Origin of the sequence: Pseudomonas sp. GD04015 (assembly GCF_029837675.1) — a bacterium.
Taxonomy (GTDB): domain Bacteria; phylum Pseudomonadota; class Gammaproteobacteria; order Pseudomonadales; family Pseudomonadaceae; genus Aquipseudomonas; species Aquipseudomonas paralcaligenes.
Genome location: NZ_JAOEEE010000038.1, coordinates 1 through 43,921, shown reverse-complemented (window position 1 = coordinate 43,921; position 43,921 = coordinate 1). Strand labels below are relative to the sequence as shown.

Genomic DNA, 43,921 nt, shown 5'->3' with positions numbered 1-43,921 from the left:
GGACCAGTTGCTCCACCGAATGCTCGACGCCGGAGCACAGGTTCAGCGTATCGAACGGTACGTCGTGCCTGGAGTCGTTGACCATGGCGATCAGGCCGCGGGCGATGTCGTCGGCGTGCAGGTAGTCGCGCCGCGGGGTCATGTTGCCCAGCCGTACCCGGCCATCGGCCGAGCCGCGCAGCTGGGCCAGCACTTCCGGAATCAGGTGCCCGTTTGGATCGTCATGTCCGATGGCATTGAATATCCGCGCGACTCTGCCAATACGCTTGCCACGGCCGCTCCAGAACTTCAGCTGTTGCTCGTTGCAGTATTTGGACAGCGCGTAGTTGTCGCAGGGCGCGACCGGGCTGTCGAGTTCCGAGAGTGGGCTGTCCTGCCAGGCGTAGACCGCGCCGCTGGAAGCGATCACCACGCGCCTTATGTCGGCCTGTTCCGCGGCCGCCAGCAGGCGTTCGGTGCCGACCACGTTCACGTCCAGGCAATCGGCGCGGCGGGTCTCGCAGGTGGGAATGTGGTGCACGGCGGCCAGGTGCAGGATCGCGGCTGGTCGGAAGTCGTTCAGCAGGGCGGCCAGGGTATCGTCGTCCCGCAGATCACCACGCACCGCCAGAGTTGCTTCCTCGGGCATCGGCAGGCCGCTCGAGAGATCGTCGAGCACGGCGACTTCGCCTCCCGCGGCGCGCCATTGCCGGGTGGCTCTGCGCCCCAGCATCCCGGCGCCGCCGGTCACGAGAAGGCGCATCAGGTCGGCTCCTCCAGAATCAGCCGTCGACGCAACGGGGCCGGAAGCCAGCCCACGGGGCGGTATTCCGGCCGCAGGGCCAGGCGGGTGGCCAGGATCAGGGACAGGCCGGCGAAGGTCGCGCAGAACATGAACAGGCCGACCCAGAAGGGACTGCGCACTTTTACCGGCGTGCTGGAAAGGGCCGAGCGGGTCTTGATGCCGATAGCCTGCTGCCGGGCTTCCGCCAGGGCCAGCTTGAGGTTCATGTCCTCGGTGGCTTCCTGCTCCATGGCGGAGGGTTGCGGGTGGGCCGCGAGGAGCTTGGCGCGGTTGTCCTGCAGCTTCCCGATGATGTCGTCGCCCGAGGCTGCGCCGCGGATCGCCTGGTCCAGGCCCGCCAGCAGCTGTGCCGTCCAGTCGAGTTTCTCCAGTTCGCGCCGGGTCTTGCGCGACTTGGCCCGCAGCTCGGAGATGGTCGCTTCCAGGGCCACGATCTGGGGCAGCGGGGCGAGGTACTTGCCACCGCCGTCGCTGACCGAGACGACGGTGTTCTTCTCCATTCGGCGCAGCTCGGGATAGCGCTCCAGCAGGCGCTGCATGTCTTCTATGCGCTGCTGGGCCTGCTCTATCTCGAAGTCGGTCTGCAGCAGATCAAGACTGAGCTTGGGACGGTGGGCCAATGCCGCCTGACCATCGCGGACCAGGCTGATCAGGCTGTTGGCGAGCAGCGCTTCGCGGATGTGCTGGGCCAGCCTGTCGAGCGTCAGGTTCGACTGCTGCGCATCGCGTACTCTCAGGGTGAGTTCCAGGCCTATGCCGCGGGTGTTCTGGAATTCGGCGGGCGGTATCTCGCGAATGTCGTCCCGACTCAGGGCCGAGCGGTAGCGGACGGTACTGGTCCAGAAGGTCGCGTTCAACGCGTTTTGCCGCAGGATTCTGGTATCGATGTCGGCCGCATCGCCGCTCCCCCCGAAGGATCGATCCACCCAGCGTTCGTCCCAGAGGAAGGACTGGGCCTGCCGCCACTCCTCGAGCGTGACTCCCGGTACTTCGACCAGGGCTGTGGCGGTATACAGGGGGCGTCCGGCGATCCAGACCGCGGCAGCCAGGGCGGCCAGCAGGGCTGGCAGGAGCAGCAGCCTGCCGAAGCGTCGATAGAAGCGCAGTACACGAAGGGCAAGCTCGCCCAGTGAGAGTTCGTCTTCCTGAGGTGCGTGGGGGGCTCGTACTGCCGTGGTGTGCATGGGGTCAACCTGAAGGAAGTGCTGAGGCCTCCTGCCGGCCGTCCGCGATCCGGTCGTACATTCATGCCCTGAGGTGCCGGGAATTTGCCATAGGCGCAAGGGCGTTGCAATTGGCCGACAGGCCGCTCCGGTGCGCCGGGGCCTGTTCTTTCTGTTGCCCGGGCCATCCTGCGGGCGCGGTGCTGGCCGCGAAGATAATGCTTGCGCGGGAGGTCGACGTACCGGCAGATTTCGATTCTTTACGCGCGAGCCATCGTGATGCCTGCGACCCTACCTTTTTCCCTGATCGCCGACTTGCAGACGCTCGACCGGCGCATGACGGAGCTTCCCTGCCCGGGCTGCGGCGGGCGGGAGCCTCATCTGATCTGGCGGCGCGATCGCTATTTCCTGGCGGTGGACCTGTCGGCGTGCCGGAAATGTGGTCTGGTCTACCTGGCCCGCGGTCTCAGCGGCGAAGCCCAGTCGGTGTTCTACGAGCGTGTCTATCCTCGCCTGATGGTCCAGCCACCCCCGCCCAGCGCGATATGGGACTACCGCCTGATGGCGGGGTATCGATACAGCGAGATTTCATCCGTCATCGGTGCGTTCGACGCCGTGCTGGATATCGGGGCTGGGCTGGGGTTCTTTCTCGACGCCTGCCGCGCCCATGGCTGCGAACGGTTGATGGGCCTGGAGCCCGGCCGGCCTCAGCGGGAGCATGCCGCCCATGTTCTCGGCTTCGGCGAGCAGGTCCGGGCGGAAGGGTTGAGCGACAGCACCGAACTGCCGTTCGCGCCGAAACTGATCACCCTGTTCCATGTGCTGGAGCACCTGGAGGACCCCGGTCGGGCATTGCGCCGGCTCGCCGAGCTGATCGACCCGCAGGGCTGGCTGGTCATCGAGGTTCCGGATATCCAGGCCGATTGGCGCGGGCTGGGGCTGCAGCAGGTGCATGTCTCTCATCGCAGCTACTTCTGCGAGGAGACTCTGGATGCCCTGTTGCGGCGCAATGGCTTCAGCGTGCAGCGAAGCTGTCGGGAGCCATACGGCATCTACGAAGGCAATCTGCGGGTTTATGCTCGCCTGGAGGCGCGGCCGCCTGCAGAGCCTATGCAGGCGCCGACATCGCAGCAGTTGCACGAGCTGGCCCGGCGCATCAAGGCGCAGATCCGGCCCTTCAGCCTGCGCAATGGCTATCCGCGTTCGGCGGCTCGTCTGGCCAGGCTGGCTCTTCGCAAACGCTGAGAAGGACTCGTTATCTGGTGGGGCGTATCAGGATCCTGAAGAGGCGTATGAGCGGGTACAGAAAGGACAGGCCAGGAGGGAGCGCTATCCACTGGTTGTCCTTGCCGGTAGGGCTCAGCCAGCCGCCCAGTGCATGCAGGCGCGCGTGCCAGTTGTCTTGCAGGGCTATATCCATGGCCGCTCGCCTGAGCGGGCCGACTCGCTTGGCCACTTCATCATCGGAGAGCGAGCCCTGGATCGCTTCGAGCGCCAGCGCTGCCATGTCCCGGCTGGCCCGACAGGGGCGGCGAACCCGTTGCAGCGGCTCCGCCGCAGTCGTGCCGAACAGCTCGTCGAGCAGGGTGAGGCAGACATCGAGCATTGCGCAGGTGCCGGTGCGCTGAAATTCCCGCGCGGTCCGCTCCGCATCCAGTTCGGGGTTTTGCAGCAGCGCGTGGATATCGATCAGCCAGATCAGCCGGCGAAAACAATGCTGGTTCGCATGGGCGACCAGGTAGGGCAGGGCCTGTATCGGCGCGAGGCTCGCGACGGAGGTACCCTGGATATCGACCGCCTGGCTCAGATCGGTAGCGTCGGGAAGCAGGTGCTGATGGCGCAACAAGCGCTGATGCAGTTCGACGCGAGGCTGATTCTGGCGCTGCAGCACCAGCTCATGGGTGCCCCTGGGAAGCGGCAGGTGCTGCCCCGGAGCGGGCAGGTAGCCCTGCTGTTCCAGCACGTCGAGCGCGATCGGCCAATGCTGCTGCGGGATCAATATGTCCACATCCACGCCCCCCCTCGCACTCAGCGAACCGTGGGCCTGGATGGCCAGTGCGGGGCCTTTCAGCGCCACCGGCCGCAAGCCCCGGTCGGCGAGCGCCGTCACCACGAGCTTGAGCACCGCGCCCAGCTGCAAGGCCCGGAACGCGATGCGTCGCTTCTCCTGCATCAGCGAGGCCGTCCATGCCTCCCCGAGCGCTTCGACCCGGGCGCTATCGAGCAGGCCGGCGATGCCATGGTGCCTCACGAAGGACTGCAGCTCCGCCGCCGGAACCTGCTCGAAGGCGTGGTCGAAACCCATGAGCCACAAGGTGCAGCGCAACGATGCATCGCATGCTCGGAGAGCGTCGTCTCGACGCGCGCTGCCGCTGGTGGGACGGGTTCGGAAAGAGGGCATGATCGGCAGGGGTCACCTGAGGCAGGTTGGCAATGCACTTCGGCGTCTGTAGCGTAATGCCACCGAGCCAAGGATGTTACCACTTGAAGCCGTCGCGATCGTTCGCCGAATACCTTGCGGAATTGCGCCTGCGTTATGGCGATGAAGCGGCTGACGTGCGCCATGAGCTTTTCTATCTGGCGGAAGGCAGGGCGCCCCTCGTGGCGGGCATGAGAGCCTTCGGTGCTCTGCTGAGGGACGCCTGGTTGCTGATGCGGCATTCCGGCCAGGAGCTGCGGCCTGGCGAAGCCCGCCAGGCCATCCTGGTGACGACCCTGCAGGGCGCGAGCGGATGGGGCACGCAGGAGCGCAGCCTGCCATCGCTCGCCGCCGCGGCGTATGAGCCCGTCATCCTTGCCCACCCGCGGCTACCCGCTGCGAGCTTTCCTGCCCATCTGCGGGTCGTCCGTCCCGCGCGTCCCGGGGGCGCGACTCTGCTGGCCGCCCTGCGTGTCTTCGGTGGAGCGCTGCTCAGGCGATGGCCCCTGCTGCTGGCCTGCTGTCTGGCGCGGCGGTACCTCTGGCGGGTCAGCCTGGGCCGAACCCTGGATGGCAGCGCGGGAGTCCTGCTGCTGCACAATGATTTCGACCTGATGAGCCGGGCTGCTCTTGGTCATGGTCTGCCCGCCATCTGCCTGCAGCACGGAGTGCCTACCGACGAGTTCTTTCCCGTCCGGGCCGACTGGTACCTGATATGGGGCGGCCGCAGCCGCGATGCCTTCCGCTCCATGGGGGCTGCGGCCGACAGGCTCGTCGAGGATGCGTTGGGGCGGTATGCGGACGCGAGCCCGGTGCTTGAGCCTCCCCATGGTTTGTCGCTGTTGTCGCAGACCCACGCCCAGATACTGGGGCGGCACATAGGCCCCGCCTTGCGGGATTTCGCCGATGCGCTGGCAGGGTTGGATCCGCAGGCGCGGATTCTGCTGCATCCGCTGGAGCGCGAGCCGTATGTCGGCGACACCGCGCGTGCTATAAGACGCCCCCCTCATTCGGAATTGCGAGCCGGAGCATGCCCGCCGCGCGTGGTGATGGGATATTGCTCGACCGCCATGCTGGAGGCCGCCGCCGCGGGACACTGGGTGGTCGGTCTGATGCTGCCGCTCGAAGGCAACGAGGCCGCCCGTGCCATGCTGTCTCCGCCGCTGCGCGCCGAAACGGCGGAGCAGGCCGTGGCGCTCTATCACCGACTGCAACGCGATGCAGTCTTTCGCGAGGAGTCCGCGCAGGCCCAGGCTCGGTGGTTGCGCGCCAGCTTTTCCGCAGAAACGGGCGGACTCGTCCGGCTGCTGCACAAGGTCGGACGGTCATCGCCGGAGTCCACGCAATGACGCTACGGGTACTTCATGTCAGCAAGGAGTTTGAGCCCCTTTCGAGTGGTGTGGCACGCCATATCCAGGGGCTGGCGAACGCCATGCGGGACGATCGGGACATCGAGCTGGCCCTGCTCGCCCCGAAGGTAGACGTGGCGGATGTTTCTTGCGACGTTCGGCAGGGTGGCTATGGCTGCCTGTGGAGCACCATCGGGGAGAGCGACGTGGTCCACGTGCATGGCGCGCGCACGCCTTTCTCCGCGGTAGCAGCCCTGCTGGCGTGGCTACGGGGTGTTCCGGTGGTCTACACGCCGCACTGCTATTACGACGCTGGTGGCCCCGTGCGGCGTGCACTCAAGAGGGGCTGGGACCTGACGGTCGAACGTTTCCTGGTGCGCCGTTCGGGCGTGGTGGTGTTGCTGCACGAGGGCTGGCTGGTCGATCTGGCCAGGCGTGGCCTTCGTCCGGCCAAGGTGCTGATCGTGCCCAACTGCATCGACGACCGGCGTGGAACAGGGCAGGTGACAGGCGAACGTCTCGAGGGGGCGCCGGCGTTGCTGTCGATCGGGCGGCTCGATCCCGTCAAACGGCTCGATGACGTGATTGCCGCGCTGTCTGTTCCGTCCTTGCAGCGCGCCATGCTGCACATCGTCGGGCGCGGTGAGGACAGTGCGCGGCTCGAGGCCCTGGCCGAGCGATCCGCTGTCGCGGCACGCGTGCATTTTCATGGCTGGCAGGATGACGCCGCCTCGGCACGGATGATGGCGGGTTGCGATGCGATGGTGCTGGCCTCGGAGCGCGAAGGCATGCCGACGGTGGTATTGGAGGCACTGCTGGCGGGAGTACCGATTGCCTGTTCGGATATCGAAGGCTGCCGCTCCATCACCGGCTCCGTTGGGTGGGATGCGGTATTCCCCGTCGGCGATATTCCCGCACTGGGCGCCTGTCTGGACCGGGCCGCGCGCGGCAGCGTGCCGGGCCATGTCGTGGAGGCGGTCAGGGCCGGCTTCACCTGGCAGCGGAAAGCACCGGAGCTGGCCGCCGCGTATCTGAAGCTGGTCCGTAAGCGTCCCGCGCGAGGCTTCATGAAACGACTCGCCACGTATCTGAGCGACTACGACAATCCCCGCTCGTTCGGAGCGCGCATGCGCGCCCGGCGCATCGGGCCGCTCCTGGCGATGATCGACGAGGCCTATGCGCGTCATGGTTGCGTCAACCTGGTGGACGTGGGCGGGACGCAGCGCTACTGGAACATCGTCCCCCAGGACTATCTGGACTCGCGCCGTGTCTCGATCACCCTGATCAACATCAGCCAGGACAAGCAGGTCGCGATCCATCCCCGTTTCAGGCTCGTCGAAGGCGACGGCTGCGACCTGAGCGCCTTTCCCGACAAGGCCTTCCATGTGGCGCACTCCAATTCCGTCATAGAGCATGTCGGTGGACCGGATCGAATAGCGAAGTTCGCCCGGGAACTGGAGCGTGTGGCCGATGACTACTTCCTGCAGACGCCTGATTTCTGGTGTCCCCTGGAGCCCCATTGCATGACACCCTTCTTTCACTGGCTGCCGCGCCGGGCCCGGGTCTGGCTGGTTCGCCGGATGGATCTCGGCCACTGGCAGCGGGCATCCAGCAGAGATGAAGCCGAAGCGCTGGTGGACAGTGCGAGACTTCTATCGCGGCGCGAGCTGCGGGCCTTGCTGCCGAAGGCCCGGATCGTCAGAGAGCGTGTTCTCGGGCTGCCCAAATCCTTGATCGCCGTGGGCTCATGAGCTTCGGCAGGCCTGTATCGTCTGGAAAAAAAGCTATGCATCTGGCGTTCGTCCTGGGTACCCGCCCTGAAATCATCAAGCTCTCTTCCCTGATCTCGGCATGCGTCCGCGACGGTGTGCCATACACGCTAATCCATACCAATCAGCACTATGCCGCGGTCATGGATCGAATGTTCTTCGAAGAGTTCGGCCTCCCGTCCGCCCATGTCAACCTGGGTGTGGGCTCCGGCCCCGCGAGCGTACAACTCGGGCGCATGATGCAGGGCATCGATCCCGTACTGCAGGATCTGAAACCCGACTGCGTCATCGTGCAGGGGGATACCAACAGCGCCCTGGCAGGCGGACTGGCCGCCAGCAAAGCGGGCATTCCGGTTGGTCATGTAGAGGCCGGCCTGCGCAGCTTCGACAAGAGCATGCCCGAGGAAATCAATCGCATCCTGCTGGACCACTTGTCCAGCTTCTGGTTCTGTCCCTCGCCTCTGCAGGTGGAGCTGTTGGCCAGGGAGGGCATACAGGGGTCTCACGTCCATATCACCGGCAACACCGGAAACGACGCGACGCTGCATTACGCCCGCCTGGCCAGGGAACGCTCGGGCATCCACGGCGTACTGGGTTTGCAGCCCGAGAATTATCTGCTGCTGACGTGTCATCGACCTTCCAACACGGATCACCCCGAGCTCTTCGCGCTGCTCATGCAGGCCGTACAGTGCCTGGCCGAAGAGCAGGATCTCCAGGTGGTGTTCCCTGTCCATCCTCGGCTCGGTCAGCAGAACCTGGGTGTGCTGAAGAGCAAGACGCGCATCAGAACCATCGATCCGGTGGGTTATCTGGACATGCTCGCCCTGCTGCAAGGCGCGGCCTTGGTGCTGACGGACAGCGGTGGCATGCAGGAGGAGGCCTGCGTTCTCCGTCGTCGTTGCCTGATCCTCAGGCCCAACACCGAGCGTCCGGAAAGCCTGGAAACCGGCGGGGCAAGGCTGGTTTCGTGCGTTGCCGAGAACAGCCTGATCGAAGCTGCCCAAGCGCTAGGTGATTCTCAGGTGGTCTGGAAGAATCCGTTCGGGGACGGCAGCGCCTATCGGCGAATTCTCGATGTGCTGGGGGAGCAACTCTAGCCGTCGGGACACGCGCCATCGCGTTACTGACGCTCATGCTCCGGTTTTCAGCGTTGCCCTGATGCGGGTCCAGTCGCCCTCGGTCAGCAAGCGGCCCTTATCGAGCACGATAACGTGCTCGACATGTTCTAGTGCTGCCTGCCGATGGCCGATGATCACGAGGGTGATTTCGCCTTGCAGGTTGTCGATGGCGTCCTGTATCCGCCTCTCGTTGTTCGGGTCCAGCGCGCTGGTGGCCTCGTCCAGAATCAGCAGGGCGGGTTTCCTGAGCAAGGCCCGGGCGAGCGCCAGACGCTGGCGCTCGCCGCCGGAAAGCCTTACCCCGGCGTCGCCTACCATCGTGTCCAGCCCCTGCGGCAGGCGGAAGACGAAGTCCGCCGCCGCCCTCTGCAGCACATGGCGCAGATCCGCTTCGGTGGCCTGCGGGTCGCCTCGCAGCAGATTGCCGCGAATGCTGTCGTGGAACAGGAACACCTCCTGCGGCACGTAGGCGACGGACCTGCGCCAGCGCATGCGCGCCTCCCCCAGCAGCGGGACGCCGTCGACCTCGATGCTTCCCTGGTCCGGGGTCAGCAGGCCCGCCAGCAGATCGGCAAGGCTGCTCTTGCCGGAGCCCGAGGCACCGATGATCGCGGTGCTGCCGAGGGCGGGAAAGCACAGTGAAAGCCCGTCCAGCGCCGACGCCGAGCGATCGCTGTAGTGCAGGGAAACACCGTGCAGGCGGATTTCCCGCTCGAGGGCCAAGGGCTCGATCGCCTCCAGGCCGTCGACGGGCTCCGCTGACGCCCGGCATTCGCCGAGCAGGCGATCGACCTCGAGGAGTGCCGGCATGCTGTGCAGCCAGTGGTGGAGCTGTTGCTGCGCGCCGACGAACATGGGAATCAGCCGCGCGAAGATCAGTACCAGCACCACCATCTCCGCCAGCGGGGTGCGCCAGAGACTCAGGCCGACGAACAGGTAGATCGCCAGCAACGCGGCGCCCAGGGTCTGGAAAAGTGCCTTGGATAAGCTGCTGTTGGCAGCGAAGCGAAGTTGCTGCGTGCGCAGGCGGTCGGTGGTTTGCCGCAGCTCATCGAAGTGCCGGGCCTCACTGCCGAGAATCTTCGCCAGCTTGATCGTGGCCAGGCTGTCTTGCATGTTGCCTTGCAGGTCCCGGTTGGCGACCAGCAGGCCCTGGCCGAGCCCCAGGGCCCTGCGCCGATGCCCTCGAAGCAGCGCCCACACCAGCAGGCCGCTCGCCAGGGCCAGCCCGGCCATCTGCCAGGACAGGAGAAACGCTGTCGCCAGGTAGACCAGCATGGTCGCCATGCTGGACAGCAGGCCGAGGCCGAACCCCACCCCCTGGCCGATGCGGTTGATGTCGTTGAGCAACAGACTGGTGTGATCGGATTGGCGGCGCTCGGCAAGCCAGCGCCATTCTGTGCCCAGCAGCGCACGGAAGCAGTCGAGGCGAAGATCGTCGACGACCCGGTGCTGCAGATGCAGGGCCAGTTGTTCGCGGCCGTACTGGATGGCGCAACGCAGCCCCACCAACAGGGTGAAGAGTGCCAGCAGGGCCGCAGCCGATGGCGTCACGCCGAGCACCCGAAACGCCTGCTCGACCGGCTTGAGCATCGTGGTGCCAGCGTCCTGCAGCATTTCCAGCAGGGGCACCAGGAGCAGGATGCCGATGCCTTCGGTCAGACCGCTGAGCGTCAGCAGCATAACCAGGCCGAGCACCCAGGCGCGTGGGGCCGCCTGCAGCAACTGGCGGAATGCCCGCAGGGAGTCGCTGGCCTTCATCGGCGATGCAGCCGTGGCGAGAGGAAACAGCCCACTACGGTGAAGTGCTCGAAGCCCGCTCCGCCGGTGACCTGTACCGGGCCGGCGGCGACCCAGGCGTGCGCCTGCAGGGCAGACGACCCAGCGTCGCGCGCCAGGCCGAAGTAGAGGGCATAAGGAACGCCGCACAGGCCCAGGAGCATCCTGGCGGTCACCGCCTGAGCGAAGCAGTTGGCATCCCAGGGCGTGTGGCCGGCCGCCCAGCGGATCGACCGGCCAATGGTCAGCGCCAGATGCCGCTGACGCTGGTTCAGCAGCGGCGACTGGCTGTGGGGGCCGGCGGCGATACCCAGCCAGGGGGCCAGGCGGCGAAATTCGAGGAGCAGGATCAGCATGCGGCTCAGCCCCAGCAGCAGCCAGCAGGGCAGGAACAGGAGACGTTCCAGGGCCGGGCGTCGGAGGAAGCGGCGGAGCCTGTGGATGAGGCCGGAAAGGATCATGGCGGAAGCGTGAGCCATCGTTGCGTGTAAACCGGCCTTCAGCTCGCCCGTACCACGCCGTGGTAGAGCAGATCCTGGGCGAAAGTCAGCAGGTCGGCCTGGCAGGTGACCTCGTCGACTTCATATTCCTGCAGGATGATCCGCGCCAGATCGGCGATGGACATCGGGGTTTCCAACAGCGTCCAGACGCGCGAGCCGATACCACCAATGCCGAAATACTGGCCTTTCTCGATGCTCATCATCACCAGGTCGCCGTCCATCTCGGTGGCGATCAGGTCGGGGACGCGGCTCAGGTGGGTGGAAAGGGTGATCTCTGACATGTCTGGCATCCCGGTATGGGGTTGATCGGCGCACAGGCTCGGTGAGCGTTCGAGGTTACCAGTTCGGGCCGCATGCCGCACAAGGCCGGGGCCGGAGACGTCCGCCCTGGCCATCGACTCCGTTGCGTCCGCGGTCTTCGCCCTGCAAGGTTGGCATAATGATGCGACAGCCACTACCCTGGCACAGGATCGATCGCATCCCGGAGGTTCACTTGAGCGATAGTGTTCTTGGCAACGAGGCCGGTGTCGGAGCCGAGCGTGGCGAACAGGCCGAGAGGCCGCTCAGACAGCCCTACGTCGCCCCGCGCATCGAGCGATTGGATGTGGAAGAGACCCGCTTTGGGATAGGCCCCGGGGTCGACGGAACGACTCTGTTTGCCTCCTGAGCGCGGGCAACGATTATGACGGATGCCGAGGCTGGAGACTTGTCGGCTACGCCGCTCGGTCTTCACGGTTGGCATAATGATGCGAAATTCACTACCTTGTCGCGGGATAGGCCGTATCCACTCATTGATGGAGGTTCACTTGAACGAGAATATTCCTGGTAACGAGGCCGGTGTCGGAGCCGAGCGCGGCGAACAGGCCGAGAGGCTATCCAGGCAACCCTACGTCGCCCCGCGCATCGAGCGGCTCGATGTGGAAGACACCCGCTTTTCCATAGGCCCCGGGTTCGACGGAACGACTACGTTTTCTTCCTGACCTCGCTCAGCGATTGTCCCCTTCGACATGGCGGATGAAATGGCCCGCGGCCAAGCCGCGCAGGAGCTTGAGGCGGTAGGCCTGGATGGTTCTCGCCGAGGCCCAGTCGCCGCTCTGCGGCCAATGCTCCAGCAGATGCTGTAGCGCCGCCACATCGAGCACTTCCCCCACTCGGCTGTTCGCGGCCAGGCGTTGCAGTTCCTCGCGCAGCCGCGGCAGATTCCGTTCCAGCCCTTCGTACCAGTCGGCCGCCTGGTAGCCCTTGCTGCGGCTGTCGAGAATCTCCGGCGGCAGCACGTCTGCCATCAGGCGCCGCAGCAGCCAGCGGTTCTGGCCGTCGCGCAGGTACTGATGATCCGGCACCGCCAGGCAGAACTCGACCAGGCGTAGGTCTGCGGTCGGATCACGGATTTCCAGGCCCTGAAGGTTGGTGGCGAGGGCGTATTCCGCGGCGTCCTGCCGTTCCAGGGCGGCGATGCGCATACGCCGGCCGTCGTGCCAGGGGCGGTAGCTCAGGTCCCAGCCAACGGTGCGGGCGCGTTCGGTCGGGTTCATGCGCTGCATCCATTCGGGGTGGATGGTGCTGTAGTCGGTCAGCGCCGAGCCCTGTTCCCAGTGCCGGGCGAGCATTGTCCACAGAGGCCCGGGCAGCGAAGGCGCCAGCGACCGGGCGAGCAGCCCGCGCCAGCCCGATTGCGGATGGCGGGCCCTGTAGGCGCGCAGTTCGCGCCACCAGCGCAGCCAGTGACCGCTGCGCCAGAGGGCCGGCAGGTAGGTTTCGCCACTGTACGAAATGCTCATGTTGCCCTTCTGGCCGGTCAGCAGCACCCGACAGCCGCGCGCGGCGGCATCGGCCTTGATGGCCTGGGTCCAGACGCTGTTGCAGGGGTTCTGGGCCACGCGGTCCACGGCTTCGGTCAGGTACTGCAGGTGGTCCAGCGCGGAGGTGTCCCCAGGTCGGATCAACACATGGTCGATGTTGCCGAAGCGTGCCGCCAGGGCGCTCGCGGCCGGACCTTCGTCGCCGTGCCGGCCTTTCGGTAGCGGGCCGTCGAAGCCTTCGCGCGGCACGGCGGTGTAGGCGGTCAGCCGCTGCTCGCGGCGGGCCAGCTGGCGGGCCGCGAGGGCTGTGACCGTGGAGCTGTCGAAGCCGGAGCTCAGGTGCGAGGCGATCGGGCCGGCACTCCGCAGGCAACTGGCGATGGCCTGCTCCAGGTGCTCGCGGAACGCCTCCAGGTAATCATCGTCGCGGGCGAAGCGGATTTCCCGCTCGGGGTCGAAGCGGTGGAAACGCCGGGTATCGAGGCGCTCGCCATCGAGGATCAGCAACTGGCCCGGCTCCACCCGGTAGATGTCCTTGTAGAACGACTCGGGCCCTTTCATCGGCAACAGGGCGAGCTGGTCGAGCAGCCTTTCCTCACACAGGCTGCGCGGCACGCCAGGGATGCAGAACAGCGCCTTGGGCAGGCTGGCGAAGGCGAAGAAGCCGGCCTTTCGGTGCCAGAACAGCGGGCGGCCGCCCATGGGGTCGCGGGCCAGCCACAGGCGCTGTCGCGTCGGCTGCCAGCAGGCCAGCGCATACGGGCCGCACAGCTGTTCCGGTGCCTGGGTGTCCCAGCGCAGGCAGGCGCGCAGCACCAGTTCGCTGTCGGCCAGCCGGGCACTGTCGGCAGGCGACAGCCCCAGCCGTCCGGCCAGTTCGGCGCGATTGTCGAGGCGTCCGTCGAACAACAGCACGCAGTCTCCGCCGGGAGCCGCCAGCGGCTGTTGATCGAAACTGTCCTCCGGTGTGCTGCGCAGCAGCGTGTGCAGCAGCCCGGCGGCGTCCCGCCGCCATTGCCTCTGGGCGTCGCGGCCGTAGGGGACGAGCACCGACTGCATGCGTTCCAGTGTGGCCCGGTCGGCAGCCTGCCGATCCAGGCGGATAAGGCCGGCTATCGCACTCATGCTTTTCTCTTCGATTTCTGCGGGCGGGTCAGCAGATCCGCAAGGTGGGCGAACAATGTCTGGCCGACTTCGTCGGGCTGGCGCAGGGTCAGCGCGTGACGGTAGAAGCGGCCGACATCCTGGCCGCCACCGATGGCGGCCAGATGGATCGGGCTCGCTTCGATGGCGGCGATCACCGTGCGCAGGTGCGTTTCGAGATACTGCCGGCCATGCTGATCGACGGTCGCCTCGTCGAACGGACAGCCGTCGGAGAACACCACCAGCACCTTGCGTGGCTCATGCCGCCCGGCCAGGCGTGTCGCGGCCCAGTGCAGCGACTCGCCGTCGATGTTCTCGCCGCCTTCGAGCGCCGCCATCACCCGGTTGAAGTCGTCGCGACAGCGGCGCCAGGGCTGGCTGGCACTCTTGTGGACGATATGCCGCAAGGCATTGAGCCGGCCGGGGAGGGCGGGGCGGCCGGCGGCGATCCAGGCATCCAGCACGGGGTTATCGCCGCCGGGGCGCGTGGTGTAGCCCAGCACCTCGCAACGCACGCCGCATACCTCGAGGGCATGCACGGCCAGGTCGACCGCCTGCGCCACCAGGCGCCGGGGCAGGCCGCGCATTGATCCGGACTGATCGAGCAGCAGGCAGACGCAGGCTTCCGGCGTCGGCGCCGGGTCTTCCCGGCGGAACACCCGGTGCTCGTCGCTGGCGCAGAGTGCGGCCAGGCGGCGGCGGTCGAGTTGCCCGTCTTCCTGGTCGAAACGCCATCTGCGCAGGCGGGCGACGCTCAATTGGCGTTGCAGGCGATGCGCCAGGCGTACCGCCTGCAAGCGGGCGACCTCGGGAGCTTCCCCGCCCGCAGGCGGAGGCAGCCGTATGGCCAGCTGATGGGCGGAAAGCAGTTCGTCCCACTGCCTGGAAAACACGGCATATTCGTCGCCGCTCTCCTCGGGCTGCGTCGTCGAGGTGCCGGGTCGTGGTTGCGGCATGCCGTCCCGGGCCTCCCGTGGCTGCGCCATCCTCGCGCGCCGATCATGGCCGCTTGGGACTTCTGAAGGCTCATCGGCGAAGGCGCGTGCGTAGGCGCGTATCAGAGGCATCAGGGTTTCCGCGAAGCGCTGGCAGTCGTTCAGGTGCTCGCGTGCCGCGCTCAGGCACGGAGACAACAGGGCGGCAGCGCTCTCCCGTTCCTGCTTGCGCCGCCGGAGGGAGAGGCGCCGCCACCAGCGACTTGCGTGCTCAGGGCGTTCCTGCGGGATAGCGAGGCCGGCGAGCAGCCGGCGTGCCTGTCGGTACAGCGCTTCGTGCGGGCTTCCGGGCGGGGCGATGCTCCGCGTATCGGCGAGGTTCAGGCCCATGCCGGGCAGGTGGTCGCCGGCCAGCAGCTCGACCCGGGCTCGCTCCAGTACGCAGTACCAGGGCCAGTGTCGTTCATCGAACAGGGCACCGACCTTCGGAACGTGCCAGCGGCTCCAGGCGGCCCGGGCATCGGCGGCCGCGCGCGAGTCCCCGGAAACGCCGAGGCTGGTGGCCGGCAGTGCATGGTTCGCAGCGCAGGGGGCATAGCTGCGCCGCCAGGCGGCCATCAGGGCCTTAGCGGAAGCGTGCTGCATCATCCCCATCCGTCAGTTCGCGGGCGAAGCAGCGCTGGAACAATTCGTTGACCAGGGGGCGCTCGGCCACGTCGCATCGGTTGAGGAAGGTCAGGCGGAAGGCTTCGCCCAGTCTCCCAGCAGACCGTGGTTCTCGCCCCAGGTCAGCAGCGTGCGCAGCGACATCAGGGTCGCCAGGTCGCCCTGGCGATGGGCGTTGCGGCACAGCTCGGCCATGGCCAGCATGCCGTCCAGATGTTCTTCCGGCAGATGCGGTGCGCGGGTCTCGAGGATCGCCCGCTCCTGAGGGGCGGGCAGGTAGTCCAGTTCGGCGACCAGGTTCCAGCGGTCCAGTTGGGCCTGGTTGAGCACCTGGGTGCCTGCGTACAGCCCCGAGGTATCGCCGATGCCGGCGGTATTGGCGGTGGCGAACAGACGGAAGGCCGGGTGTGGGGTGATGACGCGGTTCTGGTCCAGCAGGGTCAGGCGTCCGTCGGCTTCCAGCAGGCGCTGGATGACGAACATGACGTCAGGCCGGCCGGCATCGTATTCGTCGAAGACCAGGGCGATCGGCCGCTCCAGCGCCCAGACCAGGAGCCCCGGGACGAACTCGGTGACCTGGTGGCCGTCGCGCAGCACCACCATGTCGCGCCCGATCAGGTCGGCTCGCGACAGGTGTCCGTCCAGGTTGAGGCGCAGGCAGGGCCAGTTGAGCCGCGCCGCCACCTGCTCGATGTGCGAGGACTTGCCGCTGCCGTGGGGGCCGTGCAGATAGACCCGGCGATTGTGGGCGAAGCCGAGGAGAATGGCCCGGGTGGCGGCCTGGTCGAAGTGGAAGCCGGCATCCACGAGGGGGACGTGCTCGTTCGCCACGGCAAACGTCGGCACCGGGCAGGGCATGTCGAATCCGAAGGCCGCGCGACAGTCGCACAGGCCTTGCGGGAGGCTGTCGATAACGGGGTCACTCACAGGCAATGTCCATCGTCATGTCTCGATAGTCTGCGGGCAGCTCGTCCAGGTAGCCGAAACGGCGCATCACCTCGGCGTGCCGGGTGACGATCCGCCGGATCTGCCCTGGGGTCAGCCGTTCGCGCCAGTCGCCGATACGACCCTGGCGGAAGAAGCGCGTGGCACGCGGTGAGCGCTCCCTGAAGCCTCGTTCGCGCTCCTGGCGCTGCAGCTCGGCGAAGTCGCTGAAGCGGATGGCCTTGCCAACGCGTTGCGGATCGTCCGGCAGGTGCAGGAAGCGGGCGGCTGCGGTGAAGGTGGCCAGGGCGTCGCGCTGCATGTCCTCGTAGCGCATCGCATGGCAGCGCAGCCCCGCTGCGTCCACCCAGCTCAGCACGTGCTCCGACCAGGACAGCAGGCGCTGTTGCACCTGTTGCTTGAGCTTGTGCTCGGAGCGACCTAGAACCCATTGCGAGTCGGCCATGTGATCGATTGCCTCATCAAGGCCGATGCCGAAGTGGTCGGCAACGGAGGGCGCCACATCCAGGGGGTTGCGAACGATGTACAGCGCTCCCAGGGTGCCTTCGTGGCTCACCAGGGGCTCGCCATGCCCGTCGAGGTGGTAGGCGTCGTGAATCTTGAGGTAGGCAACCTTGCCCAGGTGGCGCTGCCAGCGGTATGCCGCCGGGCGCAGGGCTTCGATTTCTTCGGCGGTGAGGTCGGCGCTATCGATGCCGAGTGCCTCATCCAGCCAGGCGCGGCTGCTGGCGATGCCGCCGGTGTGCAGGGCGTTGATGTCGGCCGGCTCGTCACCATCCGCCAGCAGGTTGCAGAGAAAGGCACGCAGCCAGGTGTTGCCCGACTTCGGATACGACGCCAGCCAGTAGATGCCGGCCATGGCTCAGGGGTGCTCGGCCATGTCGGCCAGCAGGTGGTCGATCAGCTGCCCGAGTTCGAACCCTTGCGACGGCCGCGTCACCTGCGCCAGGTGCACTCGGCATGCGAGCTGGCCGCACAGTTGCAGATGCCTGGGCTTCATTTGCAGGCCTTCGATCATGGGCGGGCGATAGCTGTTGGCGAGCAGAGGGGCGAGACGCCGCATACCGGGAATCGGCTCCACCCGCACCTGCTGGGTGTGATCGCTGCCCAGCACATAGATCCAGCGGACCGGTAGGGGGGCCTGGGCGAACTGCCGATCGACCGGGTAGCTGTATTTTTCCAGAGCGGGACGAATGCGTGGCAGAGGCCTGATATCGATATCCAGGTGCTCGGCCGTATCTCGCCACAGCTTGATGCGGGGGATACCGGGAGAGACGCGGCCCTCCGCATCCACCGACACCACATCGTCGGCCAAGAGCGCATGCCCGCGCTGGAAGAAGCCAGCGGCCAGGCTGGACTTGCCCACCCCCGATCTTCCCAGGCAGACCATGCAGTGATCTCCGACGCGCACGGCATTGCCGTGCAGGACCAGCTGGCCACGCTGCAGCAGCAGCGCGCCCAGTGCCGAACCGAGGAGGAACACGCGGATGCTGTCCGCATCGCTGCCAGGCTCCGGCTCGATGATCAGCTCGCGCCCTTCTCGTACCAGGAAGCGCCCGACCCGGGGGATATGCAGCCACAACCAGCCCGGCCCGGCCCAGAGGAAGGGACCAACCTGCCTATGCCCCGACTGCTCGGGGTTGCCTGCCGGGCCGAAGCGGATCAGCAGGTCTGCTTCATCGTCGAGTGTGCCGAGGGGAGAGAGTTCGGGGAGTTCGAGTTCACTGCGGATGGTCAACTGGTAACTGCGGTAGAGAAATGGAATCGTCATATACCATCCGGCACGGGGAAGCATCGTGGTTGGCGCAGCCTAGCAGAATCGCGGAACGCAACCTATGCCGGGCGTTTGCCCGGGATTCCATGAGGCGCATGGTCAGTCACTTGCCTGCCTGCGGGTCTTCAACAGCGACAACAAGACGCCCCCCGCCAGCAACCCGAACGTCACCCCAAGAGAGAGCAGGGCGGGGATCTTGCCGATGAAGCCGTGCAGGAAGATCTTGCCGCCGATGAAGATCAGCACCAGGGCCAGGGCGTACTTGAGGTAGACGAAGCGGTGCATCAGCGCGGCCAGGGCGAAGTACAGCGAGCGCAGGCCGAGGATGGCGAAGATGTTCGAGGTGTAGACGATGAACGGGTCCTGGGTGATGGAGAACACCGCCGGCACGCTGTCCACGGCGAACACCAGGTCCGCCAGTTCGATCAGCACCAGGGCGAGGAACAGGGGCGTGGCGTAGAGCAGGGGATGGCTCGCGCCTGCCGGGCGCTTGCGGACGAAGAAGTGGCCGCCGTGGAGTTCGTCGGTCACCCGCAGGTGGCGGCGCAGGAAGCGCAGCAGGGGGTTGTTCGACAGGTCCGGGTGCTGTTCCTCGCGGCTGAACATCATCTTCACCCCGGTGAACAGGAGGAAGGCGCCGAACAGGTAGAGAATCCACTCGAACTGCTGCACCAGCGCCGTGCCCAGGCCGATCATGATCGCCCGCAGCACGATGACGCCGAGGATGCCCCAGAACAACACACGGTGCTGGTAGCGCCGGGGGATGCCGAAGAAGCCGAAGATCATCGCCATGACGAACACGTTGTCCATCGACAACGACTGCTCAACCAGGAAGCCAGTGTAGAACTCCAGCGCATGCTGGGCGCCCAGCTCGAACCAGACCCACAGGCCGAACAGCACGCCGACGCTGAAGTAGCCGCTGTACAGCAGCAGGCTTTCGCGCATCTCGATCTCGTGCTGGTCGCGGTGCAGGACGCCGAGGTCGAACACCAGCAGGGCGAGGACGATGGCGAGAAAACTCAGCCACAGCCAGGTGGCTGTGCCGAGCAAAGGATTGGTGAGAAAAACCAGAAGCTGATCCATGGCCCCTCCATCGCTGCCTGTCAGACAGTGACTCCGACATCGCGGCGATGAGGTCGCCGCCAGAGGGGCCCGGCGTCACTGGCGGCGACCGTTCGGTAGCCGCCCGTGTATTAGGCTAGAGCGCTCGCCTGGCTTCGGCAAGGGAGGCGGCGCATGCTCAGTAGACCCAGACCTCGACCCGGCGATTCTTCAGACGGCCTTCGTCGCCGTTGTTCGCCGCCACCGGCATCTGCTCGCCCAGGCCGGTGATCTCGCGGAACAGCACGCCGCCCTTGGACAGTTCGCGGCGCACGGCCATGGCGCGCAGTTTGGACAGCAGCGCGGCGCGCGCGGGGTCGTTCTTGGCATCGCCGAAGCCGACCAGCACCACCTTCTGCCGCAGTTTGTCGTTGGCCTGGAGGTAATCGAGCACCCGGGCTAGGTCGCGCTGGGCCTTGTTGTCCAGCTCGGCACTGCCTTCCTGGAAGCGGAAGTTGACGGACAGGCGCTGCGCCTCGCCGGCCAGCTTGCGGTAGTCCTCGGGCATCCCCGCGCTGGGCTCCACCTTGACCGCCTGCACGGTCTGCGGGATGAAACCGTTCTGCTCGACGATGGCCTGGCCGGCCGGGCTGTGGGCGAACTGCACCAGCGATTTCACCCACTGGTTGGTGGTGCCGGGCGGGTTGTAGAGGAAGAGCCGGCGGGACAGCGGGTAGTCCTCGGTGGCGATCAGCGTGGCGCTGGGCAGCATCGGCCGCGACTGGCCGTCGGCGATCGCCAGCGCCTTGCTCTGGCGCACGTAGGGCAGGCCGATGAAGCCGATGCCGCCGGGGTCCTGGCTGACGCCGTCGGACAGCTGGTTGCTCGACTCGAAGCGCTTGGCGCCGCCGGCCAGGCTACGGCCGTTGGCCGCCAGCACCAGCTCCTTGAAGGTGTCGAAGGTGCCGGACTTGTCGTCGCGGGCGTACAGATGGATCTCGCCTGGGGGGCCGCCTAGCGCGGACCAGTCGGTGATCTCGCCGGCGAACACGGCGGCCAGCTGCTCGGTGGTCAGCGCATTCACCGGGTTGCCCGGATGGACGATGATCGCCAGGCCGTCGATGGCGATGACCTGCTCGGCGTCGACGCCCTGCATGTCGCCCAGGGCCTGCAGGCTGGCGGCTTCGGCGCTCTTGATCGGGCGGGAGGAGGCGGCGAGATCGGCGCTGCCATCCTGCAGGCCGACGAAGCCGGTGCCCGAGCCGTGGGCCGCCACGTCCGTCGCCAGGGTGCGCCCGAGCTTGTCCTCGGCCAGCACCCGCTGCTCGTTCTCCGCCGCGCCGGCGATGGTGCGCACGTTGCCGAAGCCCTGGCTCTGGTACAGGCCCTCGATCAGCGCCGGGGCGAGCTTGGCGCCGATGGTGTTGGAGCCCTGGATGCGCATCAGCGTGACGCCATCCGCGGCGAAGACGGACCAGGGCAGCGCATAGCAGATGAAGCCGAGGAGCAGCCATGTGCAGGCATGGCTCCAGATTTGCCGATTGCAGACTGGCAGGGCGCGCGACATGTAGCAGACACCTTGTTCTAGAGGGCTGGAAAGGTGTCGCGCAGATTAAGTCGGGAAGGTTGCGGGGATGTGACAAGGGGCGCGAATGCGCCCCTCGGATCAGCTCAGCTCCAGCCAGATCGGCGCGTGGTCGGAGGGTTTCTCCATGGCGCGCAGTTCGTAGTCCACGCCGCCGTCCTTGAAGCGCGGCTGCAGGGCGGCGGTGGCCAGGATGACGTCGATGCGCAGGCCCCGCTTGGGTTCGTCCTCGAAGCCGCGGCTGCGGTAGTCGAACCAGCTGAAGCGGTCGTTCACCTCGGGGTTCAGGTGGCGGAAGCTGTCCACCAGGCCCCAGTTCTTGAGAGTGGCCAGCCACTCGCGCTCTTCCGGCAGGAAGCTGCACTTGCCGGTCTTCAGCCAGCGCAGGCGGTTGCTCTCGCCGATGCCGATGTCGATGTCCTCCGGGGAGATATTGATGTCGCCCATCACCACCAGCGCCTGGCTCGGGTCGAAGCGCTCCTGCAACAGTTGCTGCAGGTCGGCGTAGAAGCGCTGCTTGGCCGGGAACTTGACCGGGTGGTCGCGGCTTTCGCCCTGGGGGAAGTAACCGTTCATCACGGTCACCGGGTTGCCCTGGGCGTCGGCGAAGGTGCCGTAGATGAAGCGCCGCTGGGACTCCTCGCCATCGTTGGGGAAGCCCTTGTGCAGCGCCAGCGGTGCCTGGCGCGAGAGCAGGGCGACGCCGTAGTGGCCCTTCTGCCCGTGGTAGTGCACGTGGTAGCCGAGCGCGCGGATTTCCGCCTCCGGGAACTGGTCGTCGGACACCTTGGTTTCCTGCAGGCCGATCACGTCCGGCTGGTGCTTCTCGATCAGGGCCTGCAACTGATGGGGGCGGGCGCGCAGGCCGTTGATATTGAAGGAAACGATCTTCATGGAGGGTTACCGGCGGGAAAAACAGCGATGCTAGCCCAGCTTCCGGCGCCTGGCGAGGGCAGGGCGGCGGTGCTACCTTGGCTGGCGACCCGCCCGAACCATAACAACAAGAAGTTCACTACAAGAGGTCAGCCTGATGCCCCACCGCACCGCCGAAGTCCGCCTGCTCGACCATGGCTACAGCCGCGAGGCCCGCTCCCTGCTGTACCACGCCTACCGCCACGACCCCACCTTCGCCTACCTGTTCGAGAGCGAGCGCCCGGGCTTCGACCAGCGGGTACGCGCCACGGTGCGCGAGCTGGTGCACCAGCATTTCGCCGAAGATCTGCCGGCGATAGGCCTGCTGATCGACGAGCGCCTGGTAGGCATCGCGCTGATCGCGCCGCCGATCCGCCGGCTGGGCATCACCGAGAGCTGGGGCTGGCGCCTGCGCATGCTGATGACCACCGGCTTCCGCTGCACCCGGCGTTACCTCGAGTACCACGACGCGGTGCTCGCCTGCCTGCCGCCGGGGCCCTACCACGTGCTGCCGCTGCTCGGGGTGCATCCCCAGTTCCAGGGGCAGCGCCTGGGCGAGCAGCTGCTCTCCGCGCTGCACGACTGGTGCGCGGCGGACGCCGGCTCCCAGGGCGTGGTGCTGGATACCGGCAACCCGCATTACCTGGAGTTCTACAAGCGCCAGGGCTACGAGGAGATCGGCGAGGTGGCGCTGGGGCCGATCCGCGAGCACGTCTTCTTCCATCCCAACCCGCAGGCGGCGAAGCAGGCGAGCGCCTAGCCGGACGGTGCGAAAACGGGCGGGGGCCTGTGCTAGCATCCTCCGCCATGAGTTATCCAGGAAGGCTGCTCGTCGTTTTCGTTTCGTTCGTCCTCGCCTCCGGCGCCCTGGCGCAGGCGCGGCTCGACCTGCGCATCGAACCGCCCAACGCCGAGTTGAAGCGCAATATCGAGGGCCACGTCGGCAGCCTAGACGCCGATGACGAAGAACAACTGCAGCGCCTCAGCCGCGTGGTGGAGGCCCAGGCACGCCGCGCCGGCGAGGCGCTGGGCTACTACCAGGCACGGATCACCAGCGAGGTGCGCTCTGGCCGCGAAGGGCCGCGCCTGGTGCTGCGCATCGTGCCGGGCGAGCCGGTGCGGCTGCGCAACGTCGACATCCGCATGGTCGGTGAGGCGCTCGCACTCAAGGACTTCCGTCTGCCGGCCAGCCGCGAGTTGCGCCCCGGCGCTCGGCTCGACCACGGCCACTACGAAGACGCCAAGCGGCTGATCCAGAACCAGGCCTCGCGCTACGGCTTCTTCCGCGGCCGTTTCACCCGGCACCGCCTGGACATCGACCCGCTGGCCGGCGTCGCCGATATCGAGCTGGTCTACGACAGCGGCCCGCGCTACCGGCTCGGCGAGGTGAGCTTCAGCGGCGACTCGCCGTTCGACGACGAGCTGCTGCAGCGCATGGTGCCGTTCCCGAAGGATGTGCCCTACGACTCCGAGCTGATCGCCGACCTCTACGAGTCGCTGCAGGGCAGCGGCTATTTCGACGGCGTGCGGGTCGACGCCGTGCCGGCCCAGGCCAGCGGCGAGAGCATTCCCGTCAACGTCCAGCTCACCACGCGCAAGCCGCGCACCTTCGGCATCGGCGGCGGTTTCTCCACCGACGTCGGCCCGCGCGGGCGCTTCAACTGGACGCGCCACTGGGCCAATCGCCAGGGCCACAGCTACGGCTTCGAGAGCGAGCTGTCGGCCCCCCGGCAGAACGTTGGCCTGTGGTACGACGTGCCGCTCGACCCGCCACTGACCGACAAGCTGCGCTTCGCCGGCGGCTACCAGTACGAGGAAATCGCCGATACCGACAGCCTCAGCAAGCTGCTGAAGATCGGCCCGGAATGGCACCACCGGCTGGACAGCGGCTGGCAGCAGGTGCTCTCGCTCAAGTGGCAGCGGGAGGAGTACGAGCTGGGCGACGACTCCGGCCTGAGCAACCTGGTGATGCCCGGCGCCAGCTATTCCTACCTGCAGAGCGACGACCGCCTGGATCCGAGCAACGGCTACCGCATCCAGGCCGACGTGGCGGTGGCCAAGAAGGGCCTGCTGTCCGACGCGGACGTGGTGCACGGCAACCTGATGCTCAAGGGCCTGACCACCCTGTGGACGCGCCACCGCTTCCTCGGCCGCCTGCAGGTGGGCGGCACCGAGACCACCGACTACGATTCGATCCCGCCGTCGCTGCGCTACTTCGCCGGTGGCGATCAGAGCGTGCGCGGCTACGACTACCAGTCGCTGTCGCCCGAGGATCGCGAGGGGCGCAAGGTCGGCGGCCGCTACCTGATCGCCGGCAGCCTCGAGTACCAGTACGCCTTCGCCGACAAATGGCGCGCCGCCGCCTTCGTCGACCAGGGCAACGCCTTCGAGTCGCTGGAGATCCCGACACTCAAGACCGGGGTGGGCTTCGGCATCCGCTGGGTGTCGCCGGTCGGGCCGCTGCGCCTGGACCTGGCCCGCGCGCTGGACGACGACGGCGGCTTCCGCCTGCACTTCTCCATGGGGCCCGAGCTGTGACCGGCCGGCGCATCGGGCTTGGCCTGTTGCTCCTGCTGCTCGGGCTGCTGCTTGCCGTCGCCCTGGTGCTGGGCACCACCGGTGGCAGCCGCTGGCTGCTGGCGCGCCTGCCCGGGGTGGCGGTCGAGTCCTTCGAGGGTCGCCTGGCCGGTGAATGGCAGGCCGAGCGCCTGATCTGGACCGACGGCGCCCAGCGGGTGGAACTGGTCCAGCCGCGCTTCGCCTGGTCACCCGCGTGCCTGCTGCGCCTGACCCTCTGCCTGCGCCGGGTCGAGGCCGAGCGGGTGAGCCTGGTGCTGCCGCCGGCCACCGAGGCCGACGACACGCCGTTCGACCTGCCGGCGCTGCGCCTGCCGCTGTCCATCGAGCTGGAAGAGGCGCGGGTCGGACAACTGGTGATCGACGACGCCGACCCGCTCAGCGACCTACAGCTGAGTGCACGCTGGGTCGGCGACGGGCTGCGCATCGAGCGCGCCAGCGTACGCCAGGGCGCGCTGGCCCTGGAACTGACCGGCCACCTGCTGCCGGAGGGCGACTGGCCGCTGCGGGCCGAAGGCAGCCTCGACCTGCCCGCGCCGGACGACCAGCCGTGGCGGCTGGCGCTAAAGGTGGACGGCGAGCTGCGCCAACGCCTGCGCCTCGCGGCGGACAGCAGCGGCTACCTGGCTGGACGCCTGACCGGCGAGGTCGAGCCTCTGGCCGAGCATCTGCCGGCCAGCGCACACGTTGAGGTGGACGGCTTCAAGGCCAGCGCCGAGCTGCCGGACACCCTGCGCCTGGACCACGTCATGCTCAATGCCACCGGCAATCTCGCCGACGGCTACCGGGTGGAGGGCGGCGCCAGCCTGCCGGGCGAGGGCGGTGCGGTGGGCGTCACCCTCAAGGGTCGGGTCGATGCCGCCGGCGCCGAGATCGCGGCCCTGCGCCTGGAAGCCGGCGAAGGCCGCAACGCGGTGCTGGCCGGCACGCTCGACTGGCGCGAAACCTTCGCGGCGGACGCGCGGCTGGACTGGCACGACTTCCCCTGGCCCCGCCTGTATCCCCTCGACGAGCCGCCGGCGGTCAGCGCGCAACGCCTGCAGGTACAGCTGCGCTATCGCGACGGTGCCTACCAGGGCCAGGTGGACGCCGACCTGCTCGGCCCGGCCGGCGAATTCAGCCTCGCCACCCCGGTCGATGGCGACCTGACCCAGGTGCGCCTGCCGGCGCTGCAATTGAGTGCAGGGCAGGGCGAGATAAAGGGCGACCTGGGCCTGCGCTTCGCCGAGGGCATCGCCTGGAGCGCCGATCTCGACGTCGACCGGCTCGACCCCGCCTATTGGCTGGCCGAGCTGCCCGGCACCCTGGCCGGTCGCCTGCGCAGCCAGGGCGAATGGCGCGACGACAAGCTGGCCGCCAGCGCCGATCTCGACTTGAAGGGCCGCCTGCGCGGCCAGACGGCGGCGCTCAGCCTCCAGGGCGACGGCGCCGCCGAGCGCTGGCGGCTCGCCGCCCTGGAGCTGCGCCTGGGCGACAACCGGGTGCAGGGCAGTGGCACCCTGGACCAGCGGCTGGCCGCCCGCCTGCAACTGGCCGCGCCGAGGCTCGGCCAGCTCTGGCCGGGCTTGCGTGGCGCGCTCGACGGCACCCTCGACCTCGGCGGCAGCCTGGAGGCCCCGCAAGGGCAACTGGCCCTCGACGGCCGCGCGCTCGGGCTGGAGGACCACGAGCTGGGCCGGCTGGACCTCGCGGTGCGGCTGGACGATGCCCAGCGCGGCACCCTGGAACTGACGGCCTCCGGCATCCGCCTGGGCGACACCGACCTCGGCACCCTGACCGCCAGCGGTGGCGGCGACCGGCGCCAGCAGCGCCTGAGCCTGGACCTGCGCGGCGAGAAGCTGCAGGCCGCGCTCGGCCTGGATGGCCGGCTCAGCGAGGAGAAGACCGGCTGGCGCTGGAACGGCCGCCTGGCGAGTGGCGAACTGCACAGCGGCGGTCAGGACTGGCGCCTGCAGCAGCCGGCGAGCGTGGAGCGCCTGGCCGACGGGCGCCTGACCCTGGGCGCCCACTGCTGGGTTTCCGGCGACGCCAGCTTCTGCGGCGAGACCAACCGGCTGCTGCCCGAGCCGCATCTGCGCTACCGCCTGCAGGCCTTCCCGCTGGCCAGCCTGGCGCCCTGGCTACCCGACGATTTCGCCTGGCAGGGCCAGCTGTCCGCCGATGTCGCGCTGGACCTGCCGGCGGCCGGCCCTCGCGGCGACCTGCGGGTGAGCGCCGATGGCGGCACCTTCCGCGTGCGCGAGGGCGACCGCTGGCTGGACTTCCCCTACCAGCAACTGAACCTGGTCACCCAGTTCAAGCCGCAGAGCATCGACAGCCGCCTGGCCTTCTCCGGCGGCCCGCTCGGCACGCTCGACATGCAGGTGCGGCTGGACCCGCGCCCCGCGGACCGCCCGCTGAGCGGCGACTTCCGCCTGGCCGGGCTCGACCTGGCCGTGGCCCGCCCGTTCCTGCCCGGGGTCGAGCACCTGGCCGGCCAGTTGAACGGCGCCGGCCGTTTCAGCGGGGGCCTGCTGGCGCCGCGCATCGACGGCAACCTGACGCTCTCCGGTGGCGAACTGTCCGGCGGACAACTGCCGATGGACATCGCTCAGCTGACCCTGCGCGCGCTGATCGCTGGCGAGCAACTGCAGGTACGCGGAGACTGGCGTAGCGGCGAGCAGGGCCGCGGCAGTGTCACCGGCCAGGCGAGCTGGACCGCCGGCGACCTGAATGGCGATCTGCAGCTGCGCGGCGAGCGCCTGCCGGTGCGGGTGGAACCCTATGCCGATCTGGAGGTGGCGCCCAACCTGGTGGCGCGCCTGGCCGACGGGCAGCTGGCCATCGCCGGCGAGGTGGACGTACCACGCGGCGCCATCCGCATCCGCCAGTTGCCGCCGTCGACCGTGACCGTCTCGGAGGACGCCGAGGTGGCCGGGCGCCAGGCACCCCAGCGTCAGGGCCTGCAGATGGCCATGGATATCGAGGTCAGCGTCGGCCGCGACAAGCTCACCTTCGAGGGCTTCGGCCTCGGCGCCGAACTGGCCGGCCGCCTGCGCATCGGCGACAACCTGGATACCCGCGGCGAACTCAACCTGAACAAGGGCCGCTACCGGGCCTATGGCCAGCGCCTAGACGTGCGCCGTGCGCGGCTGCTGTTCACCGGGCCCATCGACCAGCCGTTCCTCGACGTGGAGGCGGTGCGTCGGGTCGACGAGGTGACCGCCGGCCTGCGCATCAGCGGCAACGCCGCCCAGCCGCGTACCCAGGTGTTTTCCGAGCCGGCGATGAGCGAGGAGCAGGCGCTGTCCTACCTGGTGCTCGGTCGCCCGCTGGGCGGCACCGGCGAAGACAGCAACCTGCTCGCCGAGGCCGCGCTCGGCCTCGGCCTGGCCGGCAGCGCCTCGGTGACCGGCGACATCGCCAGCCGCCTGGGCATCAGCGACTTCCAGCTGGATACGGCCGGCTCCGGGCAGAAGGCCAGCGTGGTCGCCAGCGGCCGGCTGTCCGAGCGGCTCAGTCTACGCTACGGCGTCGGCGTGTTCGAGCCGGCCAACACCATCGCGCTGCGCTACGACCTGACCCGCCGTCTCTATCTGGAGGCCGCCAGCGGCCTGGCCAGCTCGCTCGATCTGTTCTATAAGCGCGACTTCTAAGAACCTGTTCACGATCTTCCGTATACGAGAAACCATATTGTAGGAGCGGCTTCAGCCGCGAACCGAGATGGCACAGTAAAAGCTTCGCGGCTGAAGCCGCTCCTACAACTGTGTCTACTTTCTGCTCTCGCGAGATCGTGATCAGGCTCCAATAGGCTACGCACTTTCCGGCGACCGACGCCGGGCCGGCCGGACAGAGGGAAGCATGTACAAATACGGAGCGTTCTTCGCGGCCCTGCTGCTGGTGCTGATCCTGCTGCCGTTCGGGCCGCGCCAGCAGAGCCTGTCGCCGGCCGAGCAGGCCGAGCGCGACGCCCGTTGCCACAGCGGCCGGCTGGACAACGCCGGGGTCAACCAGGCCATGGAAGACGGCCACGCCATCGACCCGCAGTACCGCTGCATCACCCGCGAATCCGTCGCCGCCCAGCAGAGGGCGGCCGTGGAGCGTGAGGCCTACCAGCGCGCCCGCGCCGAGGAACTGCGGGTGCGCGAGCAGGAGCGTCTCGAAGAGGAGCGGCGCCTGGCGGCGCGCACCTTGCCGGTGGCCCGGGCGCAATGGCGGACCCGCGTGCACGAGGCGATGAACGAACAGCCGTCCACGCCGATGCCGCAGCCGCCCGCCGCCTTGTTCGTGCCGTTGAAGTACCGTAGCCAGGGGCTGGAACTGACCGCCTTCGTTTCCCCCGACCCCGGCCGAGGCGAGCGGCTGCCGCTGATGATCTGGCTCACCGGCGGCGATACCAACAGCCTGGGCGAGTTCTGGGTGCCGGGCCCGCCGAGCGACGACCAGTCGGCCAGCGCCTACCGCGAGGCGGGGATGCTGATGATGTTCCCGGCCCTGCGCGGCGGCAACGACAACCCCGGCCGCCGGGAAGCCTTCTGGGGCGAGGTGGACGACGTGCTCGCCGCGCTGGAGGCCGCGCGCCGGCTGCCCTACGTCGATCCGCAGCGGATCTACCTGGGCGGGCACAGCACCGGCGCGACCCTGGCCCTGCTGGTCGCCGCCAGCGGCGCCTCGGTCAACGCGGTGGTGGCGCTGGGGCCGGTGGCGGACATCTCCGGCTATGGCGACCTGTTCGGCGTGTCCTGGCGGCGCCTGCCCCGCGAGGAGGTCGGCCTGCGCTCGCCGGCCGGCTGGATCAGGCATGTCGCCAGCCCGACCTGGATCGTCGAGGGCGCGCGCAGCCCGTCCAACGTCGGCGAGCTGGAGCGGCTCTGCGGCGCCGACATGGACAACCCGCTGGTGCATTGCCTGCGGGTGCCGGGCGAGGACCATTTCTCCCTGCTGGCACCGCTCAACCAGCGGCTGGCCGCGCAGATCGTGGTCAGCGGCCGGGTCGAGCTGAGCGAAGAAGACTTTCAATAGGCTGCGCGATCCTGCGGGTGCCGTTCCGCTTCCCAGCGGCTATCCTGCGGGTTCACCGTATCCCATCACCCCATACTCAAAGGAAACGTTCATGGCTCAAGTCACCCTCAAGGGCAATCCGATCCAGGTCGAAGGCCAGCTGCCCCAGGCAGGCCAGCAGGCCCCGGCGTTCAGCCTGGTCGCCAAGGACCTGTCCGACGTCACCCTCGCCAGCCTGGCCGGCAAGCGCAAGGTGCTGAACATCTTCCCGAGCGTGGACACGCCGACCTGCGCCACCTCCGTGCGTAAGTTCAACGCCGAGGCCGGCAAGCTGGCCAACACCGTGGTGCTGTGCATCTCCGCCGACCTGCCGTTCGCCCAGGCACGCTTCTGCGGCGCCGAAGGCCTGGACAACGTGGTCAACCTGTCCACCATGCGCGGTGCCGGCTTCCTCGCCGACTACGGCGTGGCCATCGCCAACGGCCCGCTGGCCGGCGTCGCCGCCCGCGCGGTGGTGGTGCTGGACGAGCAGGACAAGGTGCTGCACAGCGAACTGGTCGGCGAGATCGCCGACGAACCGAACTACGCCGCGGCCCTCGACGCGCTGAAGTAAGTCCCGCAACAACTGGAAAAGGCCTGCTGTCAGCAGGCCTTTTTTCTTTTGTACTCAGCCACTTGGTGCCGCCGGGGAAGGGTAAATGGGTGGTAAAGACCCTATGCACCACAGCTAAGAGTCCTTATCGTTCACCCTCCCAGGAAAAGTGACCTCCCACCCCTATGTCCGATACTCGCTCCGCCTCGCGTTCCTCCCGTAGATGGCTGTTGGTCGTGCTGCTGATCGCCGCCGTTGTTCTGGCCTGGTGGCTGTGGCCCGGCAAGGGCGAGGAGGGGCCGGCGAAGGCCCGCGCGCCGGGCCCCTGGAGCGGTCCGGTGCCGGTGCGCGTGACCAGCGCCACCCGCGGCGATTTCGAGGTGGAGCTGAAGGCGCTGGGCACGGTGACTGCGCTCAACACGGTGAACGTGCGCAGCCGGGTGGACGGCGAGCTGGTCAAGCTGATGTTCGAGGAAGGGCAACTGGTCAAGGCCGGCGACCTGCTGGCGCAGATCGACCCGCGTCCCTACCAGGTGGCGCTACAGCAGGCCGAGGGTGCCCTGGCGCAGAACCAGGCGCAGCTGAAGAACGCGGAGATCGACCTGGCGCGCTACAAGGGGCTGTTCGCCGAGGACTCCATCGCCCGGCAGACCCTGGACACCCAGGAAGCGCTGGTCGGCCAGTACCGGGGCACGGTCAAGAGCAACCAGGCGGCGGTCGCCGAGGCGCGCCTGAACCTGGAGTTCACCCGCATCCGCGCGCCCATCGCCGGCCGCCTCGGCCTGCGCCAGGTGGACGTCGGCAACCTGATCACCGCCGGCGACACCACGCCGCTGGTGGTGATCACCCAGGTGCAGCCGATCTCGGTCAACTTCACCCTGGCCGAGAACGAGCTGGCGCCGGTGTTGGCCAAGGTGCGCGACAACCAGAAGCTGAAGGTGGAGGCGCGCGACCGCAGCGAGCAGAACGTGCTGGCCGAGGGCGTGCTGCACAGCCTGGATAACCAGATCGACGTCGCCACCGGCACGGTCAAGCTCAAGGCGCGCTTCGATAACGCCGACGAGAGCCTGTTCCCCAACCAGTTCGTCAATGTGCGCCTGCGCGTGGAGACCCGCCACGACGCGCTGCTGATTCCCTCCGCCGCGCTGCAGTTCGGTTCGCGCGGGACCTTCGTCTATGTCCTCGACCAGAACGACAAGGTTGTGGTGCGCTCGGTCAAGGTGGGCGCCAGCGACGGCGCCACCACCCTGATCAGCGACGGCCTGGAGGAGGGCGAGCGCCTGGTGCTCGAAGGCACCGACCGGCTCAAGGACGGCAGCGAGGTGCAGATCATCGGCGACACCGATGCCACCCAGACCACCCCGCAGGCCCCGGCGAAGACCGGCGCATGAACGCCTCCCGCCTGTTCATCCTGCGGCCGGTTGCCACCACGCTGATCATGGTGGCGATCTTCCTCAGCGGCCTGATCGCTTACCGGCTGCTGCCGGTGTCGGCCCTGCCGGAGGTGGACTATCCGACCATCCGCGTGCTGACCCTGTACCCGGGGGCCAGTCCGGAAGTGATGACCAGCGCGGTGACCGCGCCGCTGGAGCGCCAGTTCGGCAAGATGCCGGGCCTGCAGCAGATGTCCTCGACCAGCTCCGGCGGCGCCTCGGTGATCACCCTGCGCTTCACCCTGGAGGTGAACCTCGACGTCGCCGAGCAGGAAGTGCAGGCGGCGATCAACGCGGCGACCAACCTGCTGCCCAACGACCTGCCGGCGCCGCCGGTGTACAACAAGGTCAACCCGGCCGACACGCCGGTGCTGACCCTGGCGATCAGCTCCGAGACCATGCCGTTGACCGAGGTGCACGACCTGGTCGACACGCGCATGGCGCAGAAGATCGCGCAGATCACCGGCGTCGGCCTGGTCAGCCTGGCCGGCGGCCAACGCAAGGCGGTGCGCATCCGGGTCAACCCGCAGGCGCTGGCCAGCCACGGCCTCAACCTGGCCGACGTGCGCGCGTTGATCACCGCATCCAACGTCAACCAGCCCAAGGGCAACTTCGACGGCCCGACCCGGGTCTCGCAGCTGGACGCCAACGACCAGTTGCAGTCGGCCGAGGCCTACCTGGACCTGATCCTCAAGTACGAGAACGGCGCGCCGCTGCGCCTGCGCGACGTCTCGACCATCATCGACGGCGCCGAGAACGAGCGCCTGGCGGCCTGGGCCGACCGCACCCAGACGGTGCTGCTGAGCATCCAGCGCCAGCCCGGCGCCAACGTCATCGACGTGGTCGAGCGCATCCAGTCGCTGCTGCCGCAGATTACCGCGTCGATGCCGGCGAACATCGAGGTCAAGCTGCTCACCGACCGTACCCAGACCATCCGTGCCGCGGTGCGCGACGTGCAGTTCGAGCTGGTGCTGGCCATCGGCCTGGTGGTGCTGGTGACCTTCCTGTTCCTGCGCAAGGTGTCGGCCACCATCATCCCGTCCATCGCCGTGCCACTGTCGCTGATCGGCACCTTCGGCGTGATGTACCTGGCCGGTTTCTCGGTCAACAACCTGACGCTGATGGCGCTGACCATCGCCACCGGCTTCGTGGTCGACGACGCCATCGTCATGCTGGAGAACATCGCCCGCCACCTGGAGGAGGGCGAGACGCCGCTCAACGCCGCGCTCAAGGGCGCGAAGCAGATCGGCTTCACCCTGATCTCGCTGACCTTCTCGCTGATCGCGGTGCTGATCCCGCTGCTGTTCATGGCCGACGTGGTCGGCCGCCTGTTCCGCGAGTTCGCCATCACCCTGGCGGTGGCCATCCTGATTTCCCTGGTGGTGTCGCTGACCCTCACGCCGATGATGTGCGCGCGCCTGCTCAAGCAGGAGAAGGACGAGGACCAGAGCCGCTTCTACCGCGCCAGCGGCGCCTTCATCGACGGCCTGATCGAGCGCTACGCGGTGGGCCTGCGCTGGGTGCTGCGCCACCAGCCGCTGACCCTGCTGGTCGCCCTCGGCACCCTGGCGCTGACCGTGGTGCTGTACCTGGCCGTGCCCAAGGGCTTCTTCCCGGTGCAGGACACCGGCGTGATCCAGGGCATCTCCGAGGCGCCGCAGAGCATTTCCTTCCGCGCCATGAGCGAGCGCCAGCAGCGCCTGAGCGAGGTCATCCTGCGCGACCCGGCGGTGGCCAGCCTGTCGTCCTACATCGGCGTCGACGGCGACAACGCCACCCTCAACAGCGGCCGCCTGCTGATCAACCTCAAGCCCCACGCCGAGCGCGACGTCACCGCCAGCGCGGTGATCGAGCGTCTGCGGCCGGAGCTGGCTAAGGTCGCCGGCATCCAGCTGTTCCTCCAGCCGGTGCAGGACCTGACCATCGAGGACCGGGTCAGCCGCACCCAGTTCCAGTTCAGCCTGGAATCGCCGGACGCCGCCCTGCTGGAGGAGTGGACGCCCAGGCTGACCGAGGCGCTGAGCGACCAGCCGGAGCTGATCGACGTGGCCAACGACCTGCAGAACCGCGGCCTGCAGGTGTACCTGAGCATCGACCGCGACACCGCCTCGCGCCTGGGGGTGAGCGTCAGCGCCATCGACGACGCGCTGTACGACGCCTTCGGCCAGCGCCAGATTTCCACCATCTATACCCAGGCCAGCCAGTACCGCGTGGTGCTGGAGAGCCAGGACGGCGGCCGCATCGGCCCGCAGGCGCTGCAGCAGATCCACGTCGCCACCGCCGACGGCCAGCAGGTGCCGCTGGCCTCGTTGGCGCGCGTCGACGAGCGCGCCGCGGCGCTGGTGGTCAACCACATCGGCCAGTTCCCGGCGGTGACCATGTCGTTCAACCTAGCCAGCGGCGTGTCGCTGGGCGAGGCCGTCGAGGTCATCGAGCGGGTGCAGCACGACATCGGCATGCCGGCCGGCATCCAGAGCCAGTTCCAGGGCGCTGCCGAGGCGTTCCGCGCGTCGCTGTCGAGCACGCTGCTGCTGATCCTGGCGGCCATCGTCACCATGTACATCGTGCTCGGCGTGCTCTACGAGAGCTACATCCACCCGATCACCATCCTCTCGACGCTACCCTCGGCGGGCGTCGGCGCGCTGCTGGCGCTGCTGCTGACCGGCAACGACCTGGGTCTGATCGCCATCATCGGCATCATCCTGCTGATCGGCATCGTCAAGAAGAACGCGATCATGATGATCGACTTCGCCCTGGAGGCCGAGCGGCACCAGGGTATGACCCCGCAGGAGGCGATCTACCAAGCCGCGCTGCTGCGCTTCCGGCCGATCCTGATGACCACCCTGGCGGCGCTGTTCGGCGCCGTGCCGCTGATGCTGGCCACCGGTTCCGGCGCCGAGCTGCGCCAGCCGCTGGGCCTGGTGATGGTCGGCGGCCTGCTGCTGAGCCAGGTGCTGACGCTGTTCACCACGCCGGTGATCTACCTGTGGTTCGACCGCCTGGCCCGGCGCTTCTCGGGCCGCGGCGCGGCGGGAGTGGCGGTGTGATGCCAACCTCTGGCACAAACCGCCCCCTCTCCCTCCGGGAGAGGGTTAGGGTGAGGGGGATCTCGGCCACTCGGTCCTTATCCGACCTGCTGCAAGCGGCCGGGGCAATGATCGTCGGCGTGCCGAACCACAGCCAGCTGGCACCTACAGGGGCCACGGCATGAACCTCTCCGCGCCCTTCATCGCGCGCCCGGTGGCGACGCTGCTGCTGAGCCTGGCGATCATCCTGCTCGGCGCCGTGAGCTTCGGCCTGCTTTCGGTGGCGCCGCTGCCGAAGATGGATTTCCCGGCCATCGTGGTCGACGCCAACCTGCCCGGCGCCAGCCCGCAGATCATGGCGTCGAGCGTGGCCACGCCGCTGGAGCGCTCGCTCGGCAGCATCGCCGGGATCAGCGAGATGACCAGCCGCAGCAGCCAGGGCAACACGCGGATCATCATCCTGTTCGACATCGGCCGCGACGTGGACGCCGCCGCCCGCGAGGTGCAGGCGGCCATCAACGCCTCGCGCAACCTGCTGCCCAGCGGCATGCGCAGCATGCCGACCTATCGCAAGTTCAACCCGTCCCAGGCGCCGATCATGGTGCTGTCGCTGACCTCCGACGTGCTCGGCAAGAGCCAGCTGTACGACGTGGCCGCCACCGTGCTGGCGCAGAAGCTGTCGCAGGTCACCGGCGTCGGCGAGGTGCAGATCGGCGGCAGCTCCCTGCCGGCGGTGCGGGTGGCGCTGGAGCCGCGCCTGCTCGACCAGTACGGCATCGCCCTGGACGAGGTTCGCAACGCCATCGTCCAGGCCAGCGTCGACCGGCCCAAGGGCGCCCTGGAGGACGACCAGCGCCACTGGCAGATCCAGGCCAACGACCAGCTCGACAAGGCCGCCGACTACCGCCCGCTGGTGATCCGCTACCAGAACAACGCGCCGGTGCGCCTGGGCGACGTCGCCCAGGTCGTCGACGGCGTCGAGGACCGCTACAACAGCGGCTTCTACAACGACAACGACTCCGTGCTGATGGTGATCAACCGCCAGCCCGGCGCCAACATCATCGAGACCATCGAGGACATCCGCGCCGAGCTGCCCGGCCTGCAGGCGGTGATCCCGCCCAGCGTGCACCTGGAAGTGGCGATGGACCGCTCGCCGGTGATCCGCGCCACCCTGCACGAGGCCGAGCGCACCCTGCTGATCGCCGTGGGCCTGGTGATCCTGGTGGTGTTCGCCTTCCTCGGTCGCTGGCGCGCCGCGCTGATCCCGGCGCTGGCGGTGCCGGTGTCGCTGGTCGGCACCTTCGCGGTGATGTACCTGCTGGACTTCTCCCTCAACAACCTGTCGCTGATGGCGCTGATCATCGCCACCGGCCTGGTGGTGGACGACGCCATCGTCGTGCTGGAGAACATCTCGCGCCACATCGAAGCCGGCGAGAAGCCGCTGGCGGCGGCCTACAAGGGCTCGAAGGAGGTCGGCTTCACCCTGCTGTCGATGAACCTGTCGCTGGTCGCGGTGTTCCTCTCCATCCTGTTCATGGGCGGCATCGTCGGCAACCTGTTCCGCGAGTTCTCCATCACCCTCACGGCGGCCATCGTCGTCTCGCTGCTGGTGTCGCTGACCCTCACCCCCATGCTCTGCGCCCGCTGGCTGCGCGCGGAGGGCGGCGAGCGCACCCCTGGGCGCGTGCAGCGTGTCGGCGCGCGGGTGCAGGAGCGGGTGGTGGCGGCCTATTCGCGCAGCCTGGACTGGGCGCTGCGTCACTCCCGGCTGACCCTGTTCAGCCTGCTGCTGACCATCGGCTTCAACGTCTACCTGTTCGTCGAGGTGCCCAAGACCTTCATGCCGCAGCAGGACACCGGCCAGCTGCTCGGCTTCATCCGCGGTGACGACGGCCTGTCGTTCCAGGTCATGCAGCCGAAGATGGAAATCTACCGCCGCGCACTGCTCAAGGACCCGGCGATCCACAGCGTGGCCGGTTTCATCGGTGGCTCCGGCGGGATCAACAACGCCACCCTGGTGATCCGCCTGAAGCCCATCGACGAGCGCCGGGCGTCCTCCCAGGAGGTGATCGACCGGCTGCGCGAGACCATGCCCAAGGTGCCCGGCGGGCGCCTGATGCTGATGTCCGACCAGGACCTGCAGTTCGGTGGCCGCCAGGGCCGCAGCACCGAGAACGAATTCGTGCTGCTGGCCAGCGAGCTGAGCGACCTGCGCACCTGGCTGCCCAAGGTGCGCGACGCCCTCGCGGCGCTGCCGGAGCTGACCGACATCGACGCCAACGAAGGCGAGGGTGCCCAGCTGATCAGCCTGGAGATCGACCGCGTCACCGCGCAGCGCCTGGGCGTGGACATGGCCATGGTCACCTCGGTGCTGAACAACGCCTTCAGCCAGCGGCAGATCTCCACCATCTACGACACCCTCAACCAGTACAGTGTGGTGATGGAGATCAACCCGAAGTACGCCCAGTATCCCGAGGCGCTGGACCAGATCCAGCTGATCACCGAGAGCGGCGGGCGCGTGCCGCTGTCCGCCTTCGCCCGCTGGACCCGCAGCCTGGAGGAGGACCGGGTCAACCACCAGGGCCAGTTCGCCGCCGAGAGCATCGGCTACGCCCTGGCCAAGGACGTGACCCAGGAACAGGCCAACCGCGCCATCGCCCGCGCCGTGGCCGAGGTCAACCTGCCCACCGAGGTGCAGGGCGTGCTCGGCGGCACCGGCGGCCAGTTCGAGAAGGAGGCCCAGGGCCAGCCGCTGATGATCCTCACCGCGCTGCTGGTGGTGTACATCGTGCTCGGCATCCTCTACGAGAGCTACATCCACCCGCTGACCATCCTCTCCACTCTGCCGTCGGCCGGCGTCGGCGCGCTGCTGGCGATCCTGATCACCGGCGGCGAGTTCAGCCTGGTGTCGCTGCTCGGCCTGTTCCTGCTGATCGGCGTGGTGAAGAAGAACGCGATCCTGATGATCGACCTGGCCCTGGAGCTGGAACGGGACCTGCGGCTGACGCCCCAGGAGTCGATCCGCCGCGCCTGCCTGCTGCGCTTCCGGCCGATCATGATGACCACCTTGGCCGCGATGCTCGGCGCGCTGCCGCTGCTGCTGGGCCAGGCCGAAGGCGCCGAGATGCGTCAGCCGCTGGGTCTGGCCATCGTCGGCGGCCTGGTGCTCAGCCAGTTGCTCACCCTCTACACCACACCGGTGGTCTACCTGTACCTCGACCGCCTGCGCCACCGGATCAACCGCTGGCGCGGCGTGCGCAGCGACGCCGCCCTGGAAACCCCGCTATGAATCCAATGCTGTTCAGCCCCCGTGGGAGCGGCCTTGGCCGCGAAGCTTTGCTGTCCGCCCCGTTCGCGGACAAGTCCGCTCCCACAGGGTTGGCCCAACCACTGGCCGCGTCCGACCATTCCTCATGTGAACAGCATCATGCTATGAACCCTCTTCCCGTAGGGCGGGTGCAACCCGCGCGCTCCTCTCCGTTTCGCCTCGCGGGTTTCACCCGCCCGGCGGCGATCGCCCTGGCGCTGCTGGTCGCCGGCTGCGCCGTCGGCCCGGACTACGGGCGCCCGGACAGCGCACCATCCCTGGCCTTCAAGCAAGCCGCCGGCTGGAAATCCGCCGCGCCGGCCGACACCGAGCTGCGCGGCGACTGGTGGACGCTCTACGGCGACGCCGAGCTGGATGCGCTGGTGGCGCGCCTCAACGCCAACAACCAGAGCCTGGCCAGCGCCGAGGCCAGCTACCGCCAGGCTCGGGCCCTGGTGCGCGGCGCGCGGGCTGGCTTCTTCCCGACCCTGGGCCTGAACACCGGCGTGACCCGCGCGGGGCAGGGCGGTGGCGACAACACCATCAGCACCTCCGATGGCGTGAGCGTCAGCGGCGCCAATGCCTCGACCGTCTCCAAGAGCTACGAGGCCAGTCTGGGCGTGAGCTGGGAGCTGGACCTGTGGGGCAAGCTGCGCCGCCAGCTGGAGTCGGACCGCGCCGGCCTGGAGGCCAGCGCCGGCGACCTGGCCGCGGTGCGCCTGAGCCAGCAGTCGGAACTGGTGCAGAACTACCTGCAACTGCGGGTGATGGACCAGCAGAAGCGCCTGCTGGAGGAAACCGTGGCGGCCTATCGTCAGGCCTTCCGCATCGCCGAGAACCAGTACCGGGCCGGCATCGTGCCGAAGTCCGACGTGACCCAGGCGCTGACCCAGCTCAAGGGCACCGAGGCCGAGGCGGTCGACCTGGAATACCAGCGCGCCCAACTGGAGCACGCCATCGCCGTGCTGGTCGGCGTGGCGCCCTCGGAGTTCGAGCTGGCGGTGCGTGACCAGGTGCCGGCGCTGCCGGCCGTGCCGGTCAGCCTGCCGTCGACCTTGCTGGAGCGGCGCCCGGACGTAGCCGCCGCGGAGCGCCGGGTGATCGCCGCCAACGCCCAGATCGGCGTGGCCAAGGCCGCCTACTACCCGGAGCTGAGTCTGTCGGCCACCGGCGGCTACCGCAGCGGCAGCCTGGACAACTGGATCAGCTCGCCCAACCGCTTCTGGTCCATCGGCCCGTCGTTCGCCATGACCCTGTTCGACGGCGGCCTGATCCGCTCCCGGGTCGAGCAGGCCGAGGCCAGCTACGACCAGACCGTGGCCGACTACCGGCAGACGGTGCTGACCAGCTTCCGCGAGGTGGAGGACTACCTGGTGCAGCTGGCCGTGCTGGAGCGCGAGGCGGTGGTGCAGCAGGAGGCCCTCGACGCCGCCCGCGAATCGCTGCGCCTGATGCTCAACCAGTACAAGGCCGGCACCGTGGAGTTCACCGACGTGGTCAGCGTGCAGACCACCGCGCTGTCCAACGAGCGCACCCGCCTGAGCCTGCAGGGCAGCCGGCTGACCGCCAGCGTCCAGCTGATCGCCGCCCTGGGCGGCGGCTGGCCGGGCGTGGTGGAGGAATAGTCAGGGCTTGATGGTCGCCTCGACCCGGACGATCCTGGGCGTGCCGTCGATCAGGCGCACGCTGGCGGTTTCCTGCATGCCGGTGGTCATCTCGTGGCCGTTCATCGACAGCGTCTCGCGGGTGCGGTCCCTGACCGTCGCGCTCTGGCCGTCCTCGGCGATCTCGATGGACTCGATGTCCACTTCCATGCGGTAGCTGTCCGGCGCGCTCCAGCCCTGCTTCAGCAACTGGCGGTACTGCTCCGCGTCGAGTTCCACGCTGCCCTGGGGGGCGGAGATGTGGATGCGCACGTCGTCGCTCATGTGCGCCAGCGTGGCGTCGATGTCCCGCTGCGTGGCAGCGGCGGCCACGTCGTCGTACAGCGCGCGGATGCTGGCCTCGGTCAGCGTGGTGTCGGCATGGGCGAACGGAGCGAGCAGGCAGAGCAGGGACAGCGCGAGCTTGTTCATCGACCTTCCTCGGAAACGCCTTCGACATGAAGGCCTGCCGCGGATGCTAGCGGCATCGCCCCGGGGAAAGGAACCCCGACCGGTTCGCGTTTCTGACGACACCTGGCCGACGCTCAGCAGATCGTGAATAGGTTCTAGGCGGCTTCCTCCGCCAGCCAGTCCAGCAGCGCCCTGACCGCCGGCCGCCGCTCGCGGCCCGGTACATGGCGCACCCGGTAGCGTGCGCCGGGCAGGCTGATGTCCGCGCGATAGGCGCGCAGCAGACCTTTTTCCAGGCTGTCCGAGACCAGCACCGAGCTGGCCAGCACCAGCCCCTGGCCGGCGATGGCCGCCTGCAGCGCGTAGTGCTCGTCGGGATAGTCGCGGCGCACGCTGTGCAGGGGCCAGTCCTCGCCGACGGCGGCGATCCAGTCCTGCCAGTCGGGCAGCTCGGGTTGCGGCGCGGGCCAGGCGACGCCGATCAGCTCCGTCGCGCCTGCCGGCAGACGCTGCACCAGCGCGGGCGTGCCGTAGGCAGCGAAGCATTCTTCCATCAGCGGGATTTCCAGCAGCTGCGGGTGCTCGCCGAAGCCACAGCGGATGGCCAGGTCGAGGCTGGAGTCGCGTTGCAGGTCGACCAGGGTGTTGCTGGTCTCGATGCGCACGCGGATGCCGGGGTGGCGCCGGTAGAAGCGCCCCAGGCGCGGGATCAGCCAGAGCGCGGCGAACGCCGGCGTGGCGCTCAGGCTGAGGCTGTCGTCGTGCGGCTGCGGGCGCAGCGCGTCGACCGTGCGGCCGATCTCCAGCAGGGCGCCGTGCAGGCCGTCCTGCAGCCGCTCGCCCTCGTCGCTGAGGCGCACACCGCGGCCCAGGCGCACGAACAACGGCTTGCCCAGCCAGTCCTCCAGGCCGCGGATCTGGTGCGAAACCGCGGTCGGGGTGACGTTCAGCTCCCCGGCGGCCGCCTTGAAACTGCCCAGGCGGGCGGCGGATTCGAAGGTGCGCAGGGCGCTCAGCGGCAGGTGGGAGAACATGGCGATCCAGGTGAGTTCTATTCATCCTGGCGCACTATACGTCATTTGTTTCGCCCGCTCCGGCTGCCTAGATTGGCGCCCATGAAGACGCCTCGTCCGAGGCCGGCAGCCTGGGAGGAAGATGATGCAAGGGTCACGTCGCAAGATCGCACAGGCGCTGTTGTACGAGCTGGTGGCGATCCTCTTCGTCTCGCCCATGATCGCCTGGTGGTTTGGCGAGAGCATGGTCTACTCGGGCACCCTGGCCATCCTGCTGTCGCTGATCGCGATGGCCTGGAACGTGCTGTTCAACGCCCTGTTCGAGCGCTGGGAGGCGCGTCAGGCCCGGCGCACGCGCAACCTGCGGCGACGCCTGCTGCATGCCGCCGGCTTCGAAGGCGGGCTGGCGATCATCCTCGTGCCGGTGATGGCCTGGTGGCTGGACATCGATGCACTGACCGCGTTGCTGGCGGACCTTGGCCTGCTGGTGTTCTTCTTTTTCTACGCCTTCATCTTCCAGTGGGCGTTCGACCTGGCGTTCGGCGTGCCGGTGTCGGCCAGCGGCCGAGAAAGTCGGGATGGGTGATTTCGGCTCATGTAAACAGGCTATGTCCCTGTTAGTGGTGGCCCACCTTGTGGGAGCGGCCTTGGCCGCGAATGTCGCGGCTGAAGCGGTTCGCCGCCCGATCACTTCTACAAAGCACGCCGGTGCAACAGGTAAAGGGGGACATAGCCGAAAAGCTATGTCCCCGTTAGATGTTGTAGTGCCTGACACCTTCTGGATCCCCGCCTGCGCGGGGATGACGGTTTCGGAAGAAACTCCACCCTACCTCGTCATTCCCGCGCAGGCGGGAATCCAGGAGCAGGCAGCCGCAGTGTTCAGATAGAGGGACTTGGCCGAGCAACGCGTAGGGTGGATTGGCCGCTTGCCGGCGTAACCCACCGGCGGTGCCGCGGTCGTTGGGGCATTCCGATTGGCCGTGACATTCGCGGCCAAGGCCGCTCCCACAAGGTGTGCAGAAACTCACGGGGACATGGCAAAAAAAAGCCCGGCCAGAGGCCGGGCGAGTGGAGCAAGGGGATCAGGCGGTTTCTGCTAGGGATTCGATCTGTTGCTGCGCGGCCACCTCGCCGATCACCAGGATCGCCGGGCTCTTGAGCTGGAAGTCGGCGGCCGCCTGCTGCATGGTGGCCAGGGTGCTGCGGCACTCGCGCTGGTGGGGCAGGGAGGCGTTCTCGATCATCGCCACCGGCATGTCGGCGCGCATGCCGCCGGCCAGCAGGCTGTCGCGCACCTCGGGTAGCTTGGCCACGCCCATGTACACCACCAGGGTGGTGCCGCCCTGGGCCAGGGCCTGCCAGTTCAGCGTGCTGTCGTCCTGGGTGTGGGCGGTGACCAGGGTCACGCCGCGGGCCACTCCGCGCAGGGTCAGCGGGATGCCGCAGCCGGTGGCGCCGGCCAGGCCGGCGGTGATGCCGTTGACCATCTCCACCTCGACGCCGTGCTCGGCCAGCCAGTCGGCTTCCTCGCTGCCGCGGCCGAAGATGCACGGGTCGCCGCCTTTCAGGCGGACCACGCACTTGCCCTGGCGGGCATAACGCAGCATCAGGCGGTGGATGAAGTCCTGCGGGGTGGAGCGGCAGCCGCCGCGCTTGCCCACCGGTACCACGCGGGCGCCGGGGCAGTGCTCCAGCACGGCCGGGTTGACCAGGTCGTCGATCATCACGATGTCGGCCTGGGCGAGGGCCTTCACCGCCTTGAGGGTCAGCAGCTCCGGGTCGCCGGGGCCGGCGCCCACCAGCCAGACTTTTGCGTTCATGGTTTTCTCCTCGGGCTTGTCCGTGGCGCTCTGAGGCGCCTGGGTATTCGATCTGTCTGTTTCAGACGGAGGCGGCGGAAAAGCCGCTGTCGTCGTACAGCCCGCCGCCCAGCGGCGCATCTTCGAGCGCCAGCTTGCGGTACAGGCTGCCGACGGGGTCGAAGTGGGCGGGGGTGTCGCCGCTCGCCGTACCCCGGTAGCGGGCTGTGCCGAGCATCGCCAGGTGGTTGGCGCAGACCCGGGCCTGCTCGAACAGCGGGGCCACCAGGCCGCAGGCGATGCCGCGATGGCTGACGCATTCGCCGACCGCGTAGATGCGCGGGTCGAAGGTCTGCAGGGTGTCGTCCACCTGGATGCCGTGGTTGCAGGGAATCCCGGCCTTCTCGGCCAGCCCGGTGTTGGGGCGGATGCCGGTGGCCATCACCACCAGGTCGGCGGCGATGCTGTCGCCGCCCTCGAATTGCACAGCGCAGACACGGCCGGTGCCGTGGTCGAGCAGCTCTTCGGTCTGCTCGCCCAGGCGGAAGCGGATGCCGCGGGCTTCCAGGGCCTGTTGCAGGCGCTTGCTGGCGGCCTGGCCCAGCTGCCGTTCCAGCAGCCAGTCGGCGAGGTGCGCCACGGTCACGTCCATGCCGCGCTGGCGCAGGGCATTGGCCGCCTCCAGGCCGAGCAGGCCGCCGCCGATGACCACCGCGTGGCTGTGGCGGCGGGTGATCTCCAGCATCTTCTCGGTGTCGGCGATATCGTGGTAGGCGATCACGCCGCCCAGGCGGTTGCCCGGTATCGACAGGATCACCGGGGTGGAGCCGGTGGCGAGGATCAGCCGGTCGTAGCGGGCGCTGCTGCCGTCGTCGGCGAGCACCACGCGCCGCTTGCGGTCGATGCTCACGACCTTGCGCCCCAGACGCAGATCGATGCCGTGCCCGGCGTACCAGTCGAGGCCGTTGAGCACGATGTCGTCGAAGGTGCGTTCGCCGGCCAGTACCGGCGACAGCAGGATGCGGTTGTAGTTGGGGTGCGGCTCGGCGCCGAACACGGTGATGTCGTACAGGTCCGGGGCGAGCCGGAGCAGTTCCTCCAGGGTCCTGACCCCGGCCATACCGTTGCCCACCATCACCAGTTTGAGTCTGTCCATGTCGCCGTCTCCTGCCTGAACGCGTGAAACCGGATCGCCGGAGCGATTGCCGAGGTTGATCTCAGGGCCAGGGCGGCGGGAGACAAAAAAGGCGTCCCACCAGTTGCCTGGCGAGGACGCCTTTGTCCAGGTCCCGATCGAGCGGGAGGGCACCGTCTTCCGCATTGAGGGCGGTGCCGTTGTAGATTTGCGAATTCGTCATTGCAGAGGGCATGCCAACTGGCCGATGCCATCTTTTACGGCGCATTCGCGCGGTTTTTCCGGACTTTCCCCAGTACCGGCGCACTGTTTTAGGACCTG

Annotated in this window: 32 protein-coding genes and 1 pseudogene; 15 read left to right on the top strand and 18 right to left on the bottom strand. The window is 68.1% G+C overall.

The annotated features are described in order from the left end of the window. Both N7640_RS22190 and N7640_RS22185 read right to left on the bottom strand, forming a co-directional pair. Positions 1-742, bottom strand: a 742-nt coding sequence (locus N7640_RS22190) for an NAD-dependent epimerase/dehydratase family protein (protein ID WP_279906234.1), incomplete at its 3' end; no start/stop codon positions are given. Continuing rightward, positions 742-1,968, bottom strand: coding sequence for a hypothetical protein (locus tag N7640_RS22185; RefSeq protein ID WP_279905699.1), 1,227 nt, complete (start codon positions 1,966-1,968; stop codon positions 742-744). The genes N7640_RS22185 and N7640_RS22190, both read right to left, overlap by 1 nt. 258 nt (positions 1,969-2,226) lie before the next feature. On the opposite strand from N7640_RS22185, the gene N7640_RS22180 reads away from it, so the two are divergent. Continuing rightward, positions 2,227-3,192 (top strand): class I SAM-dependent methyltransferase, encoded by a 966-nt coding sequence (locus tag N7640_RS22180; RefSeq protein WP_279905698.1) that lies wholly within the window; start codon positions 2,227-2,229, stop codon positions 3,190-3,192. A gap of 10 nt (positions 3,193-3,202) precedes the next feature. On the opposite strand, the gene N7640_RS22175 is transcribed toward N7640_RS22180, so the two are convergent. After that, positions 3,203-4,252, bottom strand: a complete 1,050-nt coding sequence (locus N7640_RS22175) for a nucleotidyltransferase family protein (protein WP_279905697.1) — start codon at positions 4,250-4,252, stop codon at positions 3,203-3,205. Between the two features lie 179 nt (positions 4,253-4,431). On the opposite strand from N7640_RS22175, the gene N7640_RS22170 reads away from it, so the two are divergent. The 3 genes from N7640_RS22170 to wecB are packed head-to-tail and all read left to right on the top strand — an operon-like array spanning position 4,432 to position 8,581. Then, positions 4,432-5,715, top strand: coding sequence for a hypothetical protein (locus N7640_RS22170; RefSeq protein WP_279905696.1), 1,284 nt, complete (start codon positions 4,432-4,434; stop codon positions 5,713-5,715). Then, positions 5,712-7,466, top strand: a complete 1,755-nt coding sequence (locus N7640_RS22165) for a glycosyltransferase (protein WP_279905695.1) — start codon at positions 5,712-5,714, stop codon at positions 7,464-7,466. Before N7640_RS22170 ends, N7640_RS22165 begins: the two co-directional genes overlap by 4 nt. 35 nt (positions 7,467-7,501) lie before the next feature. Further along, on the top strand, positions 7,502-8,581 hold the full coding sequence (gene wecB, locus N7640_RS22160) for a UDP-N-acetylglucosamine 2-epimerase (non-hydrolyzing) (RefSeq protein ID WP_279905694.1): 1,080 nt from the start codon (positions 7,502-7,504) through the stop codon (positions 8,579-8,581). A gap of 33 nt (positions 8,582-8,614) precedes the next feature. On the opposite strand, the gene N7640_RS22155 is transcribed toward wecB, so the two are convergent. The 3 genes from N7640_RS22155 to N7640_RS22145 are packed head-to-tail and all read right to left on the bottom strand — an operon-like array spanning position 8,615 to position 11,162. Continuing rightward, entirely contained in the window at positions 8,615-10,363 is a 1,749-nt protein-coding gene (locus N7640_RS22155) for an ABC transporter ATP-binding protein (RefSeq protein WP_279905693.1), read from the bottom strand. Then, the gene (locus tag N7640_RS22150) at positions 10,360-10,842 is read right to left on the bottom strand and encodes a lasso peptide biosynthesis B2 protein (protein WP_279905692.1); all 483 of its coding nucleotides are present in this window, start codon (positions 10,840-10,842) and stop codon (positions 10,360-10,362) included. Before N7640_RS22150 ends, N7640_RS22155 begins: the two co-directional genes overlap by 4 nt. A gap of 38 nt (positions 10,843-10,880) precedes the next feature. Continuing rightward, positions 10,881-11,162, bottom strand: a complete 282-nt coding sequence (locus N7640_RS22145; protein WP_279905691.1) for a lasso peptide biosynthesis PqqD family chaperone — start codon at positions 11,160-11,162, stop codon at positions 10,881-10,883. A gap of 525 nt (positions 11,163-11,687) precedes the next feature. Here N7640_RS22145 and N7640_RS22140 point away from each other — a divergent pair. Then, complete coding sequence (locus N7640_RS22140; protein ID WP_220815152.1) at positions 11,688-11,861, top strand: hypothetical protein; 174 nt, start codon at positions 11,688-11,690, stop codon at positions 11,859-11,861. A 6-nt stretch (positions 11,862-11,867) separates the two neighbouring features. Here the strand turns inward: N7640_RS22140 and N7640_RS22135 are convergent, their stop codons facing one another. The 8 genes from N7640_RS22135 to xthA form a co-directional block, all read right to left on the bottom strand. After that, a complete protein-coding gene (locus N7640_RS22135; protein ID WP_279905690.1) occupies positions 11,868-13,808 on the bottom strand; it encodes an asparagine synthase-related protein in 1,941 nt (646 codons plus the stop codon). After that, positions 13,805-15,409, bottom strand: coding sequence for a hypothetical protein (locus tag N7640_RS22130; protein ID WP_279905689.1), 1,605 nt, complete (start codon positions 15,407-15,409; stop codon positions 13,805-13,807). Before N7640_RS22130 ends, N7640_RS22135 begins: the two co-directional genes overlap by 4 nt. 87 nt (positions 15,410-15,496) lie before the next feature. Beyond that, a complete protein-coding gene (locus N7640_RS22125; RefSeq protein WP_279905688.1) occupies positions 15,497-16,354 on the bottom strand; it encodes an AAA family ATPase in 858 nt (285 codons plus the stop codon). Then, the gene (locus N7640_RS22120) at positions 16,347-17,231 is read right to left on the bottom strand and encodes a sulfotransferase domain-containing protein (RefSeq protein WP_220815149.1); all 885 of its coding nucleotides are present in this window, start codon (positions 17,229-17,231) and stop codon (positions 16,347-16,349) included. Before N7640_RS22120 ends, N7640_RS22125 begins: the two co-directional genes overlap by 8 nt. A 3-nt stretch (positions 17,232-17,234) precedes the next feature. Next, positions 17,235-18,143, bottom strand: coding sequence for a hypothetical protein (locus N7640_RS22115; protein WP_220815148.1), 909 nt, complete (start codon positions 18,141-18,143; stop codon positions 17,235-17,237). 102 nt (positions 18,144-18,245) lie between these two features. After that, entirely contained in the window at positions 18,246-19,229 is a 984-nt protein-coding gene (locus tag N7640_RS22110; protein ID WP_220815147.1) for a TerC family protein, read from the bottom strand. A 157-nt stretch (positions 19,230-19,386) separates the two neighbouring features. Continuing rightward, complete coding sequence (locus tag N7640_RS22105; protein WP_279905684.1) at positions 19,387-20,754, bottom strand: phosphate ABC transporter substrate-binding/OmpA family protein; 1,368 nt, start codon at positions 20,752-20,754, stop codon at positions 19,387-19,389. A gap of 99 nt (positions 20,755-20,853) precedes the next feature. Next, the gene (gene xthA / locus N7640_RS22100) at positions 20,854-21,666 is read right to left on the bottom strand and encodes an exodeoxyribonuclease III (RefSeq protein WP_279905683.1); all 813 of its coding nucleotides are present in this window, start codon (positions 21,664-21,666) and stop codon (positions 20,854-20,856) included. Between the two features lie 136 nt (positions 21,667-21,802). Here xthA and N7640_RS22095 point away from each other — a divergent pair, with 136 nt between their 5' ends. From N7640_RS22095 to N7640_RS22055, 9 genes are all read left to right on the top strand, one after another. Beyond that, positions 21,803-22,444: a GNAT family N-acetyltransferase gene (locus tag N7640_RS22095; protein WP_220815144.1), complete on the top strand. Its 642-nt coding sequence runs from the start codon at positions 21,803-21,805 to the stop codon at positions 22,442-22,444. 47 nt (positions 22,445-22,491) lie between these two features. Continuing rightward, positions 22,492-24,222: an autotransporter assembly complex protein TamA gene (locus tag N7640_RS22090; RefSeq protein ID WP_279905681.1), complete on the top strand. Its 1,731-nt coding sequence runs from the start codon at positions 22,492-22,494 to the stop codon at positions 24,220-24,222. Beyond that, a complete protein-coding gene (locus tag N7640_RS22085) occupies positions 24,219-27,896 on the top strand; it encodes a translocation/assembly module TamB (protein ID WP_279905680.1) in 3,678 nt (1,225 codons plus the stop codon). The genes N7640_RS22090 and N7640_RS22085 overlap by 4 nt, the downstream gene beginning before the upstream one ends. A 205-nt stretch (positions 27,897-28,101) precedes the next feature. Further along, a complete protein-coding gene (locus tag N7640_RS22080) occupies positions 28,102-29,262 on the top strand; it encodes a prolyl oligopeptidase family serine peptidase (protein WP_279905679.1) in 1,161 nt (386 codons plus the stop codon). A 91-nt stretch (positions 29,263-29,353) separates the two neighbouring features. Beyond that, a complete protein-coding gene (gene tpx, locus N7640_RS22075; protein WP_279905678.1) occupies positions 29,354-29,854 on the top strand; it encodes a thiol peroxidase in 501 nt (166 codons plus the stop codon). 164 nt (positions 29,855-30,018) lie between these two features. Then, entirely contained in the window at positions 30,019-31,224 is a 1,206-nt protein-coding gene (locus tag N7640_RS22070; RefSeq protein ID WP_279905677.1) for an MdtA/MuxA family multidrug efflux RND transporter periplasmic adaptor subunit, read from the top strand. Further along, positions 31,221-34,313 (top strand): MdtB/MuxB family multidrug efflux RND transporter permease subunit, encoded by a 3,093-nt coding sequence (locus N7640_RS22065; protein WP_279905676.1) that lies wholly within the window; start codon positions 31,221-31,223, stop codon positions 34,311-34,313. The genes N7640_RS22070 and N7640_RS22065 overlap by 4 nt, the downstream gene beginning before the upstream one ends. Positions 34,314-34,473: 160 nt before the next feature. Beyond that, a complete protein-coding gene (locus N7640_RS22060) occupies positions 34,474-37,581 on the top strand; it encodes an efflux RND transporter permease subunit (protein ID WP_279905675.1) in 3,108 nt (1,035 codons plus the stop codon). 143 nt (positions 37,582-37,724) lie between these two features. Beyond that, a complete protein-coding gene (locus N7640_RS22055; protein ID WP_279905674.1) occupies positions 37,725-39,224 on the top strand; it encodes an efflux transporter outer membrane subunit in 1,500 nt (499 codons plus the stop codon). Here the strand turns inward: N7640_RS22055 and N7640_RS22050 are convergent, their stop codons facing one another. After that, positions 39,225-39,674, bottom strand: a complete 450-nt coding sequence (locus tag N7640_RS22050) for a nuclear transport factor 2 family protein (protein ID WP_279905673.1) — start codon at positions 39,672-39,674, stop codon at positions 39,225-39,227. Between the two features lie 134 nt (positions 39,675-39,808). Beyond that, complete coding sequence (locus N7640_RS22045) at positions 39,809-40,687, bottom strand: LysR substrate-binding domain-containing protein (RefSeq protein ID WP_279905672.1); 879 nt, start codon at positions 40,685-40,687, stop codon at positions 39,809-39,811. Between the two features lie 124 nt (positions 40,688-40,811). Between N7640_RS22045 and N7640_RS22040 the strand changes: the two genes are divergently transcribed. After that, positions 40,812-41,252, top strand: a complete 441-nt coding sequence (locus tag N7640_RS22040) for a PACE efflux transporter (protein ID WP_279905671.1) — start codon at positions 40,812-40,814, stop codon at positions 41,250-41,252. Between the two features lie 496 nt (positions 41,253-41,748). Here the strand turns inward: N7640_RS22040 and cobA are convergent, their stop codons facing one another. Continuing rightward, entirely contained in the window at positions 41,749-42,486 is a 738-nt protein-coding gene (cobA, locus tag N7640_RS22035; protein ID WP_279905670.1) for a uroporphyrinogen-III C-methyltransferase, read from the bottom strand. An 85-nt stretch (positions 42,487-42,571) separates the two neighbouring features. Next, positions 42,572-43,621, bottom strand: a pseudogene (locus tag N7640_RS22030) (FAD-dependent oxidoreductase); the annotation flags it as partial. Between the last annotated feature and the right edge of the window lie 300 nt (positions 43,622-43,921).

What these genes read in the sequence shown, in the direction of transcription:
- N7640_RS22120 (WP_220815149.1), bottom strand. Translation starts at nt 17,231, where the DNA reads ATGGCCGGCATCTACTGGCTGGCGTCGTATCCGAAGTCGGGCAACACC.
- N7640_RS22065 (WP_279905676.1), top strand. Translation starts at nt 31,221, where the DNA reads ATGAACGCCTCCCGCCTGTTCATCCTGCGGCCGGTTGCCACCACGCTG.
- N7640_RS22050 (WP_279905673.1), bottom strand. Translation starts at nt 39,674, where the DNA reads ATGAACAAGCTCGCGCTGTCCCTGCTCTGCCTGCTCGCTCCGTTCGCC.
- N7640_RS22045 (WP_279905672.1), bottom strand. Translation starts at nt 40,687, where the DNA reads ATGTTCTCCCACCTGCCGCTGAGCGCCCTGCGCACCTTCGAATCCGCC.
- N7640_RS22150 (WP_279905692.1), bottom strand. Translation starts at nt 10,842, where the DNA reads ATGATCCTTTCCGGCCTCATCCACAGGCTCCGCCGCTTCCTCCGACGC.
- N7640_RS22155 (WP_279905693.1), bottom strand. Translation starts at nt 10,363, where the DNA reads ATGAAGGCCAGCGACTCCCTGCGGGCATTCCGCCAGTTGCTGCAGGCG.
- N7640_RS22055 (WP_279905674.1), top strand. Translation starts at nt 37,725, where the DNA reads ATGAACCCTCTTCCCGTAGGGCGGGTGCAACCCGCGCGCTCCTCTCCG.
- wecB (WP_279905694.1), top strand. Translation starts at nt 7,502, where the DNA reads ATGCATCTGGCGTTCGTCCTGGGTACCCGCCCTGAAATCATCAAGCTC.
- N7640_RS22165 (WP_279905695.1), top strand. Translation starts at nt 5,712, where the DNA reads ATGACGCTACGGGTACTTCATGTCAGCAAGGAGTTTGAGCCCCTTTCG.
- N7640_RS22110 (WP_220815147.1), bottom strand. Translation starts at nt 19,229, where the DNA reads ATGGATCAGCTTCTGGTTTTTCTCACCAATCCTTTGCTCGGCACAGCC.
- N7640_RS22095 (WP_220815144.1), top strand. Translation starts at nt 21,803, where the DNA reads ATGCCCCACCGCACCGCCGAAGTCCGCCTGCTCGACCATGGCTACAGC.
- xthA (WP_279905683.1), bottom strand. Translation starts at nt 21,666, where the DNA reads ATGAAGATCGTTTCCTTCAATATCAACGGCCTGCGCGCCCGCCCCCAT.
- N7640_RS22080 (WP_279905679.1), top strand. Translation starts at nt 28,102, where the DNA reads ATGTACAAATACGGAGCGTTCTTCGCGGCCCTGCTGCTGGTGCTGATC.
- N7640_RS22060 (WP_279905675.1), top strand. Translation starts at nt 34,474, where the DNA reads ATGAACCTCTCCGCGCCCTTCATCGCGCGCCCGGTGGCGACGCTGCTG.
- N7640_RS22180 (WP_279905698.1), top strand. Translation starts at nt 2,227, where the DNA reads ATGCCTGCGACCCTACCTTTTTCCCTGATCGCCGACTTGCAGACGCTC.
- N7640_RS22115 (WP_220815148.1), bottom strand. Translation starts at nt 18,143, where the DNA reads ATGACGATTCCATTTCTCTACCGCAGTTACCAGTTGACCATCCGCAGT.
- cobA (WP_279905670.1), bottom strand. Translation starts at nt 42,486, where the DNA reads ATGAACGCAAAAGTCTGGCTGGTGGGCGCCGGCCCCGGCGACCCGGAG.
- N7640_RS22040 (WP_279905671.1), top strand. Translation starts at nt 40,812, where the DNA reads ATGCAAGGGTCACGTCGCAAGATCGCACAGGCGCTGTTGTACGAGCTG.
- tpx (WP_279905678.1), top strand. Translation starts at nt 29,354, where the DNA reads ATGGCTCAAGTCACCCTCAAGGGCAATCCGATCCAGGTCGAAGGCCAG.
- N7640_RS22105 (WP_279905684.1), bottom strand. Translation starts at nt 20,754, where the DNA reads ATGTCGCGCGCCCTGCCAGTCTGCAATCGGCAAATCTGGAGCCATGCC.
- N7640_RS22175 (WP_279905697.1), bottom strand. Translation starts at nt 4,252, where the DNA reads ATGGGTTTCGACCACGCCTTCGAGCAGGTTCCGGCGGCGGAGCTGCAG.
- N7640_RS22090 (WP_279905681.1), top strand. Translation starts at nt 22,492, where the DNA reads ATGAGTTATCCAGGAAGGCTGCTCGTCGTTTTCGTTTCGTTCGTCCTC.
- N7640_RS22145 (WP_279905691.1), bottom strand. Translation starts at nt 11,162, where the DNA reads ATGTCAGAGATCACCCTTTCCACCCACCTGAGCCGCGTCCCCGACCTG.
- N7640_RS22070 (WP_279905677.1), top strand. Translation starts at nt 30,019, where the DNA reads ATGTCCGATACTCGCTCCGCCTCGCGTTCCTCCCGTAGATGGCTGTTG.
- N7640_RS22185 (WP_279905699.1), bottom strand. Translation starts at nt 1,968, where the DNA reads ATGCACACCACGGCAGTACGAGCCCCCCACGCACCTCAGGAAGACGAA.
- N7640_RS22135 (WP_279905690.1), bottom strand. Translation starts at nt 13,808, where the DNA reads ATGAGTGCGATAGCCGGCCTTATCCGCCTGGATCGGCAGGCTGCCGAC.
- N7640_RS22130 (WP_279905689.1), bottom strand. Translation starts at nt 15,409, where the DNA reads ATGATGCAGCACGCTTCCGCTAAGGCCCTGATGGCCGCCTGGCGGCGC.